This window comes from Clostridium sp. LIBA-8553 (assembly GCF_057782465.1).
The window spans coordinates 519045-576715 of record NZ_CM173489.1 but is presented as its reverse complement, the minus strand read 5'-3'; the positions used below and the strand labels follow the sequence as shown (position 1 = coordinate 576715).

The 57671-nt window shown below is 25.9% G+C and carries 48 protein-coding genes, 1 tRNA gene and 2 pseudogenes (2 of these 51 cut by a window edge); 6 read left to right on the top strand and 45 right to left on the bottom strand.

Going from position 1 to position 57671, the window contains the following annotated elements; genetic code table 11:
- Positions 1-1770, bottom strand: partial view of an ABC transporter ATP-binding protein gene (locus tag AC2JAQ_RS02430; protein ID WP_488457734.1) — the 5' portion only. Its footprint begins 87 nt before the window's first position; 1770 of the gene's 1857 nt are visible here — the first part of the coding sequence; the start codon lies at positions 1768-1770; the stop codon falls past the left edge of the window.
- Positions 1763-4060 (bottom strand): ABC transporter ATP-binding protein, encoded by a 2298-nt coding sequence (locus tag AC2JAQ_RS02425; RefSeq protein WP_488457733.1) that lies wholly within the window; start codon positions 4058-4060, stop codon positions 1763-1765. Before AC2JAQ_RS02425 ends, AC2JAQ_RS02430 begins: the two co-directional genes overlap by 8 nt.
- A gap of 232 nt (positions 4061-4292) precedes the next feature.
- On the opposite strand from AC2JAQ_RS02425, the gene AC2JAQ_RS02420 reads away from it, so the two are divergent.
- From AC2JAQ_RS02420 to AC2JAQ_RS02410, 3 genes are all read left to right on the top strand, one after another.
- On the top strand, positions 4293-4739 hold the full coding sequence (locus tag AC2JAQ_RS02420) for a MarR family winged helix-turn-helix transcriptional regulator (protein WP_488457732.1): 447 nt from the start codon (positions 4293-4295) through the stop codon (positions 4737-4739).
- A gap of 136 nt (positions 4740-4875) precedes the next feature.
- Positions 4876-5307: a nucleoside 2-deoxyribosyltransferase gene (locus AC2JAQ_RS02415; protein ID WP_488457731.1), complete on the top strand. Its 432-nt coding sequence runs from the start codon at positions 4876-4878 to the stop codon at positions 5305-5307.
- Between the two features lie 399 nt (positions 5308-5706).
- Complete coding sequence (locus tag AC2JAQ_RS02410) at positions 5707-6366, top strand: NAD(P)H-dependent oxidoreductase (RefSeq protein WP_488457730.1); 660 nt, start codon at positions 5707-5709, stop codon at positions 6364-6366.
- Positions 6367-6488: 122 nt separating this feature from the next.
- Here the strand turns inward: AC2JAQ_RS02410 and AC2JAQ_RS02405 are convergent, their stop codons facing one another.
- The 4 genes from AC2JAQ_RS02405 to AC2JAQ_RS02390 all read right to left on the bottom strand — a co-directional run bounded on the left by AC2JAQ_RS02405 (position 6489) and on the right by AC2JAQ_RS02390 (position 9852).
- Positions 6489-7283 (bottom strand): HAD family hydrolase, encoded by a 795-nt coding sequence (locus AC2JAQ_RS02405; RefSeq protein WP_488457729.1) that lies wholly within the window; start codon positions 7281-7283, stop codon positions 6489-6491.
- 328 nt (positions 7284-7611) lie between these two features.
- Positions 7612-8883, bottom strand: a complete 1272-nt coding sequence (ulaA, locus tag AC2JAQ_RS02400) for a PTS ascorbate transporter subunit IIC (protein WP_488457728.1) — start codon at positions 8881-8883, stop codon at positions 7612-7614.
- A 139-nt stretch (positions 8884-9022) separates the two neighbouring features.
- Positions 9023-9298: a PTS sugar transporter subunit IIB gene (locus AC2JAQ_RS02395; RefSeq protein WP_488457727.1), complete on the bottom strand. Its 276-nt coding sequence runs from the start codon at positions 9296-9298 to the stop codon at positions 9023-9025.
- Positions 9299-9408: 110 nt separating this feature from the next.
- Positions 9409-9852 (bottom strand): PTS sugar transporter subunit IIA, encoded by a 444-nt coding sequence (locus AC2JAQ_RS02390; protein WP_488457726.1) that lies wholly within the window; start codon positions 9850-9852, stop codon positions 9409-9411.
- 197 nt (positions 9853-10049) lie between these two features.
- On the opposite strand from AC2JAQ_RS02390, the gene AC2JAQ_RS02385 reads away from it, so the two are divergent.
- On the top strand, positions 10050-10604 hold the full coding sequence (locus AC2JAQ_RS02385) for a spore coat protein (RefSeq protein ID WP_488457725.1): 555 nt from the start codon (positions 10050-10052) through the stop codon (positions 10602-10604).
- A 450-nt stretch (positions 10605-11054) separates the two neighbouring features.
- Here AC2JAQ_RS02385 and AC2JAQ_RS02380 read toward each other — a convergent pair whose 3' ends face one another.
- The 8 genes from AC2JAQ_RS02380 to AC2JAQ_RS02345 all read right to left on the bottom strand — a co-directional run bounded on the left by AC2JAQ_RS02380 (position 11055) and on the right by AC2JAQ_RS02345 (position 18919).
- Complete coding sequence (locus AC2JAQ_RS02380) at positions 11055-11864, bottom strand: SGNH/GDSL hydrolase family protein (RefSeq protein ID WP_488457724.1); 810 nt, start codon at positions 11862-11864, stop codon at positions 11055-11057.
- 172 nt (positions 11865-12036) lie between these two features.
- A complete protein-coding gene (locus AC2JAQ_RS02375) occupies positions 12037-13029 on the bottom strand; it encodes a sensor histidine kinase (RefSeq protein ID WP_488457723.1) in 993 nt (330 codons plus the stop codon).
- Positions 13030-13335: 306 nt separating this feature from the next.
- Entirely contained in the window at positions 13336-14052 is a 717-nt protein-coding gene (locus tag AC2JAQ_RS02370; RefSeq protein WP_488457722.1) for a LytR/AlgR family response regulator transcription factor, read from the bottom strand.
- Between the two features lie 283 nt (positions 14053-14335).
- Complete coding sequence (locus AC2JAQ_RS02365) at positions 14336-16180, bottom strand: vWA domain-containing protein (protein WP_488457721.1); 1845 nt, start codon at positions 16178-16180, stop codon at positions 14336-14338.
- Positions 16181-16196: 16 nt separating this feature from the next.
- The gene (locus AC2JAQ_RS02360; protein ID WP_488457720.1) at positions 16197-16820 is read right to left on the bottom strand and encodes a BsaA family SipW-dependent biofilm matrix protein; all 624 of its coding nucleotides are present in this window, start codon (positions 16818-16820) and stop codon (positions 16197-16199) included.
- Positions 16798-17574 carry an LPXTG cell wall anchor domain-containing protein gene (locus tag AC2JAQ_RS02355; RefSeq protein ID WP_488457719.1) on the bottom strand — a complete coding sequence of 259 codons (777 nt, stop codon included), beginning with the start codon at positions 17572-17574 and terminating at the stop codon, positions 16798-16800. Before AC2JAQ_RS02355 ends, AC2JAQ_RS02360 begins: the two co-directional genes overlap by 23 nt.
- Before the next feature lie 45 nt (positions 17575-17619).
- The gene (locus AC2JAQ_RS02350) at positions 17620-18330 is read right to left on the bottom strand and encodes a BsaA family SipW-dependent biofilm matrix protein (protein WP_488457718.1); all 711 of its coding nucleotides are present in this window, start codon (positions 18328-18330) and stop codon (positions 17620-17622) included.
- Between the two features lie 61 nt (positions 18331-18391).
- On the bottom strand, positions 18392-18919 hold the full coding sequence (locus AC2JAQ_RS02345) for a signal peptidase I (RefSeq protein WP_488457717.1): 528 nt from the start codon (positions 18917-18919) through the stop codon (positions 18392-18394).
- Between the two features lie 366 nt (positions 18920-19285).
- Between AC2JAQ_RS02345 and srtB the strand changes: the two genes are divergently transcribed.
- Positions 19286-20023 carry a class B sortase gene (gene srtB, locus AC2JAQ_RS02340; protein ID WP_488457716.1) on the top strand — a complete coding sequence of 246 codons (738 nt, stop codon included), beginning with the start codon at positions 19286-19288 and terminating at the stop codon, positions 20021-20023.
- 430 nt (positions 20024-20453) lie between these two features.
- Here the strand turns inward: srtB and AC2JAQ_RS02335 are convergent, their stop codons facing one another.
- From AC2JAQ_RS02335 to AC2JAQ_RS02310, 6 genes and pseudogenes are all read right to left on the bottom strand, one after another.
- A complete protein-coding gene (locus AC2JAQ_RS02335; RefSeq protein WP_488457715.1) occupies positions 20454-22646 on the bottom strand; it encodes an alpha-galactosidase in 2193 nt (730 codons plus the stop codon).
- Positions 22647-22901: 255 nt separating this feature from the next.
- Positions 22902-22977: transfer RNA gene (locus tag AC2JAQ_RS02330), tRNA-Met, on the bottom strand.
- Positions 22978-23267: 290 nt separating this feature from the next.
- Positions 23268-23960, bottom strand: a complete 693-nt coding sequence (locus tag AC2JAQ_RS02325) for a VanZ family protein (RefSeq protein ID WP_488457714.1) — start codon at positions 23958-23960, stop codon at positions 23268-23270.
- A gap of 151 nt (positions 23961-24111) precedes the next feature.
- The gene (gene galU, locus AC2JAQ_RS02320; RefSeq protein WP_488457713.1) at positions 24112-25062 is read right to left on the bottom strand and encodes a UTP--glucose-1-phosphate uridylyltransferase GalU; all 951 of its coding nucleotides are present in this window, start codon (positions 25060-25062) and stop codon (positions 24112-24114) included.
- A 189-nt stretch (positions 25063-25251) separates the two neighbouring features.
- The gene (gene galE, locus AC2JAQ_RS02315; RefSeq protein ID WP_488457712.1) at positions 25252-26268 is read right to left on the bottom strand and encodes a UDP-glucose 4-epimerase GalE; all 1017 of its coding nucleotides are present in this window, start codon (positions 26266-26268) and stop codon (positions 25252-25254) included.
- 152 nt (positions 26269-26420) lie between these two features.
- Positions 26421-26942, bottom strand: a pseudogene (locus AC2JAQ_RS02310) (UTP--glucose-1-phosphate uridylyltransferase); the annotation flags it as partial.
- Between the two features lie 226 nt (positions 26943-27168).
- On the opposite strand from AC2JAQ_RS02310, the pseudogene AC2JAQ_RS02305 reads away from it, so the two are divergent.
- A pseudogene (locus AC2JAQ_RS02305) lies at positions 27169-27429 on the top strand (DUF3990 domain-containing protein); the annotation flags it as partial.
- Positions 27430-27573: 144 nt separating this feature from the next.
- Here the strand turns inward: AC2JAQ_RS02305 and AC2JAQ_RS02300 are convergent.
- The 25 genes from AC2JAQ_RS02300 to AC2JAQ_RS02180 all read right to left on the bottom strand — a co-directional run.
- On the bottom strand, positions 27574-29028 hold the full coding sequence (locus AC2JAQ_RS02300; protein WP_488457711.1) for a hypothetical protein: 1455 nt from the start codon (positions 29026-29028) through the stop codon (positions 27574-27576).
- A 23-nt stretch (positions 29029-29051) separates the two neighbouring features.
- Positions 29052-29447 (bottom strand): GtrA family protein, encoded by a 396-nt coding sequence (locus AC2JAQ_RS02295; protein WP_488457710.1) that lies wholly within the window; start codon positions 29445-29447, stop codon positions 29052-29054.
- A 30-nt stretch (positions 29448-29477) separates the two neighbouring features.
- Positions 29478-30425: a glycosyltransferase family 2 protein gene (locus AC2JAQ_RS02290; protein WP_488457709.1), complete on the bottom strand. Its 948-nt coding sequence runs from the start codon at positions 30423-30425 to the stop codon at positions 29478-29480.
- A 247-nt stretch (positions 30426-30672) separates the two neighbouring features.
- Entirely contained in the window at positions 30673-31605 is a 933-nt protein-coding gene (gene galU / locus AC2JAQ_RS02285) for a UTP--glucose-1-phosphate uridylyltransferase GalU (RefSeq protein ID WP_488457708.1), read from the bottom strand.
- A gap of 187 nt (positions 31606-31792) precedes the next feature.
- Complete coding sequence (locus tag AC2JAQ_RS02280) at positions 31793-33517, bottom strand: phospho-sugar mutase (protein WP_488457707.1); 1725 nt, start codon at positions 33515-33517, stop codon at positions 31793-31795.
- 23 nt (positions 33518-33540) lie between these two features.
- Positions 33541-34998 (bottom strand): oligosaccharide flippase family protein, encoded by a 1458-nt coding sequence (locus AC2JAQ_RS02275; protein ID WP_488457706.1) that lies wholly within the window; start codon positions 34996-34998, stop codon positions 33541-33543.
- Positions 34999-35000: 2 nt separating this feature from the next.
- Entirely contained in the window at positions 35001-35333 is a 333-nt protein-coding gene (locus AC2JAQ_RS02270) for a serine O-acetyltransferase (RefSeq protein WP_283701392.1), read from the bottom strand.
- A 232-nt stretch (positions 35334-35565) separates the two neighbouring features.
- Complete coding sequence (locus AC2JAQ_RS02265) at positions 35566-36690, bottom strand: glycosyltransferase family 4 protein (RefSeq protein ID WP_283701393.1); 1125 nt, start codon at positions 36688-36690, stop codon at positions 35566-35568.
- A 16-nt stretch (positions 36691-36706) separates the two neighbouring features.
- The gene (locus AC2JAQ_RS02260) at positions 36707-37789 is read right to left on the bottom strand and encodes a glycosyltransferase family 4 protein (RefSeq protein WP_283701394.1); all 1083 of its coding nucleotides are present in this window, start codon (positions 37787-37789) and stop codon (positions 36707-36709) included.
- A gap of 2 nt (positions 37790-37791) precedes the next feature.
- A complete protein-coding gene (locus AC2JAQ_RS02255) occupies positions 37792-38520 on the bottom strand; it encodes a glycosyltransferase family 32 protein (RefSeq protein ID WP_488457705.1) in 729 nt (242 codons plus the stop codon).
- A complete protein-coding gene (locus AC2JAQ_RS02250) occupies positions 38504-39751 on the bottom strand; it encodes a hypothetical protein (protein WP_488457704.1) in 1248 nt (415 codons plus the stop codon). Before AC2JAQ_RS02250 ends, AC2JAQ_RS02255 begins: the two co-directional genes overlap by 17 nt.
- A complete protein-coding gene (locus AC2JAQ_RS02245; protein WP_488457703.1) occupies positions 39741-40850 on the bottom strand; it encodes a glycosyltransferase family 4 protein in 1110 nt (369 codons plus the stop codon). Before AC2JAQ_RS02245 ends, AC2JAQ_RS02250 begins: the two co-directional genes overlap by 11 nt.
- A 17-nt stretch (positions 40851-40867) precedes the next feature.
- Positions 40868-42124, bottom strand: coding sequence for a glycosyltransferase (locus tag AC2JAQ_RS02240; RefSeq protein WP_488457702.1), 1257 nt, complete (start codon positions 42122-42124; stop codon positions 40868-40870).
- Positions 42125-42143: 19 nt separating this feature from the next.
- Positions 42144-43190: a mannose-1-phosphate guanylyltransferase gene (locus AC2JAQ_RS02235; RefSeq protein ID WP_488457701.1), complete on the bottom strand. Its 1047-nt coding sequence runs from the start codon at positions 43188-43190 to the stop codon at positions 42144-42146.
- 20 nt (positions 43191-43210) lie between these two features.
- Positions 43211-43879 (bottom strand): sugar transferase, encoded by a 669-nt coding sequence (locus AC2JAQ_RS02230; protein WP_488457700.1) that lies wholly within the window; start codon positions 43877-43879, stop codon positions 43211-43213.
- Positions 43880-44077: 198 nt separating this feature from the next.
- Complete coding sequence (locus AC2JAQ_RS02225) at positions 44078-44731, bottom strand: CpsD/CapB family tyrosine-protein kinase (protein WP_488457699.1); 654 nt, start codon at positions 44729-44731, stop codon at positions 44078-44080.
- A 14-nt stretch (positions 44732-44745) separates the two neighbouring features.
- A complete protein-coding gene (locus AC2JAQ_RS02220; protein WP_488457698.1) occupies positions 44746-45441 on the bottom strand; it encodes a YveK family protein in 696 nt (231 codons plus the stop codon).
- Between the two features lie 731 nt (positions 45442-46172).
- Positions 46173-49109: a hypothetical protein gene (locus AC2JAQ_RS02215; protein ID WP_488457697.1), complete on the bottom strand. Its 2937-nt coding sequence runs from the start codon at positions 49107-49109 to the stop codon at positions 46173-46175.
- 365 nt (positions 49110-49474) lie between these two features.
- Positions 49475-50122, bottom strand: a complete 648-nt coding sequence (locus AC2JAQ_RS02210) for an RNA polymerase sigma factor (RefSeq protein ID WP_488457696.1) — start codon at positions 50120-50122, stop codon at positions 49475-49477.
- Positions 50123-51380: 1258 nt separating this feature from the next.
- Entirely contained in the window at positions 51381-52895 is a 1515-nt protein-coding gene (locus AC2JAQ_RS02205; protein ID WP_488457695.1) for a lipopolysaccharide biosynthesis protein, read from the bottom strand.
- A 25-nt stretch (positions 52896-52920) separates the two neighbouring features.
- Complete coding sequence (locus AC2JAQ_RS02200) at positions 52921-53982, bottom strand: polysaccharide pyruvyl transferase family protein (RefSeq protein WP_488457694.1); 1062 nt, start codon at positions 53980-53982, stop codon at positions 52921-52923.
- Entirely contained in the window at positions 53975-54952 is a 978-nt protein-coding gene (locus AC2JAQ_RS02195; RefSeq protein ID WP_488457693.1) for a glycosyltransferase, read from the bottom strand. The genes AC2JAQ_RS02200 and AC2JAQ_RS02195 overlap by 8 nt, the downstream gene beginning before the upstream one ends.
- 10 nt (positions 54953-54962) lie before the next feature.
- Positions 54963-55811 (bottom strand): SP_1767 family glycosyltransferase, encoded by an 849-nt coding sequence (locus AC2JAQ_RS02190; RefSeq protein ID WP_488457692.1) that lies wholly within the window; start codon positions 55809-55811, stop codon positions 54963-54965.
- On the bottom strand, positions 55786-56949 hold the full coding sequence (locus AC2JAQ_RS02185) for an O-antigen ligase family protein (protein ID WP_488457691.1): 1164 nt from the start codon (positions 56947-56949) through the stop codon (positions 55786-55788). The genes AC2JAQ_RS02190 and AC2JAQ_RS02185 overlap by 26 nt, the downstream gene beginning before the upstream one ends.
- Positions 56933-57671 carry the 3' portion of a glycosyltransferase family 2 protein gene (locus AC2JAQ_RS02180; protein ID WP_488457690.1) on the bottom strand. It continues 155 nt past the right edge of the window, so 739 of the gene's 894 nt are visible here — the last part of the coding sequence; the start codon falls outside the window, past its right edge — the gene reads right to left on this strand; it ends in the stop codon at positions 56933-56935. Before AC2JAQ_RS02180 ends, AC2JAQ_RS02185 begins: the two co-directional genes overlap by 17 nt.

Sequence of the window (57671 nt, the reverse complement as noted above, 5' to 3'; positions counted from 1 at the left end):
TTCAACTATATCCCCATCTTTCATAACAAGGATTAAGTCTGCATCACGTATAGTAGACAGTCTATGAGCTATAATAAAGCTTGTTCTGCCTTCCATAAGTTTCTCCATAGCCTTTTGTATTAAAAGTTCTGTACGAGTATCTACTGAACTTGTAGCTTCATCAAGTATTAATAATTTAGGATCTTTTAAGAAAGCTCTAGCAATTGTTAAAAGTTGTTTTTGTCCTTGTGATATATTACTTGCTTCTTCATTTAAGACCATATTATATCCATCTGGTAAAGTTTTTACGAAATGATCAACATGAGCAACCTTAGCTGCTTCTTTAACCTCTGCATCAGTTGCATCTAATCTTCCATAACGTAAGTTCTCCATTATTGTTCCATTGAATAACCATGTATCTTGAAGAACCATTCCAAATAAATTACGTAAGTCTTCACGTTTAAAGTCTCTTATATCATGACCATCAATCTTAATACTTCCACTATTTATATCATAGAATCTCATTAATAACTTAACTATTGTTGTTTTACCAGCTCCAGTAGGCCCAACTATAGCAACCTTTTGACCTGGCTTAACATCTACTGAGAAATCATTTATGATTATTTTATCTGGGTTATATCCAAAGTGAACATCTTCAAAATCAACTTCACCTTTTATCTCTGAAGTATCTATTGAAGTTTCTGGATCCTTAACTTCGTCTTCTTCATCTAAGAATTCAAATACTCTCTCAGCTGCAGCTGCTGTTGATTGCATTATATTAGCAACCTGAGCCATTTGTGCTATTGGTTGGTTGAATGAACGTACATATTGTATAAACGCTTGTATATCTCCAACTGTTATAATACTTCTAACTGTTAACCATCCACCAAGTATTGTAACTAAAACATATCCTAAGTTCCCTACAAAAGACATGATTGGCATCATCATACCTGATAAAAATTGTGATTTCCAAGCTGATTTATATAAAGTATCATTTAATTCATTAAAATCCTTAGTTGAAGCTTCTTCTCTATTAAAAGCTTTCATTATATTGTGTCCGCCATAAACCTCTTCTACTTGACCATTAAGATGTCCTAAGTATTCTTGTTGAGATTTAAAGTATTTTTGAGATTTCTTAACAACTAATGATATAAGAATCATTGAAACTGGTAATATTATGAATGTTGCTAAAGTCATAATCCAACTTATTGAGAACATCATAATTAATACACCAATTAAAGTAACTACTGAAGTTATTATCTGTGATAAACTTTGGTTTAAAGTTTGGCTGACAGTATCAACATCATTTGTAATTCTTGATAAAACTTCTCCATTTGTTCTTGTATCAAAGTATTTAAGTGGTAAAGTATCCATCTTTTCTGAAATTTGTTTTCTTAAATTATAAGAAACCTTTTGAGCAACACCTGCCATTATGAAGGATTGTATAAATCCAAATAAGGCACTGACTAAGTATAAAGCTACTAAAATTATAGCTATATTACCAATGTATCCAAAATCTATAGAGGCATTTGGAACACCACTTATTTTTTCCATTATTCCTTCAAATAATTTTGTAGTTGCCTTACCTAAAATTTTAGGTCCAACTATTGAGAAGGCAGCACTTCCTATAGCAAATAATATTACTATAGCTATAGATAAACTATAAGGCTTTAAGTAAACCCCAAGCTTTTTCATTGTTCCTTTAAAATCTTTTGCTTTTTCAACAGCTCTTGGACCGCCACCCATTCTACCCATTGGGCCGCCCATTCCGCCTTTTCTTTCTTTACTCATTACCTAGCTCCTCCTTTGAAAGTTGAGATAAAGCTATTTGCTTATAAACCTCACAATTTTCTAGAAGTTCTTTATGAGTTCCTTTACCAACAACCTTACCCTCATCAAGTACGATTATTTGATCAGCTCCCATAATTGTGCTTATTCTTTGTGCAACTATAAGCATAGTACTATGTGATGTTTTCTCATTAAGAGCTTTTCTAACAGCAGCATCTGTCTTAAAGTCAAGAGCTGAGAAACTATCATCAAAAATATATACATCTGGATTTTTTACTAAAGCTCTTGCAATAGAAAGTCTTTGTTTTTGTCCACCAGATACGTTAGTACCACCTTGTGAAATCTCTTCTGCATATTTTAAAGCCTTAGTATTTATGAATTCAGAAGCTTGAGCAATATTTGCTGCTTCTTCTAAATCTTCTAAAAGAGCATCCTCATCACCATATTTTAAGTTACTTTCAATAGTACCTGAGAATAATACTCCTTTTTGAGGAACATATCCTATTTTCTCTCTTAAATCATGTTGTGAAACATTTCTTATATCTGTTCCATCAACTAAGATTTCTCCTTCTGTAACATCATAGAAACGTGGTATTAAGTTAACTAAAGTAGACTTACCACTACCAGTTCCCCCAATAAATGCAGTTGTTTTACCTGGCTTTGCAGTGAATGAAATATCTTTTAAAACATATTCCTCTGCACCTGGATACTTGAATGAAACATCCTTAAATTCAACATATCCTTTTTTGCTTTCATTAAATTCATTTTTCTTTTCAGGATCTTTTATACTTTCTTCAGTTTCTAAAACTTCAGCTATACGTTGGCCTGAAACTGATGCTCTTGGAAGCATTACTGATACCATAGATATCATTAAGAATGCCATGATGATTTGCATAGTATATTGGATAAATGCCATCATATCTCCAACTTGCATAACACCATCATTTACATTGTGAGCACCAACCCAAACTATAAGAACAGTTATAAGGTTCATTATAAGCATCATAAGTGGCATCATTCCACCCATTATTCTATTAACAAAAAGGTTTGTTCTAGTAAGATCTTTGTTTACTCCATCAAACTTCTCTTCTTGATACTTTTCTGTGTTAAAAGCACGAATTACTAACATACCTGTAAGTGATTCACGAGCTACTAAGTTAAGTTTATCAACAAGTTTTTGAACTAACTTGAATTTTGGTATAGCTAGTCCAAACATAACTATTACTAATGAAAGTATAGCAGCTAGTGCTACAGCAATTATCCATGACATTCCAGTATCAGTTTTTACAACTCTGAAAATACCTCCTAGACCTAAAATAGGTGCATAGAAAACTATTCTTAGAAGCATAACCATAAGAGTTTGTATTTGTTGAATATCGTTTGTACTACGTGTTATAAGTGATGCTGTAGAAAACTTATCAAATTCTGCATTTGAAAATCTAACAACTTTTCCAAAAACCATACCACGAAGATTTCTTCCAAATCCAGCAGCAACTCTTGAAGCAATTAATGTTACTGATACAGCAGCAACCATACTTCCTAAGGCTAAAAGAATCATTATTCCTCCAGTTCTTAGTATATATTGACTTTGTATCTTTTCTACGCTCATACCTAAATCAGCATATTGAGTTTTAATAAAAGATGCAGCTGTTTGAGTAATCATACTCTCTGGCATATCTGAAAACTTATCATTGATTTGTTTTAACATGTCATCTTTTTGAGCTTCAGGCATATTTTTTATCATAAAGAATGGATCTGTGTTAGCAGGTAAGCCTTTCATTTGATCACCTGTTGGTGCCTTTGCCTCCATAGATGCTTGAACTTTTTCAGCATTACCTGTAGAATTAGCATTTCCTGTTAATTCCTGTAATCCCTTTTCTTCAATTCCACCAACAATAATTATTGCTTTTCCCATAATAGGATTTAATTCATTTATAACATCTTTATCTTTTGTGTTTAGCTTATAAATTGCCTCATTCTCTAAAGCTGGATAATCATTAACATATTTATCATAATCACTTTGAGATAGAGTGTTTTTATCTAACAATATATAATTGCTTTCTACTTTTTCTTTTTCATCTTTGCTCATAAATAGTGTTAGTTTATCGAATTCTGATTGACTAATCACTTTAGGAACAGCATTTTCTATACCACCTTGCTGAATTCCTACGTTAACAATGTTTGACATATAATCCGGTAATGATAAATCAAACATTGCTTGAGCAAAAAGAAGTACTATAACAGCTAAAATTGATGCAGTAAATGGTTTTAAGTATTTAATTAGCTTTGACATCTATTTACCTCTTTTCTTTTTATAAATTTTAATTGATCTCTTATTAGTTATATTTTAATATTAATTATATTTTTATAACTATTCTATGTCAATAACTATTTTTAGTGTATAATAGGTATATATAGTTATAATATAAGATGTTTGCTACTATATTAATGATTTTTTAATTTATTCATTTATTATATTATACATCAAATTAAATTTATCAACTTAATAATGATAGGAGGTAAAAATGAATACCGTAGAAATTTTAAATGGGGCTTCTGAAGAACTTTATACATTATTATTATGTTTAAATAGAAAAGTATTTAGTCATGATGATATTGTTAAAAGGCTGTCTATTCCACCATCACATGCCAAGGTTGTGTTTCATTTACATTGTGGTGGAGAGGCTTCTGTTTCTGAAATAGCGAAGCATTTATCTATATCAAAATCAAATATGACTCCAATTATAGATAAGCTTATTCAAGAAAATTTAGTTGAAAGATTTACTGATCCTAATGATAGAAGAATTATTAGAGTTAGGGTAACAGAAAAAGGACATAACTTTTGTATAAAACAAAGAGAGAAAACTAAAAAACATCTTAGGGAAAAAATTTCTTCACTTTCACCATACGAATTAGATAGAGTAAAAGATTTAGCAAAAGAACTTAATTGTATTTTTTCTAAAATAGAATAAAAACAATAAAGCACATACATCTTATGTATGTGCTTTATTGTTTTACTTTTTTCTCTCTTAATCTCTCATGAAATGACAAAAGAATATTTAGCTATTATAATATTATTACTATATAAATTGATTTGGAGGAAAACAAATGAAAAAAGTTTATTTAGCTAGCCCTTTTTTTAACGATGCTGAACTTGAAAGAATGCATGGAGTACTTAAGGTTTTAAGAGAAGACAGAGGCTTCGAAGTATTTGCACCTTTCGAACTTAAAAGTGAGCTTGAATTTGGTTCAAAGGAATGGAGAACTGAAACCTTTAATGCCGATTTAGCTGGAATCAAAAATGCCGATATTATGGTTGCTATAATAAGTAATGGAAACTATTCAGATAGTGGAACAGCTTGGGAATGTGGATATGCATATGCAATGGGTAAACCTGTTATTATAGTTAACTTAACTGGAAAACCAGTTAACTTAATGATAAGTGATAGTTTAACTTCTTACATAGATTCTTTAGAGGCATTAAAAACTTATGACTTTGATAAATTAGAAAAAACTGAATATACAGGTCCTGTATTTTAGTCTTATATCTTCAAATAAAGCTCTATTTTAAAACAGTGTTAATTTTAGATAGAACTGTAAGACCATCTTAATGAGCAGTTAGTATTACATCATATACGTAAGAATAATAGCGTTAAGGAGCTTTTTCTGTTTGAGCAAAGCGAGTTTAAAAGCTTTAGCTATTATTCTGGAGTAGATGATAGTAATACTTTGCGAAATTAAGTAGGTCTGAAAGGCTAGCTAAAAATCAACATTTACCTAAAACAGAGCTATTCTTTTTTAATATATGATAAATTTCTTTAACTCTATCAACTTATTTTTCCAAACCAAATAACTCTAAATTCATAATATCTCTTAATTTTTATAATAATATTTAATAAAAGTATATTTTAAATTGCAATAATATAAGGAGTGTTTTCTATGAAGAAAGAAATTATTGAAGCCTTGGAGTTTAGACATGCCTGTAAAATTTTTGATGAGACAAAAGAAATAAATGATGAAGATTTTAAATTAATACTTGAGTCTGGAAGACTTGCACCAAGTTCAATGGGACTTGAACCATGGAAATTTGTTGTTATAGACAATCAAGAATATAAAGATAAATTAGGAGAAGCCTCATGGGGTGGAAGAAGGCAAATACCTACTTGTAGCAAGTTTGTCGTTATTCTTACTAGAAATGGAAAATCTATTAAATATGACTCAGGATATATAGATCATTTACTAAAGGATATAAGAAAAGTTCCTGAAGAAATATCAAATCAAATAAAAAACACCTTAAAAGAACTTGAAATTTCAAGATTTGATATAGAAAATAGAGATGATTTAATATTAATGTATTCAAATACTCAAAGTCATTTAGCTCTTATGAATATGATGTATACAGCATCACTTCTTAAAATAGATTCATGTGCTATAGGTGGCTATGATAAGAAAACTTTAGAAGATATACTTATCAAGGAAGGTGTCTTAAATAAAGATGAGTTTGAGATTGGTATTACTGTCGCCTTTGGCTATAGAAAAGAAGAACCAAGACCAAAAGCAAGACAAAAGTTTGATGATGTAGTGACATTTATTAAATAGTTAATAAAAGAGGATGTATTAAAATTTTAAGTTGCTTTTAATACATTCTCTTTTACTTTTTATAATAGCTGTATTTTATATGAATGTTTTAATCAATTAGTAATTTCAAATAAAATTTAATTCTATATTAACCCTAATTCTGTAAGAGCTTTATAGATACCTTCATTAGGTACATTTTCTGTTTGTTTATATGCATGTGGTAATAATGTTTCATGAGCATCACCCATGGCTATTCCATATTTAACTCTTTGGAACATTTCTATATCATTCTCCCCATCACCAAAAGCATATGTATCCTTATCAGCTAAGCCTAATTCATTTATTAAGTGCTCTATTCCATGAGCCTTTGTACATCCTACTCTATACATATCATAAGATCTTTGACCTGGATGTTGCATAAATACAAACTCATCCTTAAATCTTTCAAAAATATCTTTGAAATCCTCTTTTTCATTATCAATTACAACAAGCTTATTTGCTGAAAGTTCTTCTTCTGTCCAATCAGCAGTAAAACTCTCTTCTGGAAGCGAAAATGTTTCTACCATTTTCTTAACCACTTCTTGATTTAAAACATAGCTGGTTGCTTGTCCCTCTAAAATAAAATCAATATTATGTTCTGAACAATAATCCATAATTTCTTTTAATTTCTCTAATTTTATATCATTGTTAAGTACAACTTCATTATTTAATTCTATATATGTTCCATTAGATGCTATATATCCATCTAATCCTAACTCCTTTAATCCCTCATCAACGAAACTCATTGGACGTCCTGTTGCAAGCATAGTTAAATATCCATTTTCTTTTAGCTTTTTTATTGCCTCTTTAGTCTTATCTGATGGTTTATATAATCCTTTACTACAATCAATTAATGTACCATCTACATCAAAAAATACTATTCCTTTTAAATTCTCCATAATTTCCACCATCCTCTTTTTTTATTTCTTTTAATTAAATAGTTCTGAAAGTCTAGCTAAAAATTAACATCCAACTAAAACAGAGCCTAAATATAAAATGCAAATAAGAAAACTTGTCCTAGGTTTCACAGTTCTTATAATATCATATTTTCTCTTCTTATTATAAACCTTTTCATGCTAATTAATATAAGTATAATAAATATACTTCTTTTATACTTTCTTCTCCTTTGATTTATATAAAAAAAGTTGCAAATGAATATAAAGTACATTTGCAACCTCTCTTTTATTATATATAAATATATTTACCCTTTAATATAAAGCCTATATTTTATAAGCTAAAAAGTTTTCCTACTAAGTCACTTACTATTACCCAAATTGAGAACTCATTTCCTCCATAAGTTTGAATAAAGTTTCCTACAGTTCCACTTACTATATTTAAAGAAATAGCAGCTAATGCCATTAAAATTATTCCTCCTAAGGCACTTGTTATTATAGCAGCTGGCCATCCCCCTCTTGCATTAGCAAAAATAGCTCCTGGGGCAACATCAAAGTAACATGCAACCACCAACGGTATAAGCGCAAATGTTAATACTCCAGATGCTCCTAACAAGAATAAAGTACCTATACTTGTTATAAGTGCTATTATGAACCCAATTAATAAAGCATTTGGTCCATATGGGAATATCATAGGAATATCTAAAGCTGGAATTGAACCCTTAGCTAATTTGTCTGCTATACCTTTGAATGATGGTATTATTTCTCCTAAAATCATTCTTACCCCTGTTAAAAGTATTATCATACCTGCTGCAAAAGTTATTCCTTGAATTAAAGAATAGGTAATAAGTGGATCACTTCCATATATAGCTGTTCTACTTTCTTTTCCTATAAATAAGCCAACTATTATATAAACTATGAACATAACTATTGCTGCTGTTATATTAGTATCTCTAAAGAAACTTAAAGATTTTGGAAGATTTAAATCTTCTATATTTTTATCTTTTTTCCCAACAAGTTTTCCTATATAAGAACCTAATAAACAATATATTGAGGCAGTATGTCCAATAGTAAAGCTTTCATTACCAGTTACATAAGAAACATGCTTTCTTAATATGTATGGGAATATTGTTATAACTAAAATATACATAATTAATGTGAATATGAATAACTTTAATCCACTTACATTATTTTCAATACCAACTGCTAAGAAAAGCATTGGATACCAAAATAATATATTTCCTGTTAAGTATATAGTCTTAAATCTTGTATATCTAGCAATTATTATATTGATTACAAATCCACAAAGAAGTATTAATCCAACATAGCTTCCATACTCACCTAAAAATACATTAAAATCTCCTAAAGCACTATTACTTTGGGTATTAAAAAGGCCTGAAAATGCATTGGCTAAAGGAGTAATTGAAGAAACTACTATATCTACTCCCTTAAGTAAAATTACCATTCCTATTATTCCTTTAAATATACCTTTTAAAATAGCATCTATTGGTTTTCTTTGAAGTATTAAACCAATAGCTACTACCAACCCCATAAATAAAGCTGGATTTCTAAAAAAACTTACGCAAAAATCTAATATTTCTTTCATTTTAATAATTCCTTTTTATCAATATTTATAAAATCATAACCTTTAACACAAATTAACTCTGTCTTAAGCTAGTTTAATTTAGTAAGCTAGATCTGAATTTCTAGCTAAAAATCTACATTAGTTCAAGAAAAACTGTAAATTATATATTTTCTTTAAACTGAAGTATTTTTTTCCTAACTTCTTCAGTATCCATAAAATTAGATATATAAATCAATTTTACCTGAACTTGCTCTTTTATTTCTTCACCTATTTCTTTTGATGTTAAAATAATATCGGCTGAGCTTCCACATACACTAGTCATGTCCATTGCTTCAACTTCGCCTTCTATCCCTTCTTCACTCAATACTCTATCAACTGTCATTTTTAGAAGCAAGCTTGTTCCAACGCCAAATCCACAAACAGTTATAATCTTCATAAGTTTCTTCCCCCCTCATTAAATACTCAAAAGATTTTAATAATTATTTCCCAAGTAATAATTTTAACTAAAAAAATATCAATATAAGATAATATTTTACCTTAATAAATTTAAAGAAAAAGTTCCATTACCTCTTCTATTCTTTCAGCATTTTTAATCTTATTTACAGATTCCTCATTTATTAATACTCTAGCTAAATCTTGAAGAGCATCTAAATGACTATTATTTTCTTTTGCAGCAATTACAAATATTATTTCTATAGGATCATTTGCTTCATGCCCAAATTCAACTGGCTCACTTAAAGTCATCATACTCATACATTCTTTTTTAACATATTCCCCTGGTCTTGAATGAGCAATAACTACACCTGGCATAATAGCCATATATGGTCCAAGTTCCTCCAGTCCCACTAAAATATCTTCTACATATTCTTCCGAAATATCTCCTTCTTTTAAAAGAGGTTTTGCAGCTAATCGTATTGCCTCTTCTTTATTCAAAGCTTTGGCATTGAGAATAATTCTATTCTCATTTAATAAATTCCTAATAAAATTCACCAACCTTCTATATGAAATTTAATATATGTTAGTAATCCCCAAAATGAAGAAATAAATCCTCAAGAACCAACATATATAATAAATTCACCTAAGTATATTATCACTCTATACTATTTAAAGTCAATTTTAGAAGTATATTTATTTTTTTAAATCCAATACTAAAAAAGAACAAAGATTATTCAACGAGGTGAAAATATATGTCAAATTTAACTACTAAGGAATCTATGCTTATTAACGAAGAAAAAGCCAATGAAGAGCTTTGTATCGCTAAGTACGAAAAAGGAATAAAAGAAGCTAAAGATCCTGAACTTAAACAACTTTTTTCTTCAATTTTAGAGCATGAAAAACAACATTTAACAAGCTTAAATAGAATACTAAATGGTGATGTTCCTGATATAGAAAAGGAAGCTCAATCCCAACAAAATTCTAATCAAGGCGGTTCTCAATCCCCTTCTAATAATGGATTTAATAATAGTAAATTTAATATGTATCAAAATCAAATGAACTCAAATTTTGGTATGGAAACAGCATCTGAAATAACTCCTAGTGAAAATTTTCATGAGGATTGTACATTATGTCAAGATGCTCTAAGTACAGAAAAATATATATCTTCAAGCTATAACTCAACCATATTTGAATGTTTAGATACAAAAATAAGAAAAGTTCTAAATCATATACAAAAAGAAGAACAAGAACATGGGGAACAAATTTCAAACTATATGCTTTCACATGGATATGCTCAAGTAAAATAGCCTTTAATATAAGACAATATCAAATTAAAATATCTATGGTTTAGATTAATATTAATTTTTAGCTATACTTTCAGACCTAGCTCAATTTTGCAAAGTATTGCTCATTAAGGTCTTCTTACAATTCTATATAAAAATCAATACTTGTTTAAAACATGGCAAAATTAAAAATATCACATTCAATGCATAAAGCCTTAATTTGAGATAAGTCAAATGTTAGCATTACTATGTTATGAATGTGATATTTATTATTTCCAACAAACTAAACTTTATTTATAAACACTATTCATTACTGCAATGGGTTAGCTTTGATAAACTTATTCTAGTAGGAATATTGACCAAGAAACTCCAGCTTAATAAGTTGAAATAGCCCACTTTAGAACTTTTACTTCTTAAGTACAAGCTTAAAAATAATAACTACTTAAAACAAAGTCTAACTTAAAAATATTCATACTAATTTAAAGCTGATACATTAGCTTCTATTGAACTTTTTATATTAGAAAAGTATACGCTATAGCCTAAATTATTTGGATATATTCCACCCTTTGTTGTTAATTTAGCGTAAGGTGCTGGGTCCTTTGTAAATACTGTAGCCATATCTATAACAGTTAAATTATTGGCTTTTGCTAATTCTTCAATTGCATTTGTGTACTCATTTTTCTTTCTAAGAGAATTTTCTATTATAGGAACTATAATAATATTCTTGTTTCTTTCCTTAAGGTTTTCGATTATTTTTTCATAATCCTCCTTAAACTCATTAGGCTTTAAAGCTTTTTGATCATTTTGACCAAATATTATGTAAGCTAAATCAAAATTATCTTTATTTTGTTCCAAAGACTCTAATCCTGTTTTAACAGTTGCTTTTTCTTGTGATAAGTTTGTTATATTAGCCTTTGATTTGTAAGTCTCCTCTAACCATTTAGAAAGGTTACTTGTCCAATTTCCATTTTCATTAGTTTTTCCTTCACTAAGGCCTATTCCATTACCTAAAACTAATATGTTAACTTCTTCTCCTGCCTTTATTTTTTCATAAGCATTTGATGAAGCTTTCTCTTCATTATTTTGCCCTTTATTGCTTGACTCTGAAGAAACATTGTAATTTGATTGTCCCTTTGCAAAAGTTCTTTTATCTTTTATTGTTCCTACACTTATAACTAAAACTAAAGCTATGGCTAAAACTATTATTGCAATATCTAAAGCTCTAGATGTACTTCTATTAGAAAAAGTCTTTTTAGGCTTTTTAGCTCTTCTTTCCTTTTTCATGATCTTCCTCCATATTTTTATTTGTGAGATAATTTGTTATATATTATATATTTTATCTAAAAACTGGTCATTTTTGTAGTACATTTTATGAATTAATTTTTAAATAAAAAAAATAGTAAGTTTTTAATACTTACTACCTTAAATTGTATAGAAATTAACTATATTAAATTTATTAATTCTTACAAGTCATATATAAAGTTACATCAAACATATTTTTAGAATCTCTAAATTCAATATATCCTTCATTTTTACTTACTGCTTGTTTAACATTTTCTATTCCAATTCCATGGTTTTTAATATCATCTTTACTACTTATAAATTTTCCATTGCATTTTTTAACCGTATTTTCTTTAGAATTAATAACCTTAACATGTAGTTTATTTAAATGAACCCTAGAACTTACTTGAATAAATTTCTCTCCTAAATTTTTATCACATGCCTCTATAGCATTATCTATAAGATTGCCAAAAACGGTGCAAATATCTATAATATCTATATTTAATTCTTTTTCTATTACTATATCAAAACTTATATTTATATTTTTTTCTTTACATATGTCAGCCTTTTCTACACATATAGCATTTACTATTTTGTTACCGCAAATCTTCTTATCTTTATTACTTGGAACTCTATTACTAAGGCTATTTACATATTCTTCTATACTCTTATAGTCTTCATTTTCTAAAAAATATTTTATTACACTCATATGATTGTTCATATCATGTAATGCTTTCTTACCATCATCGTAATTATCAATCATGCTTTCATAATAATTTTTTTGGTAATCTAATTGATTTTCAAGAATCTTTAACTTATATTCTAAATTATTATTTTTATATTTTCTATATATACAAAAATATACTATTCCTAAACTTATTGCTATATTAATGGAAATTATAGACTCTTTGTAAACTATTGTGTTGCTAATATTTATACTGTCAAAAGCTTTTCCTGATAATATAACTAATAGGCCTAATATAATAATTGCTATATTATATTTACTTAAAGAAAGAATTTTTTTAGAAAATACAATACTTAATAAATATTTTATATATAAAATCAATCCAACTAATAAAAAGAATGTTAATATCATAAATAATACAAACAATTTTTCATCTAAAATTCCTAATGTATTTAAATCAAAGAACATTATTGAATGAATCAAAATAATGATATATCTACTTAAATAAATAGCTAATAAGTATATTGATGCAATAGTTAAACTATTGTATATATTTTTATTTTTATTAAAATATATAATAAAAAATATTATTAAGGCTTCTAAGGTGCAATAAAATATGTTAATTGTAAAAAACAAATTCATGACTAAAACTAATATACTTATAAATGTTAAATAAAAAATTTTTTTATTTAACTTTTCTTTCTTGTCCAATCGAAAGGAAAATAATACTCCTAAGGAAATTATGTACATATAATATATAGCTCTCATAGTGTTATTTAAATACATCATCTAAATATCAGCAACCTTTTCTATTAAATACTCTCTCAAATGCTTTTTATAACTTCTTCCAACAGGAATACTAATATCATGTTTTAAAATAATCTTATTTTGTAATATTGATTCAACTTGAGACATATTTACTAAATAACTCCTATGGCATCTCAAGAAATTTCTCTCCTTTAATTCTTCTTCTAAATCTTTTATTTTCATATTAAAATCTATAATTTCTTTTTCTAAATTAGCTGAAATAGTTTTATTATTAACTTCAAAAAATAAAACTGAAGATAAATCTATAAAACTTGTTTTTCCATTTATAGTGATTGTATATTTTGATGGATTAGAAAAATTCAAGTTTTTAATTGCTCTTAAAAACTCACTTTCTAATTTTTGAAAAGAGATTGGCTTCATTAAGTAATTTAAAGCACCAACATCATACCCATCAAAGACATATTCACAGCTCCCGGTAATAATAATTGCTTGAAATGATGAATCTATTTTTCTTATTCTTCTAATTAATTCAATTCCATTTATTCCATCCATAATTATATCGCATAAAATTATACTATATTTTTTAATATTTCTCTTATAAATATTAATTAATTCACTTCCAGAGCTAAATTCATCAACACTTATCTCCATATTGTTTTTAGCACATATTTTAGAAAGCATATCTTTAACTATAACACGCTGAAATTTTTCATCATCACATATAGCTATATTTAGCATAGTTCCCCTCCTAATAATGTTAACAAGCTACGTGAAAATTATAATAAACTTTTCACATTCTTTCAATTATTCCATATTAATACATATAGTCACTATATAAATCACCCATTATTTTTCTATTTTTGTAATATTATGTGAACCGTTTGTTAATATGATAACTCTATATATTTTTTATTTCTACTTTTAATGCGTAAACTGCATATTTTGGGCGTAAACGACATATAAACAAAAAAAGAAGTTTTTTATTTTAATAATATTATTAAATAAAAAACTTCTTCTTATATTAATTTAATTTTAAAATTCCAAAATCATTGTTTTTATCATCATTATCATAAAAATAATTTTTATTTTGAACTATACTAGTTATAATGATATCAATATTGTTATTTTCTTTGTTTAATTTAAAAGTATCTGTTAAAGCTCCATTTATTGAAATATTCTTCTTTTCGGAATCCATAGTATCAATTTCACTTACTTTATATGAATTTTTATTTGCTAAATCTTCTGTAACCTTTAAATATCCTTTTTTATTATCTTTATTATTGGATATATCAGTGTTTTCATCTCTCATATAAAAATCTAAAATTTTAGCATTTCCATTACCATCAACCTTAATATAATACTTTCCCAAATCTCCACCATCTACACAAACTGTATAAGCCTTTTTATCATCCACTTTAATTTCTTTTCCATTTTCATCAACAAACCTCTTAGTAACCTTTATTGTTCCTTCTTTATATGGAATAGAAAGTGTAGGTACATTGAAAACCCCTGTTATATTTTTATTTTCATTTCTTGGATCAGTATATTCTATAGTAGCAATTTCATTTGTAGGAACTTTATCATCTCCAGTTCCCCAATATTCATTTTTAGGCTTTATTTTAAACTTAACTTGAATTCCATCAGTTTTATCAATTGTGTTTTCTCCTCTATCCCAACTTATTTTATTTCCATCAATAGATTCATTAATATCAACTGTAGAATTATCGCTTAAATTTATAGCCTTCGAATTTTTACCATTGTAACTTCCATCTTTAACTATTTCAAAGTCCTTAGACACTACATCAGTTATTTTTAAGCCTTTTGCCATATCTTTATCTAAACTTATATTATTAGCGATCTGGTCATAAATTTCTTTTAAGCTTTTATTATTATTTTTACTTTCTCTTGAATCTATCGTAAAGTATCCGTAATTTTGCATTCCTCCCAAAAGTTCTTTAGCACTATTTTTATTTTCGGCCTCAACATTATCAATTAATGCAACTGAGAAAATTTTAGTATCAGGATAATTATTAAAAAACTTTTTATACTCATATAAAGCCCACTCATTTATAGTTTTATATCCATCAGATTTGTCACTCATTATAAGCTTCTCATATTCAAGATCTTTTTTACTTATTCTATAATAATATCCATCTAAAAAATCTTTATTATCTAAAAACCTATAATATTCATCATTGTACCATTTATCTCTTGCTATATATCCTCTTCTAAACATTTCATTTCTACTTACATTAGGATACCCATCGCTAAAGAAAACAACATTTTTCTTGTAGTTAACATTCTTCAATTCATTTTTAAATATTTCATCAGCCATTCTCCAAGCACCCTCTATGTTAGTATTACCCATTCCTGTTATGTAATTATAAGATTTTTTTATAGCACTTTTATATTCTTCCTTTGAGCTATATTTACTTTTATCATTAAATGAAAAAACTTCTTTAGTATCTGTACCAAATGCAACAACGGCAATCTTAGAATTAGGAATATTATCAATAACATTATCAACTAAAGAATTCATAGATGCTTTTAATTCGTCCATATCATAGTACATACTATTAGAAGCATCCATAATAAGTAATACATCTACTGGCTCTGTAACTTTTTTAGGTTTTCCTTTTACAGTTAAGCTTATTTCATAATTACCATTTTCGTCAGGACTTTGCGTTACTTCCTTAAGTATCTCTGTTCCATCATAATCACAAATTCTTTCTTGATTACCTTCACCAATATCTCTGAAATCATCCTTAGAAGTAGCTCCTTGTGCACTCTTTACATTTAGGAATGGGAAGGTTGTACTTAAAGTAACAATAATTAACATTATTAAAATTCTTTTTATTTTTCTCATAAAACTTCCCTCCTAATTACTTTTTTAGAATATCTAAAAACTTATTCTTTATATTTCCATTTATTCCTGCCCAATTTTCTTCCAAGGCCTTTTCGTTTGGTTGTATTGCCTCTACATTTATATCAACCATAACCTTTTTTCCATTATATTTTTCTTTTAATTCCTGCTCTAAAGAATCTGTTTTTATTTCTACACTTTTTAACAATTCTTTTGTTGAAGCTCCACTTTCTAACTCAGCTACATAATAATAGTATCCATCATTCCCATTAATCCATAAATTATTTACATTACCTTTATTTATATCCACTAAATTAGATTGGTTAAAGTTTAATTGAATTAAATTAGTATCTCCGGCCCATGGATTTCCAGCTTCATCAACCCACATAGGAATTATACTAACTCTAACAAGCTCTTTACTTTTGCCCGTATTTTTAATTGAAACCTGCTTAGTTATATTGCTTCCATTCCATTCTTTAGGAGCATCAAAATTTTCAGTTATTTCAGTTTCTATACTTCCTAGTGAAAATTTATTTTTTATCCTATCTGAAGAAATAAAATTTTTTCCCAATACCGTTACTGATATGATACTTATTACTATAAAAACTCCAATAAATACTCTAACTACTCCTTTTCTTTTCATAATCATTCCTCTTTTTTAAAAACTTTATTTTACTTTTTATAAAATCATAATTTAAAATTAAAAGTATAATAGAACATAGTACCATTATTACAAAACATGTTGTTAAACTACCGTCTCCAGTTTTTGGAACTATAATCTTATTAATTATATTTTTTAAACCACTATTCTCATTAGATCCTATACTATCTTTAGAATTTGCATTTTCTTGATTTGTTCCTTTGCCACCTGTAGTTTTATCTTTACCCTCTTTATCTACCCTAACAGCTGTAAAAATCCAATCAACTTGTCCATATTTATTTTTATATTCATTCCCCATTTCTTTTCCTGGGAATTCTGCAAAAGCTTCAAGCTTTTTTTCCTGACCTGGTTCTATTACACCTAAACATATATCATTTTCCAATCCATTTTTCCCACTAACGAGGCCATTATATATGTAATTTCCATCATATTTAACTTTAAGTTGTATTTTTTCTAATAAATCATATTCTTCCTTTTTAGTAACCCTTTCAGCTCTCATAAATATCTTATATGCACTATCATGCTTGTTTTTTAATAAGATATCTCTTTCAAGCTCATCTCCTGGAAGTATATTATCTGACCATAAAAAAGGTTCATCTCCAGAAAGAAAAACTATACCATTGGCATTCCCCTCTAATTCAACATTAGGGGTTGCAAAAGTACTTGCAACCCCTGGTTTACATATTATTAAAAGAAGTGCCATGGTAAATAAAAAGGATTTTATTATATTTTTCATCCTTTTCACTCCCTGCATATCGTTATAAACATATTTAAAAATTAATTATTTATGTGCATTATTACTAGCACCTAAATCCTTTATTGCTTGTGGTGCTGTTTGCCATGAATCACTTACTGCTCCATTAGCTGCTTGTACACCTTCTGATTCTACTATTACATCAAACTTTAATCCTTTATACTCATTTGGAGTATTACCTGATAAAGTAACGCTTTCTAAACAGTTTAAAGTATTAGCCTTCGGAGCTACTATATCATTATAATAATAATATCCTCCATCTTTTCCTTGATTTGCATCAGTTGTTTGAATCCATTTTCCTTGTGTTCCATCAGCACTTAAATTATCTTTAAAGTTTAAAACTATGTAATCAGTATTTAAAGCTTGCTCTGTAGCACCTTCAGTTCCAGCAGGAACTCTTTGTCCATCTTTAAGCCAAATACTAGTTATTTCATTTCCATCAGTATCCTTCCATACTTTTTTAATTTTTACTCTTATTAATTGGTCATATGTAGCTTTATTCTCTACACTAACTTCTTTAGTAACTTCATCACCTGGAAGTGTATTATCCGCTGTAGTCTCATCAAAGTTTTCATTAATTTCTATACCTGAATTTGGATTATTTGGATTGTCTGTACTTGCTGTTGAGAATGGGTTAGTAACTGAATCACTTGAAGTAAACCAAGCTAATGATCCTCCTATACATCCAATGGCTAAAGTTCCTGCTATACATAGTCCTATTATTTTTTTCTTGCTCAAAATTAATACCCCCTGTATTTTAATTATTTTATTTATAATATTTTTTCTAATAAATCAATAATTAACTAACTTGCTTTTCCCTAATAAAAACCTTAGGAATAATCTCTATTAAGACAGCTAAAACAACTATCATAATTACACATAAAATTAAATTTTCTTGAATATATCTTATAATTCCTCCTGCATAAGGAATTTGAAACATCACTTTTCCTATAATATTATTTTCAGTTAAAATTGCAGGATCCTTTGCATTATTAGCATCACCTTTTGTGACAAAAGTAATATTTCCATTATTATTATTTACTTCTATAGCTCTATGAGTTGTTATATTATTTGTAATATCACTTTTAAATGTAATAACATCGTTCTCTTTTATTTCATTAGGAGATACCTCCTTAACAACAACTAAGCTACCAGGTTTTATTTTTGGACTCATACTTCCAGTTAAAATATCATAAGCTCTATAACTTCCTAACTTAAATCCTTGTCCACTTTTTTTAGCAATGAACCCAAACAATAAAAACACTATAAGAATACATAAAACACCATAAAATAAAATATTACTAAAAACTTTTATACTAGATTTCATAGAATAGTCCTTTTCACTCTTATTTATAACAAGCTTAAATTTCTTACTTGCAAATTATTTATATCACCAAGAATAACTATGCTCAATGACTATAGCGTGAATCACCATTTTTATTACGTAAATGTAAATTTTTAAACAACAAAATCTACTGTTGTATTCATAAATAAATTGGTGTAATATTGAAACTATCGTGGTTTTATAAAAAATTTTAAGCATTAATAAACCTAATAGACTATTAACCTTTAATTTTAAATTTATACACACTTTTTGAAAGTGATTAAGTATAGTTTACTAAGGTCTTTTAGTTAAATAATCGTGGAATTATATGTTCTACAAAATCTAATGTATTGTTTAGAGGTGAATATAATGAAAAGCTCAAGAAGAATCAAAAAAATAATAACTGTAATTTTAATACTTATAATTTTCTTTTTCGCACTACAAATATATCAAAAGCGCTTAGGATATTACACTGATTCAAATAATTATGAAAAATTAAAAACTCTTTCTCCTCTATCTGATTCTGCAGATTCAGAGAAACATAAGAAAGATACTAAAACTGAAAAGATTTTAAAAGATATGAATTCAGACTATAAATTTTGGATAAAAGTTGATGGGACAAACATAGACTTTCCAGTAGTTCAAGGAAAAGATAATGATTTCTACCTACATCATAATTTTAATAAAGAAAAAAGTTTTTCTGGTTCAATACTTGTTGATTCATCAAATGATTTAGCTAATGATTCTAACATCGTTATTTATGGTCATAATATGAGAAATGATACTATGTTTGCTCAAATGAAACATTTTAAGAATGAAAACTTTTTTGATAAAAATAAATATATAACACTTTATAAAGATGGTAAAAATTTAAACTTTGAAATTTTCTCTGTTTACTTAAGTAATGCTAAGGATTTAGACTCAGAATTGAAATTAAGTTTCTCAAATAAGGAATCCTATGAATCATATTTAAAAGAACAATCTGATAAATCATTATTTAAAAGAGAAGGTGTTGACTTACAACCTGACAGTAGAATAATAACTTTAGTTACCTGTAGTTATGAATTTGATGATGCTAGAATAGTAGTTGTAGCTAAAGAAGTTTAAAACAAAGCTCTGGTTTAGGTGAATATTGATTTTCAGCTATTCCTTCAGACCTAACTTAATTTCGTAAAAAGTTTCTATTCTCTATTCCAGAATAATAGCTAATGCTTCTAAACTAGCTTCGAGTGGACCAGAAGAAGACTCATAACGCTATTATTCTTTTATAGATAATAAAATTCTAATTACTCATTAAGATAGTTTTACAGTTATATCTAAAAATTAATATTAGTTTAAATCACAGATAAAAACCAAAGTACTAAAAAAGGTTAAATGGAAGCTATAATACTTCCATTTAACCTTTTGAAATTTAGGGATTGTCGACATTTTTCTATGTTAACATGATACTAACTTTAGGATTTTGCTCTTACTTTATTACTTTAATTGAGATTTAAAAATAAATACTAATTTAAAATATCAACTTATTTCTATTAAACTATTTTTCTACTTTTTTTAATCTCCAAAGTTTTGAAACATAGTCTCCATGAAGCTCAGGTATATTTAATCCTAAATACATAAGTTCATCTCCACCTAGAGTTAAATTTTCTCCTATAACTTCATAAGTTTCTTCTTCATCTAGTGCTGTAAGTTTTAAATTTTTAAATGTTTCATTAACAAGAGCTAATTGTCTAACATAGCTTACTACAACCTCTTTCTTGTCCTCTGAAATCATCATCCAAGCTACTTCATTACTATTAAAAGGTTTTTTTAATCTATAGAGAGTGCCAAATTGAACAATTTCCCTAATCTCTTTATAAAGGTTTATTTGCTCTTTTAACTCTTCTTTTTCTTCTTTACTTAACCTAGTAATATCAAGTTCATATCCAAAATTACCTGCCATAGCAGAAATTCCTCTAGTCTCAAGAGGTGTTATTCTACCAGATTGATGATTAGGCACTGCTGAAACATGACAACTCATAGAAATTGGTGGATATACCATGGATGTTCCAAACTGTATCTTAAGTCTTTCTATGGCATCAGTATCATCACTTGTCCAGGTTTGAGGCATATAATAAAGAATTCCTGGATCAAATCTTCCTCCACCACCAGAGCAACTCTCAAATAATATATTAGGGAATCTGCTTGTTATTTCTTCCATAACTCTATATAAGCCTAAAATGTATCTATGTGCAGTCTCTCTCTGTCTATCTGGCGATAATCCTAATGAACAGACTTCAGTCATATTTCTATTCATATCCCACTTAACATAAGATATATTAGCACTTTCAAGTACATTACTAACAGACTCTATTATATAATCACAAACTTCTTTTCTTGATAAATCTAAAATTAACTGTCTTCTTGCTTGAGATCTAGTTCTACCAGGAATATGAATACACCAATCTGGATGTTTCTCATAAAGCTTACTAATAGGTGAAATCATCTCTGGTTCAAACCATAATCCAAAGCCCAATCCCATATTATTTATGTCATCAGCTAATTTACCTAATCCATCTTTTAATTTCTCTTCATTAACAAACCAATCTCCTAAGGAACTTCTATCATCATTTCTATTTCCAAACCATCCATCATCAAGAACAAAAAGTTCCATTCCTAAATCAGAAGCTTCCTTAGCGATTTCCTTTATCTTAACTTCATTAAAATCAAAATAAGTAGCTTCCCAATTATTTATAAGTATAGGTCTTACCTTATCCCTATATAGTCCTCTAGCTAATCTCTTTCTATAAAGATTGTGATAAATCTGGGACATTCCATTTAACCCATTTGGAGAATAAACTAAAACAACCTCTGGAGCTTGAAACTCTTCTTTAGGCTCAAGTAACCATTTAAAGTCAAAAGGATTTATTCCTATTTGGGCCCTTGCATTTCTATACATATCAACTTCCACATTAGCTAAGAAGTTTCCACTATAAATTAAACTAAAGCCATAAACATCTCCATTTTCTTCATTAGCATCTTTTCTACTTAAAGCCATAAAAGGATTTTGAGCATGACTACTAGCTCCTCTTCTACTCTCAACAGCTTGACTTCCACTTCTTATAGGTGTTCTAATAATATGTCTCTCTCTTCCCCATGCCCCTGAAAGTTGAATAAAATCAAATTGATCATCTTTAAAATCTATGTTTGCACTTAAAACTCTCTCTATATTTATTTTTTCATTGCTATTATTTACTATCTTTAAACTTCTTGTAATGGCATCAAAATCTTCAAAAACATTATATGTTAAAATTACTTCTAAATTTTTTAGAGAATCCACTAGGATTATTTCTAATGATGTAGCCTCTTCTTCACTTTCAACATATACAGCTGGTAGCCCCAAAAGTTTATGTTTTCCTTTATAAATTTTATGAGACTTATATCTTAAATCAGTGGCTGATGTTCCATCTTCATATTGAAACTCCAACGCAGGACTTCTTAAATCAGTAGTACCAAAAGTTGGGCACTCCTGTGGTACTAATTCCAATTGAAATCCTTCAATATTATCAGTATCAGCTGCAAAACTTCCAAAAGATCTTTTTCTAAAAAAATATTCTAAGTTATCAGTCTTTAGCTTTCTTCCCCAATATAAATGACTTATATGTCCTGATTCCAAAATTTTTAAAATATAACTTATTTTCTTTGTCTTTAAATGAAAGGTTTTAAAAATTTCATTATAATTTATACTCATAATCCACTTAGAGTTATGTAAGTTTCTTAAATAAAGTCCTACTAACTCTTCCCCCTATTTATACTATTTTTTAGATGAATATTGATTTTTAGATATATGTATTTATAGTTACTTATATCTTTACCAAATCATATCCCCAATTTTATCCTTTAATAGAATTATATAGAGAATTGCATTAAAATTAAATATATAAATGTATTTTCTTATCTAAAATAAAAACAAAAAAAAGTTCTACTTTAAAAAGTAGAACTTTTATGGTTGCGGGAGCAGGACTTGAACCTACGACCTTCGGGTTATGAGCCCGACGAGCTACCAGCTGCTCCATCCCGCGTCATTAAATTGTCTCTCTGACATGTACTTAGTATATTCCTAATTCTTTAATAAGTCAAAGGTTATTTTTAATAAAATATTTTCTAATCCTATATTAACTACTTCTAATAGAGTTATAGCCTCAATAAGAAAGTTAAAATTTTTTTTATTTTTTATAGAAATATTAATTATTAACTGACTTCTTCTATATAAATTTAAGCTTATCTATTTTAGAAAAATTTGATTTTCAACTAAGTCATTTATAGCTAAATAAATAATTTTCTTTGAATATGTCTATAAATTTGATTCAACCTATAATCTAAAGATCTTTCTTGATTTAACTGTTATCTTAATAAATAAATTGTAAATATAATATCCCAAAATTCCACTTAAAGTATTACATGTAAGATCATTAATTTCAAAGAATCTTTTTGTATTTGGAAAAACTAAAGATAATACAACCTGAGAAGTTTCTATAAATAAAGATGTTAAAAAGCAGAATTTTAATATAGTCATCAAAGAAGGAATATATGAATTTTCTCTTATACCTTCTTTATTTTTTCTTTCAAAACCTTCTAAGAGTTCATTTATTATTTTTACTAAGCTTTTTCCTAAAGTTAATTTTTCCTCATCTATACTATAAAAATAACAAAGGAAAAAAGCCATTGGACTTAGCACTATTAAATTGCCTGTTAATTGATAAATAACACTTTCTAATCCACCCATAAGGTATATTTGTTTTATACTCCAAAGTGGTCTTAGCCAAATTTCTGGTGGGTTATAAACAATATGATTTCCCCAAGCAATAGTTAATGGGAAATAAACTCTTGAAATTACGCCAATTATGTAAATACAAAATAAATCAAACATAAACTCTTCACCAGAATATATGCCTTTATATATGTGTTCTTTTTTAATTATTTCTTTGATTTTAAATACCATTCTAAAAAGGCAAAAAAATAAAATACCCCATATTAAGAATTGATTTTGAGAAATAACAATCATAAACTCTCCTTCTGACCATAAACCTAAATATTATTCTCTAGAAATAAATTTCACTTCTAATATTACTTAATTATATCCCAAACAATCTAATTTTAATCAATTTAATTTTAAATTATAAAAGCCATGTTTTTCTAAAAACATGGCTTTAAAACTAAGCTTGAGTTACAAGCACTTTTTCTTCTTCTTTTTCCTCTTTTTCTACAACATGAGTCTCTTCAAATATATTTCTTGTAACAGACAACTCTTTTAAATAGTCAATAAATCCATCTCTAAGATCTGGTCTTCTTAAAGCGTACTCAACAGTAGCCTCTAGAAATCCTAATTTATCTCCAACATCATATCTTCTTCCCTCAAAGTCGTAAGCATACATAGCTTCCTCACTCATAAGCTCTAAAAGAGCATCTGTTAATTGAATTTCTCCACCTTTACCTGGCTTTGTATTTTCTAATATTTCAAATATTCTAGGTGTTACTATATATCTTCCTAATATAGCTACATTTGAAGGAGCTTCCTCTGGTGATGGCTTTTCAACTAGTCCCTTAACCTTGTAAACTCTTCCCTCTATATGTTTTCCTTTAACTATTCCATATTTAGATACATCCTTCTCTGGAACAGTCTGAACACCTAATACACTAGTTCTATACTCATTGTAGCAATCAATTAATTGCTTTAAGCATGGTTTTTCATCATTATAAACTACATCATCTCCAAGTAATATAGCAAATGGTTCATCCCCAACAAAAGTCTTTGCACAATGTATAGCATGTCCAAGTCCTTTTGGTTCTTTTTGTCTTATATAATGAATATCAACCATTTCTGATATATCTCTAACTAAATCTAAAAGCTCAGTTTTACCTGACTTTTCAAGTTCCATTTCAAGTTCAACATTACGATCAAAATGATCTTCAATTGCCTTCTTACTTCTTCCTGTAATAACAAGAATTTCTTCAATACCTGAAGCTATAGCTTCTTCTATTATATATTGAATAGTTGGCTTATCAACTATTGGAAGCATTTCCTTAGGTTGCGCCTTTGTTGCAGGTAAAAACCTAGTACCAAGACCTGCTGCTGGTATTATTGCTTTTCTTATTTTTTTACTCACTCTCTTATCCCCTCGTACAATAAAAATTTAAAATCCTAAAAAAATACTTTATATATAAATATTTTAATGGACTCGTATTTCAAAATATCTATTTTTAATTAACCATCAATTTTATACTCTCTAAATAATGTAGATTTCTTAAACATACTAAGTTAAATTTATCCTATTTAATTATAACATAGATTTAGGTTATCTAAAATTCTTCATACCAACACATTGCCACTTCCAAAAGTCTTTACACATGTCCTCTAAATTTTTCTCTGCTTTCCATCCAAGTTCTTTCTCAGCTTTTGATGGATCTGCAAAGCTAGTAGCAATATCTCCTGCTCTTCTTTCTACTATTTTATATGGTATTTCTTTTCTTGATGCTTTTGAAAAAGCCTCGATTATTTCTAATACAGAATATCCTTGTCCAGTTCCTAAGTTATATGTGCTAACTCCTGAACCGTCCTTTAACTTTTTCATAGCCGCTACATGTCCCTTTGCTAAATCCACAACATGTATATAATCTCTTACGCCAGTTCCATCCGGAGTGTTGTAATCATTTCCAAAAACTCTTACATAATCTAATTCACCATTAGCTACCTTTGAAACATAAGGCATAAGATTATTTGGTATTCCATTAGGTAATTCACCAATTAACCCACTCTCATGAGCTCCAACTGGATTAAAATATCTAAGCAGTACAATATCCCATGAATTATCTGATACATATATATCTCTTAAAATATCCTCTATCATTGTCTTACATCTACCATAAGGATTTGTTGCAAAACCTGATTGAAGTCCTTCATGTACAGGAACTATTTCACTCTCTCCATAAACAGTAGCTGAAGAACTAAATATAAATTTCTTAACATTATGGTTTCTCATGCTTGTTAAAAGATTTAAAGTTCCAATAATATTGTTATTATAATATTCTAAAGGTTTTTCAACTGATTCTCCGACTGCTTTAAGAGAAGCAAAGTGTATAACAGCATCTATTTTTTCAATTTCAAGAACATTATCTATATCTTCAAAATTGACTAAGTCACCTTCATAGAACTTTATTTTCTTACCTGCTATATCTTCAACTATATCCTTAACTTCTTTTCTACTATTTATTAAGTTGTCAATAACAATAACAGAATTATTCTCATCTTTTAATAACTCTATTATTGTATGGCTTCCTATGTAGCCAATTCCACCAGTTAATAATATATTCATTAAAACTTCTCCCTCACCAAAAAATTACATCTAAAATTATATCATAAAATAATTCTCCCTTACAAATTAACAATATCTAAAAAATAAAAAGTTGATATTAGTATTTATACTAAATCAACTTTTCATTAATTTAACTTTTATTCACAAGAAAATTAAAGTTTAATAAGTTCTTCTTCCTTTTCTTCTATTGATAATTCTTTTAAATAATTAATAAATCCATCTCTAAGATCATCTCTTCTTAAGGCATACTCAACAGTAGCTTCTAAAAATCCTAGTTTATCTCCAACATCATATCTTCTTCCCTCAAAGTCATAAGCATACATAGCTTCTTGACCCATAAGTTCTAGAAGAGCATCAGTTAATTGAATTTCTCCACCTTTACCTGGCTTTGTATTTTCTAATATTTCAAATATTCTAGGTGTTACTATGTATCTTCCTAATATTGCAACATTAGAAGGTGCTTCTTCAACTGATGGTTTTTCAACTAACCCTCTAACTTTATATACATTTCCTTCAATATGTTTTCCATCAACTATACCGTACTTAGAAACATGATTTTCTGGGACAGTTTGAACTCCTAATACACTAGTTCTATATTCATAGTAACAATCAATAAGTTGTTTTAAACATGGTTTTTCTTCATTATAAACTACATCATCCCCAAGTAGTATGGCAATATGACTTTTTATAATATTATCAAACAAAACAGATTTTTTCTTACCTTCGCTATAAATACATACCCTTATAAAAATAAAAACTAAAATTCCCCAAAATGAAAATTTATTCCAAAAGATTTTATTGCACAAAAATAAAAGAATAAGCTGAAAGATGGGCTGAAAAATTTAATACTTCAATAGTAAGTATTTATGAAATTAAGAATATTGATTCTTTAAATATAAAAAATTTGAAGATTATACTGATGAATGGCTTGAATTTGTAGTTATCTGTCGTAGTGGCAATGTTCATGAATATGATGTTGTTATAGGACCAATGGTAGATGATACTATTTAGGATTATATTGAATCATATACTCATGGACAAATTAATAAGAAAAAATTCTTTGAACTTATGAAATTCAAGTATCCTACACATCAAATAAGTTTTCATACAATTAAGACTTTAAATTGTATCAATTTTATTGAGAGTTATGAAATTAACTAACCTATCGCAAAGATCTAAAATTCACCCAATAGAATGTAATATTCAAAAATTCACCATATAAAATTTTGATAAAAAAATTAATAAAATAAAATCCAGTAGATATGTATTTGAAATTCTACTGGATTCTTTACAGTCTTTTTCTAATTATTTAATTTTTAATTTATATAATTGTCCAGATTCATTTTCATCAACCAGTTCATAATTATTCTCTATAAATGATTTAACATGGTTATTTAATATATCATTTATATTCTCTGTAACAACCCATGTTGGCGGATTATTATCAAAATAATCATTTAAATGATTATTTATACTTGGATCAAAGCTAGCCCACCAATCCTGTAAAGTAAAATATTTATTTGATGGTAACAAATCAGAAATATAATACCATTTTGCAGGTATATTATATCCTAATAGACTCTCCCCTTTTGGTATATCTTTAGATAATTCAATTGCTTCCTGCTTATATCTATCACTATCCATTTTTTCAATTTTTAGTTTGTTAGTTTTATGATATAAAAGTCCACCTAAAACTACCACAACTAAAACTGATGATATTATAATAATTAATTTATTACTTAATATTCTCCAATATTTAAATGCAAGTATTATGTTAAACATAAATCCTATTGAAGCAATAGTAGTATAATGTAAGTATGCTTTTCCACCTACACTAATTGCTACAATTGTTACTATTAAATTAATCAATACAAATACGCTTAATTCATATTTTAATTTTAATGCAAGTATTACAATATTAATAATACTTATTAATATAAATGCTATTATTATTAATCTAAATAGATTACTATACTTAAACATATCTGTAATGTTTTCAATAAAACCATTTCCTTTATACTTAAAGTTATATAAAAAAGTAGCATACATAAAATCATAGAAAGATCCTTTTACTAAAAAATACCCACTTATAGGAAGAAATACAATTAAGCTTCCTAATATAAAATTAACTATGCTAGTGGTTATTTTCTTATATTCTTTTCTATATAAAAGTATAAGTAATACTGTTAATACTACACTGACAAGTATAGCAGCATTATTCACTCTAATTAAAGCTACTGCCATAAAGCAACTTCCTAATATAAAAGGATATTTATTCTTAAAATCAAATTTTTCTGAGTAATACTTAACAAAAACATATAACCCTATTATGCAAAATAAATTACTATATTCCTCAGATAAATTTCCACCTTCAAAAGTAAATAATATATATATAAAATAAATTAATGGTACTAAGTACTTTATTTTACTTTCCATTAATACATCACAAATTTTAATCATTAATAGAACTGTAATTATTAAGAAAATGGTTTGAACTAGCCATACTCCTAATGTACCTTTAATAAATATTTGTGGTATAGCATTTAAGAAAAATAGTACAGGTCCTTTATGATCAAAAATATCTACATAAAGAGAATTTCCCTCAGCAACACTTCTTCCTATTGTTAAAAATATTCCTGAATCAGCTCCAATAGTTGAAATTATCGGTGATGTTGTTGTAGATACTATAGCATTAAATAATGCACTAACTATTATGACGGCTATAATCTCAAGTGATTTAATTACTTTTTTATTATTCATATTAATCCCTTTCCATATTAACATTAGTCTTCATTTCTAAAGACCCAAACTTTATTAACTATATAGTTAATAATCATAACTATTGCTGTTGTTATTACTAGTGCTATTAACTTTCCAATATTAAACATATCAACTAATATGAATAATATGATTGTATTTAATATTAATCCAACTATATTCAATATAATAAATTTTATAGATGCATTATCTTTAAATCCCTTTGTATATCCAAAAACCCATTTAGAATTCCATAAATAACTATTAATCGTTGCTACTGTATATGCTATTACATTTGATACTATATAATAAATACCTAAACTATTTAACAAAAAAAATATAATCCAATTTAATAATGTATTGATAACACCTACAATAGCGAATTTAATAAATTTACCAATATCCTTATTTACAATATTCAATATTAATTAATCCCTTCTTTATTCAATATTTTATTGTTCATCTATTTCTGAAATTCCTGAATACTCATCTATAAAATATAAAGGTCTTCCTTTGACCTCTATAAATACTCTTCCTAAGTATTCACCTATAACCCCTAAACTGATAAGCTGTACCCCTCCAAGTAATAACATAACACATATTAAACTTGCATATCCTGGAACATCTACTCCATAAACTAAAGTTCTTATAGCTATGAAAATCATATAACCAAAAGAACCTACTGCAAATAATCCACCTATAAATGTAGCTATCCTTAAAGGTGCTATAGTAAATGAAGTTATTCCCTCAATAGCTAAATCCATAAGTTTAAAATAATTCCACTTTGTTTCACCAGCAACTCTAGAATCTCTCTTAAACTCTATTGCTTTCTTTTTAAAGCCTATTAAACTAAACATACCTTTAGTATATCTTTGTTTTTCTGGAAATGCTTTTAATGCTTCTACAGCTCGTCTACTTAATAAACGAAAGTCTCCAGTATCCTTTTGGATAGGAACATTAGATACCTTGTCTAATACTTTATAAAAACTCTTTGATGTAAACTTCTTTAACCAAGTTTCTCCTTCTCTACAGCTTCTTTTAGCATAAACATCATCATAACCTTCTTCATAATACTTAAGCATATCCACTATTAATTCTGGTGGATCTTGTAGATCTGCATCTATAATAGCGACTACATCCCCTGATACATAATCAAAGGCTGCTCCCATAGCTACTTCTTTACCAAAATTTCTTGATAAATTTAAATAACAAACTCTTGAATCTTTTTTTCGATAGTTCTTAACTATATCTAATGACTTATCTCTACTGCCATCATTAACAAATAAAAATTCTACTTTATAATTATCTATCTTATCTGCTAAAGATACTAATCTTTTATAAAGATGAGGTAGTGATTCCTCTTCATTATACATAGGTATTATTATCGATAATTTTTCCATGATAATTCCTCACTTTCTTAATCTTGTAACCTTCAACCAAATCACCTAGTAAATAAGCTAGAATAGCTTACATTACTGTTAAATTATAATAATTTTTAAGATAAAAGTAAAATAACATTTCAAAAGTTCAATTTAAATTAAAATTAATATATTTTTTCTTACATCTCTAAATCCACTTCATAGCTAGTAATTTTAATTAACCAAGAAAAAAAGCCATACTATAAATTCAGTATGACATTTAAATTTATTATACAAGAACAAGTTCTTCTTCAATTTCGATTTCTTCTTTAGCCTTTTCTTCAGTTTCTTTATCTGATAAACCTCTTAAATATTCAATAAATCCATCTCTAAGATCATCTCTTCTTAAGGCATACTCAACAGTAGCTTCTAAAAATCCTAGTTTATCTCCAACATCATATCTTCTTCCCTCAAAGTCATAAGCATACATAGCTTCTTGACCCATAAGTTCTAGAAGAGCATCAGTTAATTGAATTTCTCCACCTTTACCTGGCTTTGTATTTTCTAATATTTCAAATATTCTAGGTGTTACTATGTATCTTCCTAATATTGCAACATTAGAAGGTGCTTCTTCAACTGATGGTTTTTCAACTAACCCTCTAACTTTATAAACATTTCCTTCAATATGTTTTCCATCTACTATTCCATATTTTGAAACATGATTTTTAGGAACAGTTTGAACACCTAATACACTAGTTCTATATTCATTATAGCAATCAATAAGTTGCTTTAAACAAGGCTTTTCTTCATTATAAACTACATCATCACCAAGTAGTATGGCAAAAGGTTCATCCCCTACAAAAGTCTTTGCACAATAAATAGCATGTCCAAGTCCTCTTGGTTCCTTTTGTCTTATATAGTGGATATCAACCATATCTGATATGTCCCTAACCAAGTCTAAAAGTTCAGTTTTACCTGCCTTTTCAAGTTCCATTTCAAGCTCAACTGATTTATCAAAATGATCCTCAATGCATTTTTTACTTCTTCCTGTAATAATAAGAATCTCTTCAATTCCTGAAGCTATAGCTTCCTCTATTATATATTGAATAGTTGGCTTATCAACTATTGGAAGCATCTCCTTAGGTTGTGCCTTTGTTGCAGGTAAAAATCTAGTTCCAAGACCTGCTGCTGGTATTATAGCTTTTCTTATTCTTTTACTCACTTTCTTATCCCCTTTTAGCTAATTTTTTAATATATTTTATCTATTTTATTATCTATGTATAAATTAATATTAAATTTATAAATAGTATTTATCAAAGAAATAACATAGCAAGTTCAGAGGAGTTAGAACTTGCTATGTCTTTATATTATATAAATAATATCTAATTTACTTAAATTTAAATATAAAATTAAAGTTCTTTATTTACAATATCCATTACAGATTTTTCAAATTTCTCTATTTTTTCATTTGATTCTTTTAAACCTTTAGCCTCAATAGCTAAATATATTTTCATTTTCGGTTCAGTTCCTGATGGTCTAATAACAAACCATGAGTTATCTTCTAATATATATTTTAAGACATTAGATTTTGGAAGATTAATTTCGCTTTCTTCCATAGTATTATTATCTATTTCTTTACTTAATTTATAATCAAATGAGGTTTTAACCTTAACTCCTAAAACCTCTTTAACAGGATTATTTCTTAAAGAATCTATGCATTTAGCTATCTTTTCTTGACCTTCTTTTCCTGCTAATTCTATAGATATAAGTTTTTCTTGTGTATATCCAAACTTTTCATATAATTCAATTAAAGCTTCATAAAGAGTTAATCCATTTTCTTTATAATATAATGCCATTTCAGCAATTAAAGTTGAGGCTATAACTGCATCCTTATCTCTAACAAAAGTTCCTGCTAAATAACCATAACTTTCTTCTAAACCAAAAATAAAATCATTGCTCTTAGTTTTTTCAAACTCTCCTATTTTTTCACCAATGTATTTAAACCCAGTTAGAGTGTTTATAAGCTCTACTCCATAAAAGTCCGCTATGTTTTTAACTCCTTCTGTAGTAACTATTGTTTTTATGATAGCTCCTTCTGAAGATAATTTCCCTTCATCTTTTAGTGATTTTAAGATATAATCAGCTAAAAGCATTCCTGTTTGGTTTCCTGTTAAAACTTTATATTCTCCTGAATTATCTTTTACAACAACACCTATTCTATCGCAGTCAGGATCTGTTCCAAATATTATATCTGGATTTTCAGTTTTAGCCATTTCTAAAGCTAATTTAAATACTGATTTATCCTCTGGATTTGGATAAGCAGCCGTTGGGAAGTTTCCATCTGGCTTTTCTTGATCCTTAACAACTTTAACATTTTTAAATCCAAGTTCACGTAAAACTCTTCTAACTGGTTTATTACCTGATCCATGAATTGGAGTGTATATTATTTTTAAATCTTTAGCATTCTCTTTAACTAAATCTTTTCTTATGACTAAAGACTTAACATTTTTAATGTACTCCTTGTCCACATCTTCTCCAATATAAGTTAATAATCCTTTGTCTAAAGCCTCTTTTTCTTCCATAGTTTTAACATGCTCAAATATATGTATTTTGTTGATGTTTCCTATAATTTCCTTAGCCGTTTCGTCAGTTATTTGTCCACCATCAGCTCCATAGACCTTATATCCATTATATTGTTTTGGATTATGTGAAGCTGTTATAACTATTCCTCCTGAACATTTAAGTTCTCTCACTGTAAATGAAAGTTCTGGAGTTGGTCTTAAATCTTCAAATAAAAAAACTTTTATATTATTAGCAGCAAAAGTTAATGCTGTTGCCTTAGCAAAGTCCTTAGACATATTTCTTGAATCATAGGCAATAGCTATAGATGGATTTTCAAAATGTTTTTTTAAATATTCTGAATAACCTTGAGTAGCCTTTGAAACAGTGTATATATTCATCCTATTAGTACCAGCACCAATAACTCCCCTTAGTCCACCAGTACCGAACTCTAAATCCTTATAAAATCTATCCTCAATTTCTATTGGATCATTTAATCCTTTTAGCTCTTTTTTTATTTTCTCTGAAACCTTGGCTGAGTCTAGCCACATTTTTAGTTTTTCTAGATGCTTCATAGTTTTCTCCTCCTAAAAGAATATTATAATTTTTTAATATATTTTTTCTTTATAAATCTCAATTTAAATTCACTAAGAATACTTAATAAAAATCTATCTTTTAAACAATACATCAAAAATAAATAAACACTTATTCCTATAATAATTTCTAAAATAGTCCATAATACTCCTATATTTAAAATTAAAGTTATTGGATAAATAATCATAAACATAATTGCAGATCCAATCAATGGTTTTACTATAGATTTAAGTATCTTTTTGAAATCAACAAAATTTCTCAAAAAATATAAATAAATCATACTAACAATAAATTCAGCTATTACAGAAGCTATTGTTGTTCCAACGGATTTTAGTTCTTTTATAATAAAAAAGTTAATTATTACATTAATTATTGCTCCTCCAATAACAGCAATTGTAAATTGTTTTTCTTTTTTCATTGAAAGTAAAATTTGTGACCCAAAAATATTTCCCCATGAGATAAATATAATTATCATAGATCCTATTTTTAATAGTGATGATACTCCCAAAAATTCTCTTCCATAAAACCATATGGAAAACCCATCAGAAATTGCTATCAATCCAGCAACCATAGGAAATGCCATAAAATTAATATAATCTAAAGCTTTATACATTAATCTCTTTAGTTCTTTAACCTTTCCTTCTGAATATAAAGAACTCATTCTAGGCAGCATTATAACTCCAAGCGAAGTTAATAATGTTAATGTCAACTTAATTGTTTTTTGTGAATTCTCATACAAACCAACTTGATAAACATTTGTCATAGCTCCAAGCATAGTCTTATCTAGAACTGTATACATTTGAATTGCTACCTGTGAAATGAATAATCCAATTGCAGGTCTAATATGTTTTAAAACTTTATTTACATTTATATTTAACTTTGTTATTTCTACTTTTTGAAACAAATTAAACCACATAACAATTTGACCTATAAAACTTGAAATTGCTAATATAAATGCATATAAAACAACATCACTAGAATCTTTAACAAATATGAAAATAGATACAACGCCTAAAATTTTAACTATAGAATTTCTAATAACTATACTTTTCATATCTTCATATCCAATAAAAAACCATGAAATATCAAAAATAGTTGTAATAACAACTATACCTTGAATTAAGTATAATAATCTACTATTATTATTTATGCCTACAAATATAAAAAAATATATAATTGTAGCTATAATTGTAGTTATAAATTGCAAAATATATATACTCCAAAATTGTTCTGATAATTTTTTTTTATCATTTTTAAAGCATGCTACTTCTCTACTACCATATACTGAAATTCCTATCATACCTAACATAACAAAATATTGAGCATATGATAATGTATATGAGTAATCTCCTACACCATTTGGTCCAAGAACTCTTGATACATAAGGAACTGTTATTATAGGTATAATTATAATTAACATTTGATATATTGTATTATAAATAAAGTTTTTACGTAAACTCATTTTTACTCCTTCTTTATCATTCCTTTATCAGAAACCTTTTTAGCTGGTACTCCCGCTATAGTAATATTAGGTTCTAAAAAATTCTTATTAACAACAGAGTTAGCTCCTATCCTGATGCCATCAGCTATTTTTACATTATTTAATATTTTGACACCAGGACCTATATAAACATCATTTCCTATAATCACCCCATCTGCAAAGTTAGTATGACAATGAATATGACACCTTTTTCCAATTTTAGCATTTCCATTTATAATTATAGTTCCATAATGAAATATACCAACTCCTTCATCTATAGTATTAATTGGTATACTAAATCCTAATTTAACAGACAATACATTCAATCTAACTTTATAATAATTTAAAATTATTTTATTAAAAAATCCCTTTTTACAATTATTATAGTATTCAGTTTTTCTAAGTAATCTAGTAAATTTCTAACAATAATCTCTAAATATTCTAGGCTTTTTTAAACCTTTATCTATCATCATTATTTCTTTGTCAAGTTTAATAAATCTAATGTAATCTTCTTTTGAACTTATCATAAATTTTCTCCAAAAATTTCATCTATAATATTTTTTTCAATTTTTCTAATACTACTTTATCAGAATAATTTTTTAAGAAGAATTCACAAACCTCTTTATTCATTTTATTAAAACTTTTATTTTCATAAAGTAAATTTAAATAATTAATATATTCTTCTTCTGTATTCGCTAAAAATATATAATTATTTTTCAAATTACAATCTAGATTTTCCAAATATCCAACTAAACTTTCATCTGTACCTATAAAATTTTTTCCAAACATAAATGCTTCTGCAGTTTTAACCTTCATCCCAGCACCATCAAATATAGGAGCTATAACAACATTAGCTTTATTATAATAAATAGAAATATCTTCAACTGTACCTACTACATGTATTCTTGAATCATTAAAATTTGACTTTATTGCCTCCATTCCTTTTCCAACAATATATAAATTACAATCAAATTTAATCTTATTCATAACATTATTGCAAAACCATTCTATACCTTTAACATTTGGATAATAATATGCTCCAACAAATAAAATATCAAAATCATTATTAATTATTTCTTTAACCTTGTTGCTTTTTTTCATATATATAGGTAAATTTAAATCACTTCTTTTTTTATAATATTTAAAAAATAATTCATCTTCTCTATTGTTTAAAGTAATATTAAAATCACTATATTTTGAATTAAGATATTCATTATAAATATTCACTATATAATCTGGGAAATATTTAACACCATATTCCTTTAGCCACAATTTACATAAATTTCTCTTTACATCATGATAGAAAGAAATAACCTTTATATTAGGGAATTTTCTTTTTATTGATTTTACTAACTTTCCATAAATAGAATTATCAACAAAAACTACATTATATTTATTTTCATCAATTTTTTTCAATATAGTATTTATAATGTTATTATTTATAAATGGACTATTTAACTCTAAAAAATTTTTCATTTTTTGAAATTTATTCTCATATCCTCTTATACAAAAGTATTGATCTTCTTTATAATTATTTCTTCCAGTTAAAGCAATTACATCTACATTTTCATAACCTACTATATCTCTTAACGTTCCCAAATGTGCTTTAGTAAGCTTATGAGCTCCAATATTTTTTTCTAATATAAAATCTGAAATATATAATATTTTTTTCATATAACTCCTTCTAAACTTAAAGTTTAAAAAATAATCTATCTAAATTTTCAACTTTTCTTTTTATATTAAATTTATCTTTTATAGTTTCATTAGAATTTTTGCATAATTCACAATATTTCTCTTCATCTAATTGACCTAATATTTTTATTAATTCCTCAAGCTGTGAATCATTATTAAATAAAAATCCATTTTTTCTATCAGAAATCATTTCTGGTATTCCATCAATACATCTTCCTATAACCGGAACAGATTCATTTAAACTTTCCAAAACAACTGTAGGTAATGGATCTTCTTTACTAGGTACAAAAATATAATCTACACTCTTTATAAAATCAGGTATTAAACTTCTTTCTAATTTACCGATTAACTCTATATTAATTTTTTTATCAAATATTTCTTCCTTTATTCCATTTAGAATTTTCTCGTCATAATAGTTAAAAACCATCTTCCCCTTAAATTTAGATTTTTCTATAAATTTGACCATTGATTTAGGACTTTTTCTTTCAATAAGTGCTCCAATAAATCCAATAGTTAATTGTTTATTTAATTTTCTTTCATTGTATTCAATATATTCTAATCCATTATATTGCAATATTATTTTTTCTTTTTTCACTCCACTATTCACTAATGAATCTTTTACAGCATTTGAAACAGCAATATATTTATATACATTTTTATCAAAAATTTTTATTAATTTTTGATTGATTGTACCATCTAATATCATGTCATGTATAAATAAATAAAATTTATTTGTTTTATTATTTATAAAATTTGAATACACAATATCTCGTGTATTATTTCCAATAATTGTTCTATAGTCCAAAAATTTTTTTAAATATCTATTAGTACTATAGATATTTAAAACTTTCTTGAACTTATTTTTTACTCCAAACTTACTTTTAGTTGCATTTACAGGATTTAATCCTTTATATTCAAAAACATTTTTAGAAAAACCCTTATAAAATTCTTTAACTTCATTTATACCCGAACATAATATATGTATATTGTTTTTATAATGAGATTTTTCAATATAATCTTTCAAAACAAATTCTGCTCCACTAATTTTGTCTGTTCCTGAAATAATTAATATATTGTCCATTATCAAACTTCTTCCTTTTTATCATTTAAATATATAGAATAAAATGGTGATTTTTTAACCGCCAATCTATTGCTTAGTTTTCCATAAAAACTATTCCCAATAACTCCTCTGACAATAGTTTTTATTAATTCTTTTTTCTTATTTTTTTCTTTCCACGAATCTTCAAAATGATGAATAGCATAATTATTTATTCCAAAAAAATTATAAATAAAAAATTCTTTTGGATAAATTTTAACTTCATCTAAAACTTGAGTCTTATTATTCAACTTTAATCCTTTTTTAATAAAAAACTTTGTAAATAAATCATTATTAGGAACCTCTTCTAATTCTAATGTTTCATATAATTGAAGTAATTCATTAATGGTTTTGCATTTTTTTTTGCATCCAATTGTAGAAGCTGCTAAATTACAATCATACATAAATCCTAAAAACATATCATTACTTAAAAATTCGTCTAATGGTTTTCTTAGTTCAACATCTGTATCTAAATATATTCCACCATAATCATATAGTACTTTTAATCTTGCATAATCTGATACAAATGCCCATTTTTTCTCTTCATATGCTTTTTTAGTGTATTCATGTTCATAAACATTAAAGTTTTTTTCATTCCATTCAACTATTTCATAATCACTATATTTTCTCCAACTTTCTATACATTTTTTTATTTTTTCACTTTTTTCACCATTTCCAAACCAAAAATAATGAATTGTTTTAGGTATTTTCTCCATATAAGTCCTCCCTATTGCAACCTATAAAAATAAAAAATATAAAATATAAATATATATAACTTCTTCCTTGCATATAATTTATTGTTAATGATCCTATCATTGACGCTAATATAAAACTCATATACTTTAAATCATTTAATTTTAAACTTATTTTTATAACTTTAAAATTTATTAATATAAATAGTAAGCTTCCTATTATCCCATAACTTAAAATTAAATATAATATTGTATTATCAACAAAAGAGTAAATATAAAAATATTCATAATTATTTGCTAAATAATTATTCATACCACTACCAATTTCAAAAACACCTTTTCCTAATAAAAATTCTTTTACATTTAAATTAAGAAATATATTTTTCCACACACCATTTATTCTTTCATATAAACTACCTAATACATTATTATTACAATAAGTTAATATAAAGAGAGCTGCTGCTACTATAAAAATTGTTATTGTTAAAATAATTAACATATTTTTTCTTATAAAATTAAAATTTTTAGTGTTTTCAAGTAAAAATTTAATAAAAATATATACTATTAAAACAATCAAAATTGTTCTAGATGTTGATAAAATAATATTAACTACTGCTAAAAACTTATATATTTTTTTCTGATTTGAAATATCTATTAAAAAAAATGCAAAAAAATTACTTATTGCAAAAATTACAGAGTCACCTGTAACAGATGGAACTCTTAAATATTTTCCAATCTGCCATATCATGATTCCAGAAGCTTCATCTCTTCCATAAAAAGGACTACCCGTATAAAATATACTTGTCCATTTCCAACCTAATATAAATTCTAATACGGCTAAAATAAATCCAGATATTAAAAATATTTTAATTAATGCAGTTAGTTTTCTCATTAAAATTTTCTTTTCATTTATATTAAAAGAATTATTCATAATTAAAAATAATAATATGAAAGGTAATAAATTATCCCTTATTGCATAAAATATTTTTCCATCATCTATAGATATACATTGAAAAATAAAATTAAAAATATAAAAACAAGCTGCTATAAAAAATATATTAAGATTAATTTTTTTCTTCAAAAAAATATTTATCGTTAATATTGTTAAAATTATTATCAATATAACTTCTGGAAGTATCTTCTTAAAACTTAAAAACCCAAAATCAATAGCAATCTTAGTTAATAATCCATTAAAAATTATAGTTGCTACATAAATCACTATCAAAAAACTTAATATTTTATTGTTAAATTTCATTTTTCACACCATTTTGAACAATACTTGTTATAAACTCCAAAAAATTCACTCCTAAATTTGCACTACTATATTTTGAAATTATATTTTTTCTATATATTTCATCAATTTTTTTATAATTAAATAGTTTATTTTTCAAGTTAATAATAGATTTCTTATTTTCATCTTCTATTTTAAAATAATCAACTCCATCACTTAAAACTTCCTTGAAAATATTAATGTCACTAACTATACAAGGCTTATTAAAACTAATTGCTTCAATTGGTGGAATACCAAACCCTTCTGCTTTCGAAGGAAAAACAAAACAACTACAATTCTCTAATAATTTATTTTTTTCTGAACTTGATATATATCCTTTTAAAATTATACTGTTATCTACTCTATTAATTTCATCAATTTTTTCTTTTATTTTATTATCTCTAATATTTCCAGCAATATATAATAATTTTTCTCCTCCTTCTTCTCTATATAATTTAAAAGATTCTATTAATAAATCAACTCCTTTTCTTTTTTCAACATTTCCAATATAAAGAAAATAATTACAATCATCATTTTTTATTTTATTGTTTTTTACATCTACTATATTATAACTTACAAACTTTTTCTTTTTTACAGATTTTTTAAAAGCTTCCTCAACATTATTCTTCGTATCTTCAGATACATAAATAAAAGCATCACTTGCATTTATTGTTCTATTTATACAAAATCTAAAATATAATTTATATATTAATCCATAATATTCTGGTGTTGTTATTGGAAATATATCATGTATTGTCGTTACTATTGCTCCAAATGGATTTTTAATATTAATAGGCATTATATTGTTTGGTTCCCAAAAAATATCTGGTTTAATTTTAAATATATTTTTTTGAATATATTTAAAGTATTTATATACATCTAAATTTTTATCTACTTTTTTTCCATAACATATAACATCTATTCCTATTTTTTTTAATTGATTTAATTCAAAACTTTCTAAAACATCTGAAATTAATATAATTTTAATTTCATGATCTAAAATGGATTGTATAAAATTAAATGTATAAATTCCTATTCCACTTGGTTTGCTAGATAACTTTCTTACATCTATTAATATTTTCATTTCTAACCTCATTAAATTCACTTCAAAATTTTATCAAATTCTTTCAAAACATTTTTCCATTTATATTTATTTTCTATAAATTTTTTTGCTCTTTCAGACGAATCAATCAATTTTTTTTCATCGTCAATTAACTCCTTTATAATATTTATCATTTCTAAATCATTTTTACAAATAAACAGACCATTACCTTCATTTCCACAAATACCCTCCGACCCTATTTCATTAGTAACGACAGGTAATCCCATAGCCATAGACTCTAATACTTTAGTTTTAACTCCCGATCCATATGTTAATGGAGCCACAGAAATCCATGCACTTTGAACATGTTCTCTTAAATCTTCTACAATCCCAGTAACTTCTATATTACTATTTTTCATTTTTAATAAATATGATTCACTACATTTTCCTACTATTTTGAACATTAAGTTTGGATATACCTTTAGTAATTTATTAAAAATATTATCTATAAAATTGTCAACAGCATCTCTATTATGTGAAATATACATATTTCCTAAAAATACAATTGTTGGATTATCAGCCTTAGCTACAACTCTTTTAGAATAATAATCATAGTCTACTCCTATTGGTATAGTAATTGCTTTATTAAAATTCATTAACCTATTATATTGATTAGCTTCTAAATATGATACAAATATAAAGTCATCAAAATGCTTGCCTAAATCACACTCGTATTTTCTTAATAAATTAGCCTCACATTTCAAAATATATTTTGCTATTCTTTTATTTTTGATAATCTTAGAAAATACTTTAGGTACCTTATCTGAAAACTGTCCTAATATATTAGAATTTTCATTTATACTCTTACATTGTCTATAATATCTATTAGATATCAAGTCATTCATATCTAATACTTTTTTTATCCCATTTAATTTTTTTAAATATTCCGCTGTTCTCGCCATATCACAAATAACTATTTCATAATTGTTTTTTTTTATAAGTTCTTCTATAGTTCTCTCATTTTTATTATCGTAATACAATGACACTTGAATAGGCCATTTTTTTAGTATTAAACTATTTTTTAAACAATTTGAAACTTTTTTTATAAACTTAGGATACTTTGCGTAAAATATATTATTTATAAAATCTAATTTAATTTCATTATTTATTTCTTTCTTGCTATTTCTAAAACAAAACAAATCTATTTTACATCCAAATATTTCATTTAACCCTTTGCAATAATTATATAGAACAACTTCCCTACCACCTGTTATTGGATATATCTCTCTAGTCATTACATATAAAATTTTTTTCATTTTTTCCTCACTAACAATATTATAATACTTCTTTATAATCTCTAAGATTATCCATATAATCTTTTTTTACAATAAATATTGTATCTTCTGTTTCCACAGTCATAATTTCTTCAACTCCAATCATAACTACTTTTTTTTCTTTATTGATAGCCATATTAGATTTTGATTCTATAACTCTAACATTTTCATTAATAATGTTGTTATTTTTATCTTTTTCTCTGTATCTTTCTACAGATCTCCAAGTTCCAATATCATCCCATCCTATGTCACTTGGAATAACTCTTATTTCATCAGCATTTTCTAAAATTGCATAATCTACTGATATTGAATCAGTATTTTTATAATTATTATTTATAAATTCTTGAAGTTTTTCTTCATCAACCTCTTCTATTCCTTTTAAAGCTTCATAAGTATTAGGAATGTGTTCTTTCACTTTGTTTATTATATTATCAACAGTCCATAAGAACATTCCTCCATTCCATAAATATGAACCATCTGCTAAATATTCCTCTGCTTTCTCCTTATTAGGTTTCTCAACAAATTTCTCTACCCTTATTACTGCACTATTATTTACTAAACTTTTTTCTTCGTCAAATTTAATATATCCATAACCAGTTTCTGCTCTATTAGGAGTCATTCCTAGTGTAATAATTGACTTATCATTCTCTTTTAAATAACTCTGTCCATCTAAAAGTATCTCTCTAAATTTATCCTCATTACTTATTAAATGATCCGAAGGTAAAACAACCATTGTTGCATCTTTATAATATCTTTTAATAACTAAAGCTGATAAAGCTATACATGGAGCTGTATTTCTTCCTTCTGGCTCAACTATTATATTCTTTTCTGGTAATTCTGGTAATTGTTCTTTCACCAAAGCAATATACTTTTCACCAGTACATACAAAGATTCTTTCTATAGGAATTATAGGTTTAACTCTATCTATAGTCATTTGTATCATAGTTTTTTCGCCTATAAGCTTTAAGAATTGTTTAGGTTTTTTTTCAGTTGATAAAGGCCAAAATCTTGTTCCCTTACCTCCTGCCATTATTAATGCACATAACATATATTTTCATCCCCTTTGATCTAACTTGCACTTTCATCTCCAAAAAGTACAAAAAATGTTTTAAAAATTAACTTTATATCTAACCATAGATTTCTATCATGAACATACTTTATATCTAACTTCATCCAATCTTCAAAATCTATATCATTTCTTCCCATAACCTGCCAATAACATGTTAGTCCTGGCTTCACTTCTAATCTTTCTAACATCCATGGATCAAACTTAGCTACTTCCTTTGGAAGGCTTGGTCTAGGTCCAACTAAGCTCATTTCACCCTTTAGAACATTTATAAGCTGAGGAAGCTCATCTATACTAGTTTTTCTTATGAACTTTCCAACCTTAGTTATTCTAGGATCATGTTTCATTTTGAACATTGGGCCTGACATTTCGTTTTGTTCCATAAGTTTAGCTTTTAACTCTTCCGCATTACTAACCATTGATCTAAACTTGTACATATTAAATTCTTTTCCATACCGACCAACTCTGTTTTGTGAAAATAACACACTCCCCTTGCTATCTTCAATTTTTATAGCTATTGCTACAATTAAAAACACTGGACTTAATATAATTAATCCAAAGCCTGATCCAAAGATGTCTATCACTCTTTTTAAAAATAAGTATCCCTTGTTTCCTCGATCTACTTTTATATTTTTATATTCCTCTTGAATCTTCTCTACAGATTCATACATCAAGCTTTCCCCCTAACCAACAAATTTTAATCTTAACATCTATACTCTTTTATTTACTGAAAACTTATCTTTACTTTTAGTAAAATAGTATTGAATACATACACTCTAAACTTTTAAATATTTTTACTTTTTTTACATGATAAATGACAACTTAACACTTCAATATAATTGGAGTGTTAAGCTGTTTTATTTTAACTATTAATATTTTTTATAATAATGATAGTATTTTCCCCTTTGAGTCTCTTCTCCATTAAATACTGTTCCTATTATATTAGCTTTAACTGCTCTTAAGCCTTTCACAGCCTCAACTACAGCATCTTTTTTAGTTTGTCCATACTTTACAACTAATATTGTTCCGTCTACCTTTGTTGAAAGGATTTTTGAATCTGTTACAGCATTTACTGGTGGCGTATCTAATATTATGTAATCATATTTTTCTTCTAATTGACTTATTAAATGCTCCATAGCCTTCGATGCAAGCATCTCCGCTGGATTTGGAGGAATTGTTCCAGATGGTAATACATGAAGTCCTGATTCATGTTTATATACTACTTTACTAAATTCGGTACTACCAATTAAAAATTCTGACAACCCAATAGAATTACTTATTCCAAAATTTTTATGTACAACTGGTTTTCTTAAATCGCAATCTATAAGTATTACTTTTTTTCCATCCTGTGCAAAGGAAAGAGCTAGATTTCCACTAGTTGTTGATTTTCCTTCTCCTGGTTCTGAACTAGTCATAACAATTGACTTAACAGGATTATCAAAAGATGAATACTGTATATTTGTTCTTAGCGTCCTATAACTCTCAGCTGCAACTGACTGAGGATTACTCTCTAGTATTAACATTCACTTTCCTCTCCTTAAATATCAAGATTATTATAGTCTGGAATCGCTCCTATTATAGGTAAATCCAAAGTTTTCTCTAGTTCTTCTCTTGATTTAAATGTATTGTCTAAATATTCAAGTAGAAGCACTACTCCAACACCAACCATAAGTCCTAAAACAAAAGCAATAATTATATTAAGCTTTTTATTCGGACTAACAGGATGCTCTGGAAGTTGAGGGGCTTGTATTATTTGAATATTTCCATTTGGAATAAGTTTTTTAGATTCAGCAATAAACTCATTATTTATTGCTTCTGTAACTTCTAAAACTTCCTTTGGATTTCTACCTTTATATTTAAGATCCAATATTTGAGTATCCGCACTAGGTGTAACAGTTAAATTTTCTAATATTCCTTTAATTTCTTTGGAATCATAATTTAATCCAGCATTACTAACAGCCTTAGTAACCAAATCTGAAGTCTTTGCAAGCTCTGCATATGTCTTCATAAGCTGTTGATACATCATTACATCATTGTTATTATATGCATTATTATCTTGTGATTCCTGCTTACCAATAAAAAGCTTAGTTGATGCTTCATATTGTGGTTTTATAACAAAAAAACTTAATATTGCTGAAATTAAAGTTACCCCAATAGTTATTAAAGCTATTAATTTCCACCTTTTCTTTAAAGCGTAAGCAATTTCTTGTAAGCTTATAGTATTCTCTTCCATGAAACCTCCTATTTTATTAAGTATTTCTTAAGCAATTTTTAATATAGTTTTTATTATATTAACAAAATATCTCACTTAAATATAATATACCAAAATAAAATTTTCATAAAGTGGTTACATTTTCTTAATGTATTATTAATTTCTTTTTTTATTTATTTAAATTATTAAATTTAAATAAAAATAAAATTAAAATTAAAAAAAATTACTTTATATTACATGTAAAATTTTGGAGTAATATCATATTAACTTTTTTCAAACCAAATTAATACAAATTTATATTTATACATATTTTATTTTTTAATTTTTTATACTTTTATTAAGTTTTATAACTTAAATATATCTATAATTTCTTTTTAATAATTTGACTTTTTTCTACAAAAATATTTTTGTAAACTTTTTGTTAACTTATTTTTGAAAACATTTTAAACAAAAAAAATATATCTTTCTGATAATATAATCAAAAAGATATATCCTGAACTAAATATTAAATTACCTATTTTATCCTACCAAAACCACGTCTAAATATATAAAATTGATAAACACTTACCCTATTTTAAACAACTTGTTTACTGTAATCTTATTTACCAAACTACATTTATTTTCTTAAAAGTTTTAATATTCTTATCTATCACTTAATAATTCATAAAGCTATATTTTTTCAGCTTTATTTTTTATATTAGCAAACTACTTTCAAAATAAAAATCTTTTAAATCATGTGATGAACAAAAGAACTAAATTTTTATCTCACTCTTAATTTGCTTAAAAAATTTATTATTAATTAAAATTTCCTTCATAAAATAGAGAATTCTATCTTCTTTTAATAATTCATAATCAATATAAAAACTTTCATTTATTATATTCTCTATATTTTTTCTTCTATTAATCAAGCTTTCCCCTTCTATTCCAACAATTCCTTTCTCCCATTTCTCTAAATTGTCATATACCACAATTCTTTTAACTTCTTCTAGAACCTCTCCAGAAAGGCTTTCCATAATAGCCATAACCCCATCTTCAAATTCTTCAATGTTAATTTCTTTTTTCATTGATTCAGGATTTAATAAGTATGAAAGTAGCTTTTCTTTTATAATACATTCAAGGATATATTCTGGACATAAAACACCTTCTGCTCTTCCTTTATAGTTATAGACTATTTTACTATTAAAACTTTCTAGCTCCTGCCAATTTGATGAATTGATAAGCTTTATGAATTTCTCTCTAAATGTTTTATTTATGGATAATCCTAAATATACTAACTTTTCATATTTATAAGAAGGCTTACTCCACTCCAAAACTACTTCTTTATCTTCCTCATAATCGATTATTAACTTTTCAAGATTTCTAACTGTTTCATAAACTGAAACTTTATTTTCCTCAAAGGATTTTTTTAAGCTTAAGAATACATCCTTTAAATTAGAATCTTCCCTCTCTGCCCCTAGACTAATTAAAGCTTCTATATTCTTTTTATCTTCAGAAGCTCTCTTCTCATCCTTATAAGCAAACTCTCTATTTAATATAATCTTGTCTAAACTATTTAGTAAAACCCCTTTATTAATTAATTTATTCTTATATATTTCTTCTCTTACACTAATAAATTTATCACCAAAGTATCCTTCTTTTCCTATGGAATTTAAAAGAGAATCTAGCTTTCTTATTGCAGCATTCACACTCTCATAATGACTAAAATTATAACCGCTACATTTCTTATATTCCTTTTCCTCTTTATCTTCCTTATTTTCTTTATATTCTCTACATTTTATATATTCTCTATACTTTCTATCTTCTCTATTTTCAAAATAACCTTTTGAACTTTCATCTTCAATAAAACAAAGTCTACTCTTATTTAAATATCCATTTATTATTAAGTATTTTAATATTTCTTCATTATATATACTATTTTCATTTTCTTCTAAAACCCAAAGTATTCTATGAGAATTAACCATATTTTTTCTTACTTCATTAGAAATACTCTTTTCATTATTTAATTCATCTTCATAATAAGATAATATAAGATTCTCAAATTTTTCTTCATCATTAATCCATAAAGGCTTAAAATTCCCCTTTATTCTTATTCCATTAATTAATGGTTTCAATGTTATTCCTCTTAATTCCTCACTACTACTTGAAAAACACTCCAAAATCCTAAAAAACTGTTCTCTCAAATGCTGATCTGGCTTTTTATTAATTAATTCTAAATCAACAAGATCCTTCTCTAACTTTTCCTTTGAATCCTCTTCATCTTTTCTATAGGATAAACTAAAATAAACAGATGCCATAGAAGATATGCTCTTTAAATCATTTAACCTTAAATTCTCCTCTTCAACATATGATGATTCATATTCATTAAATGATCTATCCTCACCATATAATTCACATTCATCAACTAATCTACCTTTGGCATATAATTCACCTTTATCAAATGACTTATCTTCATCAAATAATTTATCTTCACCATATAATATATTTGCATCACATAATTCATCCTTATGACATAACCTATCTTTATTAGAAAAAACAGCTTCTTTACCACATTCTCTATCTAAAATTTTAAGAGTCCACTTTGTTTCATTTCCAAGATTCTTAGCTTCTTCAAGAAAATTCTTTAATATATTCACTCTCTTATGTTCTACTTCTTTAATAATCTCTTCAATTAAGCTATTAAATCTTTCAGAAAACTCTTTATCCTCTTTAGTTAAAAATTTATAATAAGCTTCCTTTATTAATTCATCCTTATTATCACCATAAATAAAATTTGTCTTCTTATTAATATTACAAAATCCTATCCATGAATCCTTAGCTAAGTTTTTAACTTTTTCTGTTATTTTATTATATAGTGAATGAGTTTCTTCATTAATATATGCAAAATCATTTCCTAATTTAAAATTATAAAATAATAAGTTAAAACTATTTTCTCCATGTCTTCCTTCAGTTAAATTTCTATATATGCTTAACTTACTTTCTTCATTTGTCTCATCATTGGAGTAAAGGCCATATTTATTATTTAACTTTTCACTTAAAAGCAAAGCTTCTATTGAATAATATATATTCTTTTTAAGTTCATATGTTAAGGCTTCCTTTGATAAAAATGTACATACGAATTCAAGTTCATTTGATTTATTACAAATATGCGCTTCAAAACTTCCCTCCATATTAATGCTTCTATTCACTTCTAAAAAATTTGTTTTTACTGATCCTATGTATTGAGACAGTATTCTTTTTATAGATTTATTTCCTTTTCCTATTAATTGAATTTTTTTATCCTTATACTCACATATTTTATTTAAGCATAAATTTTTGCCATTCTCCCTTCTACTCTTTAATGGAATATACTTCTCTAATATATCCACTTTAAAATCATCATATAATCCATTTTTAAAGATAGTATTATCAAAAACAATATCAACAGCCTTTTTACTATACATTGTCTTACATTTTAAATACCCATTAAAGTCACCATAACACTCCTTGTTATTTATGATGCTTTTAATTTCATCAACTATCTCTTTGGCCTTATCATAATCTTTTCCTACATCAGCTCCTAAACTCTTAGTAATGGACTTTACATTGCTCTTACTATCCACCAGTAGTGGATGCTTAAAATTAACAGTAAAAACTCCTCTGTTTTTAGGTTCCAGCAAAGAAACGCTTCTTTCCTTTTCTAATCTGTTCATAAATTCACCTATTCCCTCAAATTAAACTTAAACTTCAAAATAATATTTAACATAGTTTATTTTTCTTTAACTTAAGGCTCTATTTTAAGTCAATGTTAATTTTAAGGTTATCCTACAGCTCGCTCTGAAAATCAACACTAGTTTAAAATATAGCCTAACTTAATTATATTAAATAAGCTTGATTCATTTTATACGCCACTAGCGTTTTTAATAATAAGTTTAAATATTGAAGAAATAAAAAGATGATATATCAAAAGCTACTTAAAATAAAACTTATCCCCTTTCCCCTAGGATTATTAGATAATCTAATAGTTTATAGGTTTTATTCTTTTTCACTTTGACATATCATCTAAAAAGTAAACTATCTATTTATAATCTTTCATTGCTTCTCTAATCTTTTTTAATAAGCTATCTTTTCTATGTCTAACCTTCCCATAAGTCATTTCATCTCTATGCTCTTCATAATATTTTTGTAGATTTCCTCTGTCCTTATGAACATATAATATGAATTCTCTGTCACTCTTAGGTAATGATCCTAATACTTTTATTAAAGCTCTTATTCTTTCCTTTTCTATATACTCATCCTCTATAGAAATCTTATCTTCAAGAGTATCCTTAATAATAACTCCAGATCTAGTGGGTTCTTCTAAGCTTGAAAAGTTTTCATTGTTATCCTTTTTTCTGCCCATTGTTCCAAGCTTATTTTTAACATTAGTACTTACAAAGAATATAAAATCTGAACCAAAATCTCCATCGAACTTATGAACTGACTCAATAACAACACATCTAGCAATCTGCTCCAAATCCTCAAGGGTATACCCATTTAAAAAGAATCTAGATGCATGCTTATGAATTAATCCTTCATATAACCCTATGATTTCTGCCATAGCATCCTTATTTCCATCCTTTGCTCTTAAAATAAGTTCATTGATTGCAGCTCTATTTCCTTTCTTTGCATTTTCTCTAAGCCAAACTAACCCCTTGCTTCTTAACTCACTTACCCTTCTTTCCATAACTCATACTCTCCCCTAACCTAATACCTATCATTTTCTTAATTTTAAAACCTCTCAAATCAAAAATTCATCTGATAGCTACTACCTATAAAATTTTCATTTATACAAACAAAAATTTTACTTTCTTAGAGTATTTAACTTTAAACTTAGAAATCCTATCATTCTAAATAAATATTTTTCAGTTATGTTATTTAAATCTATTTATCGCAAGTTATTTTACATAACTTGTACTGTTATGTTATTTATTGTAAATTAATTTTATCATTATAAATTCTAAAACTCAATGAAAAAACTTATTATTTTCTATATTTTTACAATAAATACATAAATGAAATAGCTTATTCTTTTGCTAGTAAAAGTAAAGAAAATAAAAATACTCTCCTCACTAAACAATTCTTTTATTAAGTAAACTAAATCCTACATTTATAGTAATAAATAAGTCTTCACTATATAAATATGAATTAAAGTTAGAAAAAGCTATGAAAATTTAAAATATTCCTAGATATTTTTACATATAACTATTTTTCTTATTTTCATTCTCTAACTTCCTAAAACGCAAAAATTATTCACGATATTATATGATATTACAAAATCAACTATAAATAGCTGTATAAAGACTAATAGAAAAATTAAAATTTCTAATAATGAAGTTATAAGCTTAAAACAAATAGTTAAATTAAATAGGAAAATGATAAATAAAAAAAGACATAATTAGGACATGAAAAGAAGTAACTGAACATCTGTAACTCATAAAATACGTGTTTTACTTCTAAAGGTTGCTTTAATATATTCCTGAAGAAAACTTAAAGATTTATAAAGAAATTATGTTTAAAATTTATAATAATAAAAAAATATAGACCAACACCGCATAATAAATCTAAAAATCTTAGAAAAAATTTTAAAACGTAATTTTACAATTTCTAATATTAATGAGAAATGTGAATTAAATATACTTTGTATAAATATCCAAACTGATTGATGATATTATTTAGATTGTGTATTCTATTACACTCTAATAAAATAGTGGAATGCTCCCTCAACAAAATATTGCCAATTATTTTGTAATATTAGAATTGAAAAATTAATGTTCTCTTTAATCAATACATAAAAAATATATTGCTTGATATAATAACTAGAAAGTTCAATTGAAACAAAAAAAGCACTTCAGTTTAATATTGAAGTGCTACTTAGAAAAATAAAGTTTTTTAGCTGTATCTACTTTATTAGCTTCACAGAATTTTAATAAATACCCTTATTTCTATTTTAAAAACTGTTTAATCCTTCCTTTCAAGGTAATAAACTCTTTAGTTCTAACAAATATACATAAACAGATTAAAGTAGGTATTGTAAATACTATTATTGCTTTTAAGATTAAACTTAGCCAACCAGTTACTAAAATGCTTTTTGTTATTTTTACTGTAACAAAAGATGTTGTTAATAAAATAGTAAAATTAATTAAATGTAATCTAAAATATTCTTTAACTGACTCATTAAAATATGTTTTAAAAAGAAGAATTGGTTCATACCAAAAATATGTGCTTAATTTTGCTAATGCTGAAGCCAAAATTATTCCACCTATTCCAAACTTTAATCCCAATAATACTGATAATATAATATTTATCAAAGCAGTCATCAACATCACATACTTAGTTTTTATAAATAAACCAGTAGCTTCTCTATAAGACCAAATCGGCGGTAATACACATGATAAATAAAAATTAGCTAATATAGCAATTAATGTGAAATTATCTAATATATAATTTTCTCCAATCCATAATATAATAAAATCATTTATTAAAATATATAAACAAATAGTGCATATAATTCCAATTATAAAACTAAACATCTGTAATAACTTAAATACTTCATATTTTTTTTCAAAATCTTCCTCTAACATCAAATTTCCTATACTAGCATTTAAAGAACTGAATATAGTTGTAATAAATCTACTTATAGTACTTATAATCATATTATAATTTGAATAATATCCTACAAATACAGTACCAACTATTGTAGAAATTAAAATATTATCAGTTCCATTAATTAAAACACCAGATATTTTATAAAGAAATACTGCTTTAATATTTAAAAAAATATTTTTCTCTTCTTCACTACTCAATTTATTATCACCTTTTAAAAACGGATATATTTTATCTGCTTTATATGATATAAATAAGTTATTTATAAATGTACTAAAAATTTGTATTATTAAATAAATAATATAATTTTTAGTAACAAATAAAAATATTGTTTGTAATATGATTCTAATAATATTTATTACTGTAGAATAAGTTGATAGTATATATCCCTTTTGATCGGCATTAATAACAGATGATTTGTACACAAATAAATATGAAACTACAGAATTGATTAAAAATAGTATGTAGTACAACTTTAAATTTTCTATAGGATTTTCTATATTTACTAAATCATTTAAAAACGGAATTAAAGAAATTCCAATTATAGCAACAGCTAATGCTATTATTCTGTAAATTTTTCTATAGAAGTTAACTAAAGCTACAATCTTTATATTATCATTTTCCTTTAATGGTTTATAAAAACTATATATCATTGCACTACCTAATCCTAAATCAGCTAATGATAGCATCATCAATATATCTGAAAATAAACCATTAATTCCTAAATATTCAGCTCCAAGCACTTGTATAAAGATAGCTCTACTGAAAAAATTTAGAAACATAATTGCTATTTGATTCCCTAAAGAAAAAACTATATTCTTTATAGAATTATATGTTCTACTCTTATACTTCATAATATTCCTCTAATTACTAAATCTTTTACAATAATAAAGCTTTTTTTAAATCTTCAAATTTATTTTTACAATCATTAAAAACTTTATCCTTATTATTTTGTTCTTTTAAACTTTCTACTAAATCTTTAAGATTATTAATCTCACAATAATCTATTAATTTAATATATTCTAAATCTTTAAGCCAACATTTATAGCTTTCCTCAATCTTGTGATTAGAATTTTTTAGTACTATACATGGTGTTGCTGTTATTGCACAGAAAATCATGCCATGTAATCTATCTGTTATAACAACCTCAGCACTACTTATAGTTCTCCATATTTTGGTCAATTCTTTATCTCTTTCTTCAATAGAAACACTTTTTTCTAGTATAGTATCTGTTACTGTTACCTTTTCAAAATTTTCATTTAAAATTGAATATATTTTCTTTGTATCTTCTTCACTAATATTCTTTTCTATATCTCTTCTTAAGCAAGTTACTATTCCTCTTCTTTTGTTATTATTTCTTTTATCTAAAAACAAAACTATATCAGGAGTTAATATTATATTGTCTTTTTTAAATGTGTTAGTCATAATTTTATATGATTTTTTTTCTCTAGCAACAATTTTAATATTATTATGTTTATTATAAACCTTCTTACTTTTACTTAATTCTTTTTCTCCATATGACGTTTCTGTAAAACATATAGTTTGAGGAAAAGATATAATCTTATTATTCTTAAATTTTTTTATTATATAACGTCTTATATATTCTTCCCCAATATACAAATCTCCCATATTTCCACCACCAGGTATTATAATTATGTCATCATTTGATATTATTTTTTTCAAATTTTTAGTTTGACTTAAAACTTTTGATAGTGGTATTTCTACAATGTCATAAGATGGTAAAATATTTTTCACAAATTCTTTTTGTGCATAAACAATTGCATGATCTCCTAAATTTTCATGTTCAGGAGTCTGCATCATAAAGATTTTTTTCTTTTTTGTTTTTTTTAATAAAATATCATTTTCTTCTTTAAAATTGTTTTTTAATACTGATTTATAAAATCCTAAATTTTTAACCAAAATTTTTATATTATTAACCATTTGATACTCCTAATTTGTTAAAAAGAATTTTTCTTATCTTAATCAATCTTTTATAATAAAAATATAAAATCAATTTATTTTTTAAAAATTTCAACAATAAATTTTTATTATTACTTGATTCTAAATAATAACCAATTTCTTTTTCCATAAATTTCAAATATTTTTTTTCATGAATTCCTGAAAGTTCAATATAAATTTCAATAAGATTATTTATTTGTAAAGATAAAATTTCTTTAAATTCATCGCATTCATTGTTTAATATATTAATTAAACTTTTTATAACTTCTAATAAACTTTTATAATTTTTTTCTGAAACAGCTTTTTTAGTTATGCTATTCATTCTTTGTCTATATAAATAAAATGAATTATTTTCATATTTTACTTTTTTAGCTTTTAATAATACTCTTGTCATAAACTCTTCATCCTCATAAATAATACCTTCTTTAAACAGCAAATTATTACTAATAAGAAAATTAGTATTATATATGTCATCCCAAACTTGTACACAATAATTCCTATTTTTTAGTTGAAGTTTTAGCATTTCAAAACCATTCATAATATTAGATTTAATAATTTCATTGCATCTTTTATTTTCTACTACATACTTTTCATCAAACTTTTTATGATTACACAGTAAAATATCTAAATTATCTCTTTTTATATTACTAACCAATTCATTTAACGTATTTTTTTTCAATTTATCATCACTATCTAAAAATAATATATATTTTCCTTTTGCATTCTTTAATCCTGTATTTCTTGCTGATGATAACCCTAAATTTTTTTGATTTATAATTATAAATCTATTATCCAAAAACTTCTTTATTCTTTCCATACTTTTATCAGTTGAACCATCATTAACTATTATTACTTCAAAACTATCTAAATTTTGATTTAAAACAGATTCAATACATTCTTCTATATATTTCTCAACATTATAAACAGGTATTATAATACTTAGATCAACCATTATTCCTCCATCAATTACATTCATTTGTGTATTTACCAATTATTTTTATTTTTTTACTGACACCTTTTAAAAACCATTCATATTCTAAATCAATATGTCCTATATCTATTGCTTGAAAACCTAGTCTAAATAAATCATAAGCTAAAATTGTAGCCGTTGGTCCTAATGAAATTAGTATTAATTTATTCTTTTCAACTGTTTTTACTCTCTCAATTATTGAATTATATTCGAAAAAAGCATTTTCAGCAGAACATTTTATTCTTTCCACCTTCTTGCAATATTTAAACAAATCATTACCTTCACCTAAATTACTTTCTTCCCCTTCAACAATTACAATTTCTTTATCATTCCAAATTTTCTTTAAGTTTTCAAATTTTTGTTTAGAATTTTTTTTATCTTTATAAATTATATACGGCCTTGAAATAAATGAATTATAATAAATTTTTTCTTTACTTAATAATTTAATCCATTTTAATCTGTTAAAAGTTAATACTTCACTCCAATAAAAAACTGATTCTTTTGTATACTTTTCCAAATCACTAAATACATCGGGTAATCCAACAATAAAATTTTTCTCATTACTTTTCAAAATTTCTTTTAATCTAATACTTAATAACTCATTATATTCTTGAAATCCGATATCTTTTCCAAATATTATTCTAAATTCACCATCTCCATATCTAGCTAATGAACACTTTTCATCTATTATTCTTTTAATTAACTCATTCTCATCTTTTATACTAGGACAATTTATTAAATGTCTAAATAAATTGTTTATATTTTTATATAAATAATACAATACTTCCTTTGTATACTTATTACTACATATTTTTCTATAAAAATACTTTATTCTTTTCAATTATTGAATCTCCTCCTATATTAGAAATTCCTAAAAATAAAAATATCCAAAATGAAAAGTTGAAATAAATATTAGAGCTTAATAATAGAACTGGACACCAAGATACTAATATCATTAAAGAAAAAATTTTAAAATATATATTTTTACTTACAATTATCTTTACTATTGAATTTAATACAAATATAAGAATTATAATACTTCCAGTAATACCATAATAAATTAATATATCTAAGAAAATATTGTGTGTGTATATTCCATATACAGCTTCATAGCTTCCCATTCCATTTCCTAATATTAAATTCTCTGATATAATATTTTTTGCATTTTCCCATAGTTCATTTCTGCTGTTTAAAGATATATTATTTCCATTCAACGCTGCTAAAAGTGTGTTTATTGAATAACTATTTATTTCATACGATTTCAATACTTCTGATATTATTTTCAATATACTTCTTAAATTAAATATTAAAAATAATACTACTGTATAAATAATTGTATTTTTAATATTAATCTTTTTGTATTTTTTAGATAATATATATATTAAAAAAATATATATTATACTAGCTAAAAAAGCTCCTTTATTAGCAAATATTAACAATTCAACTAATGCTATAATTTCTAATATTATAAACTTTTTATTTTTTTCTATTTTTCTTTTAGTATGTAAACCTATAAAGCATGGTAACATTCCATTAAACCCAAAATTCATATAAGTTTCAGATAAATTATAATCATAAAATGGATCTAAAAAATATATAAAAAATATTAAAATCGAAAAGTTGCAATAATAATATATAAATTTTTTACAATCCTTAGAATTCGAGAATAAAATTAATGGAATAACAGCATATATACAAAAGTTATAGAAATATTTAATCATATATGAATTTTCTCTTAATAACATATATATTAAATTAACTATAAAAACAATTATAATAAAAAATATGGCTTTTAAATTTTCTTTTCTTAACTTTAGTTTATTATTATATAGATATATTGATATAATTATAATTAAATTAATTAATAATATTAATTTTGAAGCTTTTCCTACTCTATTATTTATAGGTTTTAATATTATTGAACTTAAAATATAATAAACAAATAAAAATTCATTAGAAATTTTATTTAAGAAATTCATATTTTTTTCCAACCTTATTTTTGGAATAAACTAAAAAATCCAAATTAACTGCTAAAGGATATTTTATAAATAATTTTAAATAAACCTTCATAGCGTGTAATATTCTCCAATTTTTCAAATGACTTAATATTACACCCCTTCCTCTGCTCAATATTATTAATTTTTTTTCATCTTTGCTAAATAAATTTATTTTGTCAATATTATCGTTAAGATATTTCCTTATTTGTTGTTCATTATCAATACTGTTAGGGAAATTACTTCTATCACTTATATCAAATTCAACTAATACATTATTCATAGCGCCGATTTTATGTCCTTTACTAAAATATCTTAAAAGAAATGCTGCTTCTTGATGTTTTTTATAAGATTCATCCCATCCTTCAAATTCTAAAATTACATTTTTCCACATCATTATGCTATTAGTGTATATCAAATTTCTTCCACTTAAAATTTCTAAACTTAAATCTCCTGATAACATACTAGGAATTATCTTATTATCTCTATTACAAGCACAATAAACTGCTTTAAAATCTGTATTTATTCTCAAAAATTCAACTTGCTTTTCTACTTTTTCAGGATAATACCAATCATCATCATCTAAAAATGTTATCAATTCACCATTACTATTATAAATTCCAGTATTTCTTGCTACGGATCCATTGCTATTTTTTTTATGTTTCAAATATATAATGTTTTTATTTCCTTTATAACGTTCCATAATT

Coding starts and splice junctions, on each gene's coding strand:
- AC2JAQ_RS02385 (WP_488457725.1), top strand. CDS start 10,050: ATGTCAAATTTAACTACTAAGGAATCTATGCTTATTAACGAAGAAAAA.
- AC2JAQ_RS02300 (WP_488457711.1), bottom strand. CDS start 29,028: ATGAATAATAAAAAAGTAATTAAATCACTTGAGATTATAGCCGTCATA.
- galE (WP_488457712.1), bottom strand. CDS start 26,268: ATGAATATATTATTAACTGGTGGAATTGGCTACATAGGAAGCCATACA.
- AC2JAQ_RS02345 (WP_488457717.1), bottom strand. CDS start 18,919: ATGAAATCTAGTATAAAAGTTTTTAGTAATATTTTATTTTATGGTGTT.
- AC2JAQ_RS02395 (WP_488457727.1), bottom strand. CDS start 9,298: ATGAAGATTATAACTGTTTGTGGATTTGGCGTTGGAACAAGCTTGCTT.
- AC2JAQ_RS02250 (WP_488457704.1), bottom strand. CDS start 39,751: ATGAAATTTAACAATAAAATATTAAGTTTTTTGATAGTGATTTATGTA.
- AC2JAQ_RS02195 (WP_488457693.1), bottom strand. CDS start 54,952: ATGGTTGATCTAAGTATTATAATACCTGTTTATAATGTTGAGAAATAT.
- AC2JAQ_RS02355 (WP_488457719.1), bottom strand. CDS start 17,574: ATGAAAAATATAATAAAATCCTTTTTATTTACCATGGCACTTCTTTTA.
- AC2JAQ_RS02380 (WP_488457724.1), bottom strand. CDS start 11,864: ATGAAAAAGGAAAGAAGAGCTAAAAAGCCTAAAAAGACTTTTTCTAAT.
- AC2JAQ_RS02210 (WP_488457696.1), bottom strand. CDS start 50,122: ATGGAAAGAAGGGTAAGTGAGTTAAGAAGCAAGGGGTTAGTTTGGCTT.
- AC2JAQ_RS02260 (WP_283701394.1), bottom strand. CDS start 37,789: ATGGACAATATATTAATTATTTCAGGAACAGACAAAATTAGTGGAGCA.
- AC2JAQ_RS02240 (WP_488457702.1), bottom strand. CDS start 42,124: ATGAAAAAAATTTTATATGTAATGACTAGAGAGATATATCCAATAACA.
- AC2JAQ_RS02360 (WP_488457720.1), bottom strand. CDS start 16,820: ATGAAAAGAAAAGGAGTAGTTAGAGTATTTATTGGAGTTTTTATAGTA.
- AC2JAQ_RS02235 (WP_488457701.1), bottom strand. CDS start 43,190: ATGTTATGTGCATTAATAATGGCAGGAGGTAAGGGAACAAGATTTTGG.
- AC2JAQ_RS02220 (WP_488457698.1), bottom strand. CDS start 45,441: ATGGAAGAGAATACTATAAGCTTACAAGAAATTGCTTACGCTTTAAAG.
- AC2JAQ_RS02290 (WP_488457709.1), bottom strand. CDS start 30,425: ATGGAAAAATTATCGATAATAATACCTATGTATAATGAAGAGGAATCA.
- AC2JAQ_RS02245 (WP_488457703.1), bottom strand. CDS start 40,850: ATGAAAATATTAATAGATGTAAGAAAGTTATCTAGCAAACCAAGTGGA.
- AC2JAQ_RS02255 (WP_488457705.1), bottom strand. CDS start 38,520: ATGGAGAAAATACCTAAAACAATTCATTATTTTTGGTTTGGAAATGGT.
- ulaA (WP_488457728.1), bottom strand. CDS start 8,883: ATGAAAGAAATATTAGATTTTTGCGTAAGTTTTTTTAGAAATCCAGCT.
- AC2JAQ_RS02185 (WP_488457691.1), bottom strand. CDS start 56,949: ATGAATTTCTTAAATAAAATTTCTAATGAATTTTTATTTGTTTATTAT.
- AC2JAQ_RS02405 (WP_488457729.1), bottom strand. CDS start 7,283: ATGGAGAATTTAAAAGGAATAGTATTTTTTGATGTAGATGGTACATTA.
- AC2JAQ_RS02205 (WP_488457695.1), bottom strand. CDS start 52,895: ATGAAGTATAAGAGTAGAACATATAATTCTATAAAGAATATAGTTTTT.
- AC2JAQ_RS02415 (WP_488457731.1), top strand. CDS start 4,876: ATGAAAAAAGTTTATTTAGCTAGCCCTTTTTTTAACGATGCTGAACTT.
- AC2JAQ_RS02420 (WP_488457732.1), top strand. CDS start 4,293: ATGAATACCGTAGAAATTTTAAATGGGGCTTCTGAAGAACTTTATACA.
- AC2JAQ_RS02200 (WP_488457694.1), bottom strand. CDS start 53,982: ATGGTTAATAATATAAAAATTTTGGTTAAAAATTTAGGATTTTATAAA.
- AC2JAQ_RS02275 (WP_488457706.1), bottom strand. CDS start 34,998: ATGAGTTTACGTAAAAACTTTATTTATAATACAATATATCAAATGTTA.
- AC2JAQ_RS02365 (WP_488457721.1), bottom strand. CDS start 16,180: ATGAGAAAAATAAAAAGAATTTTAATAATGTTAATTATTGTTACTTTA.
- AC2JAQ_RS02335 (WP_488457715.1), bottom strand. CDS start 22,646: ATGAGTATAAATTATAATGAAATTTTTAAAACCTTTCATTTAAAGACA.
- AC2JAQ_RS02265 (WP_283701393.1), bottom strand. CDS start 36,690: ATGAAAAAAATATTATATATTTCAGATTTTATATTAGAAAAAAATATT.
- AC2JAQ_RS02425 (WP_488457733.1), bottom strand. CDS start 4,060: ATGTCAAAGCTAATTAAATACTTAAAACCATTTACTGCATCAATTTTA.
- AC2JAQ_RS02370 (WP_488457722.1), bottom strand. CDS start 14,052: ATGCTAAATATAGCTATATGTGATGATGAAAAATTTCAGCGTGTTATA.
- AC2JAQ_RS02225 (WP_488457699.1), bottom strand. CDS start 44,731: ATGTTAATACTAGAGAGTAATCCTCAGTCAGTTGCAGCTGAGAGTTAT.
- AC2JAQ_RS02215 (WP_488457697.1), bottom strand. CDS start 49,109: ATGAACAGATTAGAAAAGGAAAGAAGCGTTTCTTTGCTGGAACCTAAA.
- AC2JAQ_RS02230 (WP_488457700.1), bottom strand. CDS start 43,879: ATGTATGAATCTGTAGAGAAGATTCAAGAGGAATATAAAAATATAAAA.
- AC2JAQ_RS02410 (WP_488457730.1), top strand. CDS start 5,707: ATGAAGAAAGAAATTATTGAAGCCTTGGAGTTTAGACATGCCTGTAAA.
- AC2JAQ_RS02280 (WP_488457707.1), bottom strand. CDS start 33,517: ATGAAGCATCTAGAAAAACTAAAAATGTGGCTAGACTCAGCCAAGGTT.
- srtB (WP_488457716.1), top strand. CDS start 19,286: ATGAAAAGCTCAAGAAGAATCAAAAAAATAATAACTGTAATTTTAATA.
- AC2JAQ_RS02325 (WP_488457714.1), bottom strand. CDS start 23,960: ATGATTGTTATTTCTCAAAATCAATTCTTAATATGGGGTATTTTATTT.